The 56,412-nt window shown below is 55.0% G+C and carries 58 protein-coding genes, 1 pseudogene and 1 riboswitch (2 of these 60 cut by a window edge); of the genes and pseudogenes, 10 read left to right on the top strand and 49 right to left on the bottom strand.

What is annotated here, in order from left to right; translation table 11 throughout:
* Positions 1 to 788: the 3' portion of a PDR/VanB family oxidoreductase gene (locus ABLV17_RS22760; protein WP_113373368.1), read on the top strand. 181 nt of this gene lie to the left of the window's left edge; only the last 788 of its 969 coding nucleotides appear in the window; its start codon lies beyond the left edge, outside the window; its stop codon occupies positions 786 to 788.
* A 39-nt stretch (positions 789 to 827) separates the two neighbouring features.
* Here ABLV17_RS22760 and ABLV17_RS22765 read toward each other — a convergent pair whose 3' ends face one another.
* From ABLV17_RS22765 to ABLV17_RS22775, 3 genes and pseudogenes are all read right to left on the bottom strand, one after another.
* Positions 828 to 1,433, bottom strand: a complete 606-nt coding sequence (locus ABLV17_RS22765; RefSeq protein WP_308959017.1) for a hypothetical protein — start codon at positions 1,431 to 1,433, stop codon at positions 828 to 830.
* 40 nt (positions 1,434 to 1,473) lie between these two features.
* Positions 1,474 to 2,391: a mechanosensitive ion channel domain-containing protein gene (locus ABLV17_RS22770; protein WP_228302249.1), complete on the bottom strand. Its 918-nt coding sequence runs from the start codon at positions 2,389 to 2,391 to the stop codon at positions 1,474 to 1,476.
* Positions 2,313 to 2,733 (bottom strand): annotated as a pseudogene (locus ABLV17_RS22775) (hypothetical protein). The gene ABLV17_RS22770 and the pseudogene ABLV17_RS22775 overlap by 79 nt, the downstream one beginning before the upstream one ends.
* Before the next feature lie 224 nt (positions 2,734 to 2,957).
* Here ABLV17_RS22775 and ivy point away from each other — a divergent pair.
* A complete protein-coding gene (gene ivy, locus ABLV17_RS22780) occupies positions 2,958 to 3,407 on the top strand; it encodes an Ivy family C-type lysozyme inhibitor (RefSeq protein ID WP_047049054.1) in 450 nt (149 codons plus the stop codon).
* Positions 3,408 to 3,464: 57 nt separating this feature from the next.
* Here ivy and ABLV17_RS22785 read toward each other — a convergent pair whose 3' ends face one another.
* The 38 genes from ABLV17_RS22785 to ABLV17_RS22970 all read right to left on the bottom strand — a co-directional run bounded on the left by ABLV17_RS22785 (position 3,465) and on the right by ABLV17_RS22970 (position 40,318).
* Positions 3,465 to 3,656 carry a hypothetical protein gene (locus ABLV17_RS22785; protein WP_113373367.1) on the bottom strand — a complete coding sequence of 64 codons (192 nt, stop codon included), beginning with the start codon at positions 3,654 to 3,656 and terminating at the stop codon, positions 3,465 to 3,467.
* Positions 3,656 to 3,988 (bottom strand): thioredoxin family protein, encoded by a 333-nt coding sequence (locus ABLV17_RS22790; protein ID WP_049059877.1) that lies wholly within the window; start codon positions 3,986 to 3,988, stop codon positions 3,656 to 3,658. Before ABLV17_RS22790 ends, ABLV17_RS22785 begins: the two co-directional genes overlap by 1 nt.
* A gap of 74 nt (positions 3,989 to 4,062) precedes the next feature.
* Positions 4,063 to 4,455: a DUF4150 domain-containing protein gene (locus tag ABLV17_RS22795; RefSeq protein WP_015366584.1), complete on the bottom strand. Its 393-nt coding sequence runs from the start codon at positions 4,453 to 4,455 to the stop codon at positions 4,063 to 4,065.
* Positions 4,456 to 4,465: 10 nt separating this feature from the next.
* Complete coding sequence (locus tag ABLV17_RS22800; RefSeq protein WP_020078770.1) at positions 4,466 to 5,071, bottom strand: DUF3540 domain-containing protein; 606 nt, start codon at positions 5,069 to 5,071, stop codon at positions 4,466 to 4,468.
* Between the two features lie 11 nt (positions 5,072 to 5,082).
* Positions 5,083 to 6,153 (bottom strand): pentapeptide repeat-containing protein, encoded by a 1,071-nt coding sequence (locus ABLV17_RS22805; RefSeq protein ID WP_113373366.1) that lies wholly within the window; start codon positions 6,151 to 6,153, stop codon positions 5,083 to 5,085.
* A complete protein-coding gene (locus ABLV17_RS22810) occupies positions 6,150 to 8,690 on the bottom strand; it encodes a DUF2169 domain-containing protein (RefSeq protein ID WP_113373365.1) in 2,541 nt (846 codons plus the stop codon). The genes ABLV17_RS22805 and ABLV17_RS22810 overlap by 4 nt, the downstream gene beginning before the upstream one ends.
* 45 nt (positions 8,691 to 8,735) lie before the next feature.
* A complete protein-coding gene (locus ABLV17_RS22815) occupies positions 8,736 to 9,107 on the bottom strand; it encodes a hypothetical protein (protein ID WP_045394322.1) in 372 nt (123 codons plus the stop codon).
* Positions 9,108 to 9,126: 19 nt separating this feature from the next.
* Positions 9,127 to 9,507, bottom strand: coding sequence for a DUF3592 domain-containing protein (locus ABLV17_RS22820; RefSeq protein WP_308959010.1), 381 nt, complete (start codon positions 9,505 to 9,507; stop codon positions 9,127 to 9,129).
* 33 nt (positions 9,508 to 9,540) lie between these two features.
* Entirely contained in the window at positions 9,541 to 9,918 is a 378-nt protein-coding gene (locus ABLV17_RS22825) for a hypothetical protein (protein ID WP_308959009.1), read from the bottom strand.
* Positions 9,919 to 10,047: 129 nt separating this feature from the next.
* On the bottom strand, positions 10,048 to 10,437 hold the full coding sequence (locus ABLV17_RS22830) for a hypothetical protein (RefSeq protein ID WP_308959008.1): 390 nt from the start codon (positions 10,435 to 10,437) through the stop codon (positions 10,048 to 10,050).
* Positions 10,438 to 10,476: 39 nt separating this feature from the next.
* A complete protein-coding gene (locus ABLV17_RS22835) occupies positions 10,477 to 10,863 on the bottom strand; it encodes a DUF3592 domain-containing protein (protein ID WP_308959007.1) in 387 nt (128 codons plus the stop codon).
* A gap of 13 nt (positions 10,864 to 10,876) precedes the next feature.
* Positions 10,877 to 13,135: a type VI secretion system tip protein TssI/VgrG gene (gene tssI / locus ABLV17_RS22840; RefSeq protein ID WP_308959006.1), complete on the bottom strand. Its 2,259-nt coding sequence runs from the start codon at positions 13,133 to 13,135 to the stop codon at positions 10,877 to 10,879.
* 38 nt (positions 13,136 to 13,173) lie between these two features.
* On the bottom strand, positions 13,174 to 13,548 hold the full coding sequence (locus ABLV17_RS22845; RefSeq protein WP_213292545.1) for a DUF3592 domain-containing protein: 375 nt from the start codon (positions 13,546 to 13,548) through the stop codon (positions 13,174 to 13,176).
* 24 nt (positions 13,549 to 13,572) lie between these two features.
* A complete protein-coding gene (locus ABLV17_RS22850) occupies positions 13,573 to 14,982 on the bottom strand; it encodes a serine/threonine-protein kinase (protein WP_348854677.1) in 1,410 nt (469 codons plus the stop codon).
* Between the two features lie 24 nt (positions 14,983 to 15,006).
* A complete protein-coding gene (tssH, locus tag ABLV17_RS22855; protein WP_308959005.1) occupies positions 15,007 to 17,619 on the bottom strand; it encodes a type VI secretion system ATPase TssH in 2,613 nt (870 codons plus the stop codon).
* 49 nt (positions 17,620 to 17,668) lie between these two features.
* Positions 17,669 to 18,712 carry a type VI secretion system baseplate subunit TssG gene (gene tssG, locus ABLV17_RS22860; protein WP_113373357.1) on the bottom strand — a complete coding sequence of 348 codons (1,044 nt, stop codon included), beginning with the start codon at positions 18,710 to 18,712 and terminating at the stop codon, positions 17,669 to 17,671.
* Positions 18,709 to 20,580, bottom strand: coding sequence for a type VI secretion system baseplate subunit TssF (gene tssF, locus ABLV17_RS22865; protein WP_348854679.1), 1,872 nt, complete (start codon positions 20,578 to 20,580; stop codon positions 18,709 to 18,711). The genes tssG and tssF overlap by 4 nt, the downstream gene beginning before the upstream one ends.
* 2 nt (positions 20,581 to 20,582) lie before the next feature.
* Positions 20,583 to 21,146 carry a type VI secretion system baseplate subunit TssE gene (gene tssE, locus ABLV17_RS22870; protein ID WP_015705452.1) on the bottom strand — a complete coding sequence of 188 codons (564 nt, stop codon included), beginning with the start codon at positions 21,144 to 21,146 and terminating at the stop codon, positions 20,583 to 20,585.
* Positions 21,143 to 21,937, bottom strand: a complete 795-nt coding sequence (locus tag ABLV17_RS22875) for a type VI secretion system accessory protein TagJ (protein WP_308959152.1) — start codon at positions 21,935 to 21,937, stop codon at positions 21,143 to 21,145. The genes tssE and ABLV17_RS22875 overlap by 4 nt, the downstream gene beginning before the upstream one ends.
* Positions 21,938 to 21,946: 9 nt before the next feature.
* Positions 21,947 to 22,930 carry a hypothetical protein gene (locus ABLV17_RS22880; RefSeq protein ID WP_308959151.1) on the bottom strand — a complete coding sequence of 328 codons (984 nt, stop codon included), beginning with the start codon at positions 22,928 to 22,930 and terminating at the stop codon, positions 21,947 to 21,949.
* 21 nt (positions 22,931 to 22,951) lie between these two features.
* The gene (locus ABLV17_RS22885) at positions 22,952 to 23,746 is read right to left on the bottom strand and encodes a protein phosphatase 2C domain-containing protein (protein ID WP_015705455.1); all 795 of its coding nucleotides are present in this window, start codon (positions 23,744 to 23,746) and stop codon (positions 22,952 to 22,954) included.
* The gene (tagH, locus tag ABLV17_RS22890) at positions 23,746 to 25,473 is read right to left on the bottom strand and encodes a type VI secretion system-associated FHA domain protein TagH (RefSeq protein ID WP_348854682.1); all 1,728 of its coding nucleotides are present in this window, start codon (positions 25,471 to 25,473) and stop codon (positions 23,746 to 23,748) included. The genes ABLV17_RS22885 and tagH overlap by 1 nt, the downstream gene beginning before the upstream one ends.
* Positions 25,474 to 25,553: 80 nt before the next feature.
* Positions 25,554 to 25,961, bottom strand: coding sequence for a putative T6SS immunity periplasmic lipoprotein (locus ABLV17_RS22895; protein ID WP_213316095.1), 408 nt, complete (start codon positions 25,959 to 25,961; stop codon positions 25,554 to 25,556).
* Between the two features lie 9 nt (positions 25,962 to 25,970).
* Positions 25,971 to 26,150 (bottom strand): hypothetical protein, encoded by a 180-nt coding sequence (locus ABLV17_RS22900; RefSeq protein WP_113373352.1) that lies wholly within the window; start codon positions 26,148 to 26,150, stop codon positions 25,971 to 25,973.
* Positions 26,151 to 26,205: 55 nt separating this feature from the next.
* Positions 26,206 to 26,688, bottom strand: coding sequence for a type VI secretion system tube protein Hcp (locus ABLV17_RS22905; RefSeq protein WP_015366565.1), 483 nt, complete (start codon positions 26,686 to 26,688; stop codon positions 26,206 to 26,208).
* 179 nt (positions 26,689 to 26,867) lie between these two features.
* Positions 26,868 to 27,290 (bottom strand): T6SS amidase immunity protein Tai4 family protein, encoded by a 423-nt coding sequence (locus ABLV17_RS22910; RefSeq protein WP_113373351.1) that lies wholly within the window; start codon positions 27,288 to 27,290, stop codon positions 26,868 to 26,870.
* A complete protein-coding gene (locus ABLV17_RS22915; RefSeq protein ID WP_182941316.1) occupies positions 27,287 to 27,793 on the bottom strand; it encodes a type VI secretion system amidase effector protein Tae4 in 507 nt (168 codons plus the stop codon). Before ABLV17_RS22915 ends, ABLV17_RS22910 begins: the two co-directional genes overlap by 4 nt.
* Positions 27,794 to 27,809: 16 nt before the next feature.
* A complete protein-coding gene (locus tag ABLV17_RS22920) occupies positions 27,810 to 28,196 on the bottom strand; it encodes a Rap1a/Tai family immunity protein (protein WP_228302251.1) in 387 nt (128 codons plus the stop codon).
* A gap of 59 nt (positions 28,197 to 28,255) precedes the next feature.
* Entirely contained in the window at positions 28,256 to 29,755 is a 1,500-nt protein-coding gene (gene tssC, locus ABLV17_RS22925; protein WP_015705459.1) for a type VI secretion system contractile sheath large subunit, read from the bottom strand.
* Between the two features lie 3 nt (positions 29,756 to 29,758).
* The gene (gene tssB, locus ABLV17_RS22930; RefSeq protein WP_015366559.1) at positions 29,759 to 30,283 is read right to left on the bottom strand and encodes a type VI secretion system contractile sheath small subunit; all 525 of its coding nucleotides are present in this window, start codon (positions 30,281 to 30,283) and stop codon (positions 29,759 to 29,761) included.
* 75 nt (positions 30,284 to 30,358) lie between these two features.
* Positions 30,359 to 31,369, bottom strand: coding sequence for a type VI secretion system protein TssA (tssA, locus tag ABLV17_RS22935; RefSeq protein WP_047048471.1), 1,011 nt, complete (start codon positions 31,367 to 31,369; stop codon positions 30,359 to 30,361).
* A gap of 11 nt (positions 31,370 to 31,380) precedes the next feature.
* Positions 31,381 to 32,088, bottom strand: coding sequence for a type VI secretion system-associated protein TagF (gene tagF / locus ABLV17_RS22940; protein WP_087860813.1), 708 nt, complete (start codon positions 32,086 to 32,088; stop codon positions 31,381 to 31,383).
* Positions 32,089 to 32,104: 16 nt separating this feature from the next.
* A complete protein-coding gene (tssM, locus tag ABLV17_RS22945; protein ID WP_348854685.1) occupies positions 32,105 to 35,716 on the bottom strand; it encodes a type VI secretion system membrane subunit TssM in 3,612 nt (1,203 codons plus the stop codon).
* Positions 35,717 to 35,718: 2 nt separating this feature from the next.
* Complete coding sequence (locus tag ABLV17_RS22950; protein ID WP_161799899.1) at positions 35,719 to 36,945, bottom strand: DotU family type VI secretion system protein; 1,227 nt, start codon at positions 36,943 to 36,945, stop codon at positions 35,719 to 35,721.
* Between the two features lie 17 nt (positions 36,946 to 36,962).
* The gene (gene tssK / locus ABLV17_RS22955; protein ID WP_308958971.1) at positions 36,963 to 38,306 is read right to left on the bottom strand and encodes a type VI secretion system baseplate subunit TssK; all 1,344 of its coding nucleotides are present in this window, start codon (positions 38,304 to 38,306) and stop codon (positions 36,963 to 36,965) included.
* A gap of 24 nt (positions 38,307 to 38,330) precedes the next feature.
* Positions 38,331 to 38,837, bottom strand: coding sequence for a type VI secretion system lipoprotein TssJ (gene tssJ, locus ABLV17_RS22960; protein WP_101704605.1), 507 nt, complete (start codon positions 38,835 to 38,837; stop codon positions 38,331 to 38,333).
* 24 nt (positions 38,838 to 38,861) lie between these two features.
* On the bottom strand, positions 38,862 to 39,356 hold the full coding sequence (locus ABLV17_RS22965; protein ID WP_015366552.1) for a hypothetical protein: 495 nt from the start codon (positions 39,354 to 39,356) through the stop codon (positions 38,862 to 38,864).
* Between the two features lie 647 nt (positions 39,357 to 40,003).
* Positions 40,004 to 40,318, bottom strand: coding sequence for a DUF2502 domain-containing protein (locus ABLV17_RS22970; RefSeq protein WP_087860815.1), 315 nt, complete (start codon positions 40,316 to 40,318; stop codon positions 40,004 to 40,006).
* Between the two features lie 280 nt (positions 40,319 to 40,598).
* Here ABLV17_RS22970 and ABLV17_RS22975 point away from each other — a divergent pair, with 280 nt between their 5' ends.
* Positions 40,599 to 41,882: a glycoside hydrolase family 10 protein gene (locus ABLV17_RS22975; protein ID WP_032715566.1), complete on the top strand. Its 1,284-nt coding sequence runs from the start codon at positions 40,599 to 40,601 to the stop codon at positions 41,880 to 41,882.
* 73 nt (positions 41,883 to 41,955) lie between these two features.
* Here the strand turns inward: ABLV17_RS22975 and ABLV17_RS22980 are convergent, their stop codons facing one another.
* Positions 41,956 to 42,933, bottom strand: a complete 978-nt coding sequence (locus tag ABLV17_RS22980) for a nitronate monooxygenase (RefSeq protein WP_213316099.1) — start codon at positions 42,931 to 42,933, stop codon at positions 41,956 to 41,958.
* Positions 42,934 to 43,095: 162 nt separating this feature from the next.
* On the opposite strand from ABLV17_RS22980, the gene ABLV17_RS22985 reads away from it, so the two are divergent.
* Positions 43,096 to 43,980, top strand: a complete 885-nt coding sequence (locus tag ABLV17_RS22985) for a LysR family transcriptional regulator (RefSeq protein ID WP_308958970.1) — start codon at positions 43,096 to 43,098, stop codon at positions 43,978 to 43,980.
* Positions 43,981 to 44,027: 47 nt separating this feature from the next.
* Here ABLV17_RS22985 and ABLV17_RS22990 read toward each other — a convergent pair whose 3' ends face one another.
* The 6 genes from ABLV17_RS22990 to ABLV17_RS23015 form a co-directional block, all read right to left on the bottom strand.
* Complete coding sequence (locus ABLV17_RS22990; protein ID WP_015366547.1) at positions 44,028 to 44,576, bottom strand: RNA polymerase sigma factor; 549 nt, start codon at positions 44,574 to 44,576, stop codon at positions 44,028 to 44,030.
* Between the two features lie 17 nt (positions 44,577 to 44,593).
* A complete protein-coding gene (locus ABLV17_RS22995) occupies positions 44,594 to 45,016 on the bottom strand; it encodes a hypothetical protein (RefSeq protein ID WP_308959194.1) in 423 nt (140 codons plus the stop codon).
* Between the two features lie 109 nt (positions 45,017 to 45,125).
* On the bottom strand, positions 45,126 to 46,079 hold the full coding sequence (locus ABLV17_RS23000) for a hypothetical protein (RefSeq protein ID WP_308959193.1): 954 nt from the start codon (positions 46,077 to 46,079) through the stop codon (positions 45,126 to 45,128).
* Between the two features lie 66 nt (positions 46,080 to 46,145).
* Positions 46,146 to 47,252 carry a DUF4056 domain-containing protein gene (locus ABLV17_RS23005; RefSeq protein WP_045366070.1) on the bottom strand — a complete coding sequence of 369 codons (1,107 nt, stop codon included), beginning with the start codon at positions 47,250 to 47,252 and terminating at the stop codon, positions 46,146 to 46,148.
* Between the two features lie 66 nt (positions 47,253 to 47,318).
* Positions 47,319 to 48,272 (bottom strand): hypothetical protein, encoded by a 954-nt coding sequence (locus tag ABLV17_RS23010; protein WP_221694444.1) that lies wholly within the window; start codon positions 48,270 to 48,272, stop codon positions 47,319 to 47,321.
* Positions 48,273 to 48,286: 14 nt separating this feature from the next.
* Positions 48,287 to 49,411: a BamA/TamA family outer membrane protein gene (locus tag ABLV17_RS23015; protein WP_308959047.1), complete on the bottom strand. Its 1,125-nt coding sequence runs from the start codon at positions 49,409 to 49,411 to the stop codon at positions 48,287 to 48,289.
* Between the two features lie 257 nt (positions 49,412 to 49,668).
* Positions 49,669 to 49,772, top strand: a riboswitch (TPP riboswitch).
* A 66-nt stretch (positions 49,773 to 49,838) separates the two neighbouring features.
* Here ABLV17_RS23015 and tenA point away from each other — a divergent pair.
* The 6 genes from tenA (at position 49,839) to ABLV17_RS23045 (ending at position 56,135) form a co-directional block, all read left to right on the top strand.
* On the top strand, positions 49,839 to 50,534 hold the full coding sequence (gene tenA / locus ABLV17_RS23020) for a thiaminase II (RefSeq protein WP_308959048.1): 696 nt from the start codon (positions 49,839 to 49,841) through the stop codon (positions 50,532 to 50,534).
* The gene (locus ABLV17_RS23025) at positions 50,531 to 51,256 is read left to right on the top strand and encodes an ABC transporter ATP-binding protein (RefSeq protein WP_213316106.1); all 726 of its coding nucleotides are present in this window, start codon (positions 50,531 to 50,533) and stop codon (positions 51,254 to 51,256) included. The genes tenA and ABLV17_RS23025 overlap by 4 nt, the downstream gene beginning before the upstream one ends.
* Positions 51,253 to 51,993, top strand: coding sequence for an ABC transporter permease (locus tag ABLV17_RS23030; RefSeq protein WP_308959049.1), 741 nt, complete (start codon positions 51,253 to 51,255; stop codon positions 51,991 to 51,993). Before ABLV17_RS23025 ends, ABLV17_RS23030 begins: the two co-directional genes overlap by 4 nt.
* A gap of 27 nt (positions 51,994 to 52,020) precedes the next feature.
* The gene (locus ABLV17_RS23035; protein ID WP_308959050.1) at positions 52,021 to 52,950 is read left to right on the top strand and encodes an ABC transporter substrate-binding protein; all 930 of its coding nucleotides are present in this window, start codon (positions 52,021 to 52,023) and stop codon (positions 52,948 to 52,950) included.
* A gap of 308 nt (positions 52,951 to 53,258) precedes the next feature.
* Complete coding sequence (locus tag ABLV17_RS23040; protein ID WP_015366536.1) at positions 53,259 to 54,644, top strand: diaminobutyrate--2-oxoglutarate transaminase; 1,386 nt, start codon at positions 53,259 to 53,261, stop codon at positions 54,642 to 54,644.
* Between the two features lie 9 nt (positions 54,645 to 54,653).
* A complete protein-coding gene (locus tag ABLV17_RS23045; protein WP_308959051.1) occupies positions 54,654 to 56,135 on the top strand; it encodes an aspartate aminotransferase family protein in 1,482 nt (493 codons plus the stop codon).
* 67 nt (positions 56,136 to 56,202) lie between these two features.
* On the opposite strand, the gene ABLV17_RS23050 is transcribed toward ABLV17_RS23045, so the two are convergent.
* A protein-coding gene (locus tag ABLV17_RS23050) for a cytochrome c biogenesis protein DipZ (RefSeq protein ID WP_348854687.1) crosses the window boundary here: on the bottom strand, positions 56,203 to 56,412 show its final stretch. Its footprint extends 981 nt past the window's final position; only the last 210 of its 1,191 coding nucleotides appear in the window; the start codon falls outside the window, past its right edge; its stop codon occupies positions 56,203 to 56,205.

A 56,412-nucleotide genomic window follows, 5' to 3' on the forward strand; every position in this document is an offset into this window, starting at 1 on the left:
GGCTGGAACGTTATCTGATTTGCGTGGCGAGAGCGGCAGAATCGCGCGGCGGTTCGCGCTACATCCATGAGACGCTGCGACCGGGTCAGAGGCTGATGATTTCGCTACCACGAAACCAGTTTGTCCTGCAGACGGCGCGACATGTCACCCTGCTGGCCGCCGGGATTGGCATTACGCCGCTGTATAGCATGGCGCGGGCGTTAGCGGCGCAAGGAAAGCCATTTACCTTACAGTATTACCTCAACCGACGGGAAAACGGCGCCCTGGTAGCCGCGATTGCCCGCAAGCTGGCACCTGAAAACGTGAGGATTTATAGCTCAGCTAAAGGCGAGAGCCCGCGAGAAAATTTGCCTGGAAGGTTGAGCGTTCCTCATCGTGAAGATCGGCTTTACTTGTGTGGGCCGGCGGGATTTATGGCCGCCGCGCGCCAGGCGGCGGCCATACAAGGCTGGCAGGCTGAGCAGATCCATGAGGAGGCGTTTCAGGCGTCAATGCCCGCCAACGACGTTCGGCAGGAAGAGACGTTTACGGTGACGCTCGCCTCTTCTGGCCAGTGCTGGCCTGTCGCCGCCAATCAAACCATTGCGCAGGTATTGCAGGAAAATGGTGTGGCAGTGCCGCTCTCCTGTGAGATGGGGATTTGCGGCGCCTGTCTGACCAGGGTGGTTGAGGGAGAGGTGGATCATCGTGATACGGTGCAGTCAGCAGCAGAAAAATGCGCCATCGTGCAGCATGTCGCGCTGTGCTGCTCCCGCAGCCACAGCACGAATTTGCTCATTGATTTATAAAATAAGGCCAGGCTAAAACTGGCCTGTTGTCGCCCTTTTCTAACGTGAAGCGCGGCGCAGCGTCTGGCGCTGAATATTAAGCTGTTTTCGCCAGACCCTGTTATGTAGATAAAGGGCGTTTGCCCGGTAAAAAGTCTGGCTATTAATGCATCGGATACCGCCTAAAATGAATACTAGCCCCAGCACGGCGCTAATGAGAAATCCTGGTTTTAGTCCGGCGCCGAATAATGCCCCCAGGCAAACAGAAAGAAAATAAACAATCGCAACCAGACCGCTAAAAGCCATCAAAGCCAGTGATAATTTAAGCGCCAGAAAATTGCCTCTGGCAACGAAGTACATCGTCAGAACCATTATCAGACTATAAATTAGCGATACAGGCACAATCGCCGCCATCACGGCATACTGCGGCAGCCCAAATAGCTCGAACACCGCCAACCAGAGATAAGGTTGAGCTAGGGCAAAAGCGAACATGCTCAGAATCATAGCCCCTACCAGCGGTATTCCTGACATATGCCAGCCGACCGGAATACCCATCCGGTCTTTTAATCTGTCTTTAAGCTTTTCAAGCTGCTGCGGATCGCTGGTTTTTATTCTGTCCCTGACGGCCGCACTGAGCAGCAAACTGTATTTAATGAACTTCAGCATCCTCTGAACATCCTGTTGTCGAGATGGATATACGCGCCAATTATGGCCCTTCCGTCGACGGCGGTGTCGTCGTCCGTGAACTGTTTTCCTGCGATAAGCGCCAGAAATCATGCCCGGCGGGATACTGGTAAAGACGCAGTGAAAACTGCCCGGCCACGGCGGTAATGTATTCAAAAATAGCGGACTGGGTGTTCTCGTAATCCATCCACAGCGTCGAGGAGGTAAAGCAGTAGATTTCCAGCGGCAGCCCGGACGGCGACGGTTTTAACGTTCGCGCCACGATGTACATATCTTTAACGATATCTGGCCGTTCGGCGAGATAGCTCATCAGGTAATGGCGAAACAGCGTCAGGTTAGTCAACCCGTTATCAATAAACCAGCGATCCGCGACGCCGCCCGGATCCCGGCCATCCAGTAATTTACTGAGCGGCTCACTCACCCCGCGGATTGCCAGCATCGGGGTTAACATCTCCTGATTCAGGAAGGTCACCGAGTGCTGATCGATATTAATACTACGCATGATCCGCCGTGCGCCGGACGAGAACATCGCCTGCCAGTTGGTATACGTTTCTGTAAGGAAATTCTTGGTCGGAATACGCGAAATGGTGTTGTCCCAGTTACGGATAGTAATGGTATGCAGCGCGATATCCGTCACTTCCCCGCTCAGGTTCTTGTCGGGCATTTCGATCCAGTCGCCCAGTTGCAGCACATCGTTAGACGATAGCTGGACGTTGGCCACCAGCGATAGCAAGGTATGTTGAAACACTAACATCAGCACCGCCGCGACGGCGCCGAGGCTGGAAATGATAATCACCGGTGATTTATTCGACATCACGGCGAGGATCATAATTGCGGCCAGAATGTGAACTAAGATTTTGCCTATCTGGATATAGCCTTTGATGGAGTGGTTTTTGCGCTTGGTCTTACGCAGATAAGAGCTATTGACGATATCCAGCATTTCGTTGAAGAAGATCGACAGAAAAATAAAAAACAAAATTCCGCAGATGGTATTAATCGCCGTTACCAGCGATGCCGGCATATTGGGCATAAACTGCAGAACGTAGTAGACGATAATAACCGGAATGAAGTTTGACAGTTTCTCGGCGATACGGCGGTCTTTTTCCAGCGGTACGTCCTGCTTATGGCTGGCGAAGAACACCTTGCGTATCACTTTAATCAGCAAAAACTTGCATAAAAGATGGGCAAATATGCCGGAGACAACCAGCAGAATAAGGTTAAAGCCGATCGCCAGTGCCGGATTACTTTCAATAAACGTCAACAGATGATTCAAATACGCCATGCGTTATCGCCTGAATAAATATGCCCTTTTGTATTAGCCCTTCACTCTCGGCTATTAATACAAAAATTTAACCAATGTGCATCATGACATGTCAAAGCCGGATAAGTCCACGCTTTGCGCGGGCGATGACATTCATTGTATAAATATGTTCATTTGCATTAATGATGCTCTGCGCCCACTATTAAGGGGCCCGAAATGAGGACATATCAACTCCAGGAGGAAACATGTTCAAAGCACTTGCCGCCATCGTCGCACTCACCGCATCCGCCAGCGTTATGGCGCAAAGTGATGTCACGCTGACTTCACTTGCCAAAGATAATGCGACCAAAGCGTCGTTCAGCCAGATGGTGAAAGGCCATAAACTCCCGGCCTGGGTTAACAGCGGCGGTACCGGTTCTCCGGCACAGACCGTGAAACTGGGCTCTGAGTCCTGGCAGGTATTAAGCGCCTGTAAACCACACGATTGCGGAAGCGAACGTATCGCCGTGATCTGGTCGGAAAAATCCAAACAGATGTCGGGCGTTTTCTCGGTGGTTGATGAGAAGACATCGCAGGAAAAACTGACCTGGCTTAACGTCAGCGATGCGCTGTCGATTGATGGCAAAACCGTGCTGTTTGCCGCGCTGAGCGGCAGCCTTGAAAACCATCCTGACGCGTTTAACTATCCGCAATAAACAAAACCCCTGGCTATCCGTTGATAGTCAGGGGTTGCTCACCGTCTTCGCCGCTCTCTATCTGCGCTTCTGACGTAGTTTGCCCGCGAGAAGAGCCAACCGCTGGCTACGACAATAAATCGCGAACAGCACGAATCCCTGGCGGTTAAATATTAGCCGGCAACACAGTAATGCCAGCGCGGCGAACGCCCGGCCATGCTGCAGGAGATCGTAGAAGACGGGCCCCACTATCGGAGAAACTATCGACATCAGATGACGGCCTGGGCGCGAATTATCGCTGCCAAAATAGCGCTGAATGTTTGTGGGCCGCTGAGTCGCTCCACCACCTGACCATCGCGGAAAACAAGCGTATTGGGTAACCCCCAGACGCTATATTTCGCCGCCAGCACCGGAGCCTGAACGACATTTACTGTACCGACTAATACATCAGACGGTAGCCGGTCTGCCGCCTGGAGAAACAGACTTTCGCTGCTTTGACAAGGGCCGCACCACGGCGCATGAAAACGCACAACAGCCACGCCGTTATAGCGTTCAACTTGCGAGAAATTGTCTTCATTCCACTGAATAACGCTCGGATTCATTTTGACCCTTATAACTCTGCACAAAAAGTGATTCAGTTGGGCGATTGTAATCGTTTTCTCGCATAGCCGACAGCTTACGGCGCCAGCATCAATACCTTGAACTGGCTGGGGACGATGCGCATACCGACCGCATTTGTCGAATTTTGCAGGCTAACGCTGGTTAGACGCGTCGCCGGCGTGCCTTTCAGCAGCACGGTAAATGCGCCGGTCAGATGACGCGACGGCCCCATCACCGTACCTGACGCCACCCCGGTCGCCACGCCGGGGTTATCGCCGTTGGTGAGCGGCGTCACCGTCGCCATATTGTGCGCGGGCATGCCCATAAACAGAATATTGAGCGCGTTAGGGATCGCCGTCGGCCCCAGCGCGATGTCCGGATAGGGAATCGGCGTTGGCGCCGGCATCGGGGTCAGACAGACGTCGGGGAAGGCTAAATCGACACCGAATAGCTGGCAGTTGGCAAACATGATTAGCTCCTTAGCCCATGTGGATCTGTTCTGAATCGACTTTGGTGATCGCTTTTGAGGTGATAACCGTATTGTGCGCATGCAGGCGGGCGTAATCTTCCGCTTTCATATCCAGCTGCCCGGCGCGCACCTGCTCGGTCTGCCGGGTAGTGCGCAGCAGATTGTGGCTAATTTGCGTCACCGTTTGCCAGACCGATTCGGCGCGTTTGCCTACAATACGTGACAGTGTCACCCATGCCGAGAGCTTATCGCCGCTGTAGTTCATCTCGCTGATATGGCAGTCCCCCTGCGCGGCATTGACGCACAGGCGCTGACCGCTGAGGCTGAGTTCTCCCTGACTTTGAATATGCAGGTCACCCGGTACGCTGAGCTCCGCCTGGCGGCTTTCATCACGCTCCAGTACCGCTAACAGCCAGATCTGGTTGTCCACGCTGCTGATGAGTACGCGATCCCCAGCCTGCGGCGCGATCAGACAACTGACCGCACGCCGACAGTGCCAGCCGCGCCCTTCGCTCTCGACGGTCACGCTTCCGTCGGCAAAGCAATGGGTCACCGTGCCGGAAGCCTGCGCCGGCGGCATCGCCGCCTGGGCCAGTTTGTGATTAATGGTTGTCATCTGTTGTCTCCTTAACAACGGCTGTGGCGCTGGGCGCTCCACGCCTCAGCGACTAATAACTCTTCATCGTATTCCAGGATCCCCAGGCGGCCGGTAAGCAGCGCTTCGTCCTGGCGGGCGCGGTGCAGTCGGGTGCGGGAAAAGGTCGCGCCGCGCAGATCCGCCTGGCGCAGGTCGGCGGCGGAAAAATCGCTCCACGTCAGATCGCAGAGCGCGAATCGCGCCCCGGCGGCCTGAACCCGCTGTAAAACGCTCTGGAACAACCTGCTCTGGCTAAAGTCGGCCTGCTCCAGTATCGCGCCAACAAATATCGCCTGGTCGAACAGGCTGCCGCGACACTGGGCGCCGCGCAGATCGGCCTCCATAAACAGCGCCTGGCTGGCGTTCACCTGATTGAGCTCTGCTTCACGCAATGACGCGCCTTTGAAATTGCACTGGGTTAGCTGGGCGCCGTTAAACTTCGCGCCGTCCAGCGGACAATCGGTGAACTGGCAGCCGGTAAAACCCTGCCTTGAATAGTCTTTGCCGCGCTGATCGCACTGGAAAAACACCAGCCGGTCGCACTGCATTCCGTCCAGCGCGGTGTCCCGCAAATCGATATGATAAAAGGTGGTCAACAGACCGCGGCTTTGCGCAAAGCTGGCGTGAGTCAGATCAGCCTCATAAAACACGCTGCGTTCCTGCGTTGAACCGCGAAAACGGCTCCTGCTCATCTGGCAACGCATAAACTGGCTGCTTTGCAGCGTCGTCGCCGAAAAATCGCTCTCTTGCAGGTCGCACTGATTAAACACGCAACTATCAAGCGTGGTTTCGGCGGCATGAAGATGGGCCATTTCACACTGATTGAAGGTCGTCTGCTTAAGTTGGGCGCCTTGCAGCTGCAGGTTCTGCAGCTGGCACTCGGTAAACAGGGCTTCATGCAGATTGGCATTTTGCAGATTAGCGCCGCGTAGCGACACCTCCTGAAACAGACCGCCGGAGAGATCGCAGCCCTGCAGGTTGATACCATCCAGCGATATTTCATTGAGTGGCTCGCCGTTTTTGATGCGCTGAACGATCTCCTCCGGGCTCAGTATCGTCATATCACTTCTCCATCGCGCTTCGGCAGGGTTTTAATGCGTTTGGTCCATGCGCCGTCCAGCCGCGTGGTTTTACTGGTAAAGGATTGTGAAAGATCGGCGCGGAACAGATTGGCGCCTTCGAAATTGGCTCCGGCAAGCTGGCTTTTTTGCAGCAGCGCGCCCATCAGGTTGGCGTCGGTAAAATCGGCCTCGCGAAAATCGGTGCGAACAAACAGACTGCCGACCAGATTCGCGCGCACAAAGCTGGCATCACGGCAATCGGCCTCACTCAGATCGCTGTTTTCGATTTTTGCCAGCCCAAAGCGCGCGCCCTGTAATGGCGTCTGGCGCAAATTGCTCTGCTGCAGCGTCGCGTGGCTGAAGTCGGCGCCGATAAGTGAGCATTCCGAAACCGCAGCGCTGGCTAGCCATGTTGCAGCGCTAAAATCAGCGCGCTCCGCTATGGTCTGCACCAGCGAACAGCTTTCCAGCGTCGCCTGGTGGAAAATGGCATGCTCCAGTTCAGATTGTAAAAACGAGCATTTGTGCAGCCGCGCGTGGCTGAAATCAGGTTGTGCCAGCGTCAGTTCCATAAAGACGCAGCCATCCAGCTCGGCGCGCTGAAAACGGCAGTCAATCAGGCTGATTTCCCGAAGGATCAGCGTTTTTAGCGTCGCGTTATCGAAAATGCATTGCGCAAACAGCGCGTTCTGTAGCTGACTATCTTCAAAGCGAGCGCCGGTGAAGTCGCTTTGATGGCACTCCGCCAGTACCAGGCTGGCGCCGCTAAAATCACAGTTACGCAGCGACGAATGCTGTAGCTCCGTTCTGGCCAGCACGGCCCCCTGAAAAGAGGCGTTATCCAGCTGACAATGGCTGAGGTCCGCGCATTCCAGTAACGCCTTTTCAAAATTGGCGCCGCGAAAATCCATGCCAGAAAAATCAACGCCGGTCAGATCCATCCCGCTAAAATTGCCGCCCTGCGCCATGGTACGCTCGGCGCGCTGGCGCAGGATCATCGCCAGATCGCCCTTCAGTCGGACCGCCGGCGGCTGATGTTGCACCGCGGCCAGGTACATCTGATGTAGCGCCTCGCGCGTTTGCGCGCGCTTTTTCTCACTCAGTTCCTGCTGGTGCTGATGAAGCATCTCCTGCATCCGGTGCATGGATTCGGGGCCGCGCGGTTGGTTTTCATCGTTATTCAACTGCGGATATTGCGCCTCCATCTCACGCTTGCGCTGTTGTGCATCATTCTCCATTTCCTGCGCCTGACGCTCCATGTCGGCGATAAACTCCGGCAGGTCTTCAAGCTTAGGCAACGTGGGTTCGTCGATATCCGCCAACAGGCTATCGATATCACCGCCGCTGGCTTCGATGGCGGCGCGGTGTTGTTCACGCAGCAGACGGGCGCGGTTTTTCATATTCTCCTGCTGCGGACTCGGCGACTGTTCAATTTCATTGTCGATCCACGGGCCGATGGTCTCTTCCGGTATGAGATCCTTTTCGCGGAAGGAGAAGAGCGCGCCCTTCTCTTTATCCATTCGCTGGGCCAGTACCTTGCGATAGTGATTAAGCGAACGGGCGGCGCCCTCTTTTTCCAGCGCCGGGATCAGCTGCAGGACGTCGGCGGCATCGTCTTCATTGATACGAATGTGCCCCTGCCAGATAAGCATCATCTGTTCCCGATGGGGAAAGAACCATACCGTGGTGGCGCGTAAGGCAATTTCTTCGAATAGCGTTTCATCCGCGCGCTGGCGATGTATAAAACAGCGAGCCTGCCACGGCGGCAACTGGCCCTCCTGCATTGGTTTCTCAGGATGCATATTCCAGATCCGCCATTTCGCCCCTGGCGGCAAGGTATCCCGATCCTCCCACCATTGGTCCGGACTGGCGGCGTTAAAGACTTTCCAGTCAATATCGCGGGCAAACCCGGGAAACTCCTGTTGTAGCCAACTGGCATCATATTTTTTGCCCATTCGGCTAAAGCGCCGCGGCCACTGGATATCCAACGGGCCAAAACTTGCCGGTTGCGGTTTCTGCTGCGGCGAGCTTACTCTTCCCTCCAGCGGTTCAATATTCGGCAGAGGATGATGTTCGCGCCCCTGCTGTTTTACCGGCGCGACACCAAGACCGTGCGGGTTGTCGGCATAATCACCGCCGCCAAAGGCGCGGCTCCAGTCGAGGCGCATTTCGCTGAACGGCTGCGGTCGGGTCATACGTTGCCCCGCCCACTCGCGATCGCCGAACACCACCAACGACTTACTCAGTTTGTCGATATCGATGCGCGCCACGCAGGCGCTTTTTTCCTGCTGATGATGGGTATAGGCATAACCGGTGGCAAGAAATTCGGCGCGGACTTTAGGGATGGCCATATCCACCACGCCGCCGCTGGTTTGCAGTTCGTCGGCGGCAAGCTGCCACAGTTCCATCTCGGGGCGCAGCTGCGGGTTTGGCCCCATATCCGCCAACGCCAGCACCGAAACGCCAAGATAATTTTTGCCCTGCCAGCGGAATGGCCGGTTCAGTACGCTCAGACGTAAGGGTTTAATGATTTTCATATAGCCCTAATGCGATAGGTTCTTAAGGGGAATTGATGCTTAGCATCAGACATTACGATAATCGAGGTAGTAGAAATGTTGTGGGTCGTCCTGGTGAACGCGAATATTGATTAATTGATTCACCTGAACCTCAGATTGGTCTTGCGCGGGGAATATAACGCCGCGGATGCCCTGCAGTTCTTGCTCATGCCAATGATAACGAAGGGTCAAAATGGCTGAGTAGTGATTATTAATTCGCTGGTCGCGATCGTATTTGATCTGCAGGATGGTGGCCTTAACATTGACACCATTCATTTTCGTTTTTTTATCTTGTCGCGCAGAGCGTATATTCTGCATCGCAACCCAGGCCACAAAGAGCAATACTACCAGCGGAATGGCCCATGCCATGGTTAGCATTATGGTAGAGACGATTTCCATGTTATCTCCTGATTAGCTGTCACAAAAAAAGCGGCCTGTCATATAGCGCAATTCTCTGCGGGTTCGCCGGATCGTATTTAATCGTTGTGCCATTACCCGGCTTAAAACGCTCAATGTCGCTGAAATTCAGGGTGTAATTCAGGCTAGCCTGGACTTCCACCTGCTCGCGGGTCTTAAATTTAAAGGTGAGACGATAGACCGGTTTACTTCCGCTCCAGGCGCTGGTCTGGTGTGCGGCAATGATATCCGCGTTGACCGCAATGCCGGATTGCAGGACCTCACTGTGGGTGAAACTATCCTTTAAATACGGGTAAAAATCCTGATAAAGAAAACGGGCCATGGGATAGATACCAAACACCAGGACAATCAGCCCCATGACGACAAAAAAGAGTGTATCCATAGTGACAAGCCTTATTTGCTCATGGCTTACAATTTAATAATTGACAGCAATAACCGCTATCTTTACGGGCGTGTCATTACTGTACTTTACTGATAATAACATTCCTTTCTTTAATTTATGAATGTCATTAGGTCTCACAATGCCTTTCGCAATGTATTTTTTCACAGAACCGGTTATATTCGCACTAAAATAGAAATCATAAATATAATCATTGCCATACTTTGTTTCTGTCTGACGCCATGATTCTAGCGGAACCTGGATTGTTTGGCCGGGCCACTTATCTCTCGATAACCAGTTTTTAATTGCTGAGACTTCAGCTTTATTTGGTTTGAATGCAGCAAATGATATACCTAATGCTATGATTGTCATCACAATGCCAAAGATAAAAGATGGTTCTGTGATAACATTCATAGGGTTGCATCCGTGCTATTAACAAAAACCATCATCGATAGCTTACTCCATATTTCCAATTAGACATATTGTGAGTATTTTTAAGTGGCCATATGAATGACCACAGACATAGTAAGTCCAGCCGACTATTTATTCATAATCCACATCCATAACAGCCATTCGTTTTGGCGGAACGCCCTCATGCTTTATAGTTAATTGAAGCCCCGGTTTTAATTTTGGGATTTCTAAAGCACGTACTACGGCGGCAGCATTATACTGTTTTGTCGTACCCTCAATGTTCGCATCAAAGGTAAATACAAAATAATAATCGAAATTATTGGTCGCGTTAGTTTGACGCCAACTTACCAGAGATGCGTTTTTGATCTCACCGGGCCAGCGCTCACGGTTTAACCAGTTTTTTATTTCAGTAAGGTCCCCTCCCTGTCCTTTGAGACTTCGCAACGAACCGAACAATAGAAAAAAGCTAAATGCAACCGATGCAATGACAATTAACAAAGAGTGTTGATAAATAAAGTTCATTGTTAGGTCTTTAGGTTTTAAATATAAATAATTGTCAACTTATAAAAACAATGGTCTGTCATAAATTGCGATTCGTTTAGGATTTTTAGCGTCATATTTTATTGTTGTCCCATTGCCGGGTTTAAATCTTTCAATTTCTTCAAAGCTTAGCCCCATATCAACACTCGCTTCGGTTTCAACTCCTTCAAGAGTTTTAAATTTTAAGGTCAAATGATATATTGGCTTATTTCCACCCCACATACTAGTTTGATGTGCAGCAATAATATCGGCATTTACTGCGATTCCTGTTTTAAGAACAGCACTTTCAATAAACCCTGCTTTAATCATAGGGATAACGGAACTACGAAAATCTCGCCCAATAATATAGAATGCTATAATGCATGCCACAAGCAGAATATAAAACCACTTCGTATTTAAAAAATCCATATAGTCACCATTTTTATAAGAATAAAGTTAAAGCCTTTGAGCTCCAATGAATAGCTCCGCTTGAAATCAGAGCGCCTATTTTCTTAAGTTCCATGGGGCTATTTTTAAGTTCAAATGTTTTGTGGCTAATTGATATAACATTGTGAGCTACATACGAATGGGCCAAACTAACAGACAATCCCTTTACATCAACAGCAGCGCCAGTTAAGCTCTCCGATGCACCAGTTATATTCGCACTATTCCCCGTAATTGCTTCTTTATGCCCTGCAATAGTACAACTTGACTTTGGTGCTTGAATATTTATGTTGGTTGCACTTCTCAATGTAATATCCAGAGGGCTTGTGATGGTAATAGTACCCGCATTGACATTCTGGACCCAATCCCCGGTATCCACATTAATGGATAAACCACCATTGATCACTTTACTTTGTCCACCCTTAATGTCTGCGTGGCTTCCATTTTCAATTGTCTTAGTCAATGCCCCCGTGATGTGTAGTGTGTCATCCCCTGTTATATTTGTAGCTCTGCCATCATTTATATTTACGTCATCACCTCCGCTAGTTATTTTAAGAATGCGTCCTTTTTGGATGGTTGTTTTTTCTCCCCCATTAAATGTATTGATAACAGCATTAGTAACAGTAATATTCCAAGAGTCCTCGTAAGTCTGCATTACGGAACCAATAACATGATCCTGCTGTTTTTTTTGTATAGTTGTATTGCGATTGCCATCAATCAATATTGTTTTATCATTCTCTACCGAGATCTTCATATCTTTCTCTGAATGCATCTCGACAGATTCATTGCCCGGATTATCTTCGAAGAACAAGAAACTGCTGTTATCAATATTCCCATCCTTACTCCGCGTCATAAAGCCCATCCGGGTGGCGTCGCCGGGGAGATCCCATGGCGGCATGCTGGCTTCATTATACACACGTCCGGTGACGATCGGGCGGTCAGGATCGCCGTTGATAAAATCAATGACCACTTCATCGCCGACGCGGGGAATTTGCACGCCGCCAAAGCCCTGGCCTGCCCAGGCGCTAGACACGCGAACCCAGCAGGAGCTGGTGTCATCGCCTTTGGCGTGGCGGTCCCAGTGAAACTTCACTTTGATGCGGCCATACCTGTCGGTCCAGATGCTTTCCCCTTCAGGCCCGACAACTTTCGCCGTCTGCGGGCCATAGGTGCGCGGCCAGTCGGTTACCTGCGCCGGGCGATAGACTACTGAAGAGGGGATCACTCTAAAATGGATTTGGTGCGAGATATCGCTATTGCCGCCGCTGGCGTAGCTGTTCTCTTCAAACAAGTAATCTGCGGCGGTCGTCAAATATTCGCCATTATCGCTAAAGAATGGCGCATTAGTTAGGGTAAACGTTGCGCCGGGAGCGATGCCTACCGCGGTGGCGGACGCCTGGATCTGCTGATGTTCCACCTGCCAGCGCTCCTGGCGGATACGCGCGTAGAATTCACCGTGTCCGTGATCGACAAACCGCCCCGGCCAGTCGTACACGTCGATACTGCCCGGCGAGGGCGATGCCGGGTTCTGCCGCGCCTGAAACAGCCAGGCGTTAGGTTTACGGAAATCATAGTCATCGAGGCTGTAAATCCCCGGCGTCACGCTATCTTCCAGCGCCCACTGACCGATCCCCTCTTCAGTGGTAATACCGCCCGATGCTGTCTGGTGGTAGGGAATGGTTTCATAGCCGCTTACCGGTTGATGCTGGGTGGCTGAATCGGTCAGAACCATCGTATGTTTACCCGCCTCGTGACGGAAATAGTAGGCAATCCCCTCCAGCTCCATCAGGCGGCTGATAAAGGCGAAACTACTTTCCTGATACTGGACGCAGTAATCCCAGACGCGGTAACTGCCGTTCAGCTTATCCTCAACGTTGACCTGGTATTCACTCAGCAACGTATTGATGATCTGCGGTACCGTCTGCCCCTGGAATATACGCAGGTTGCGGTCGCGTTTCATCGGCCATAAGTCGGGTTCAACGCTCAGTTGGTAAGCGGCGTAGCGGATACCGCTCAGCTCAACGGCGCTCACCGCCACGCGGGTAATTTTACCGTTGAAATAACGCGAACTCAGCGCGTTTTGCGTCGGAATGGTCACGGTGACCGGCTGGCCAAGCAGTTTGCTGCGATCCAGACGCGCATCGCTGCCAAGCAGCGTTAAGCTGAGCTCGAACATTTCCGACATGGCTTCATGTCCGCTGAGTTTCCAGAAAAGCAGCCCCTCAACGGGGAGCTGAACGGTGATCCTGTTAGACATAATATTATTCCATTCAGGGGGATACAGTTTGTGCAGCGCTAGCTGCGCGTTAACAGTGGGTTCGGCAGATCGACCAGCACCTGTTGCGGGTCAAGGCGCAAGTAGCGTAACGGAATCGGCTTTCCCGGTTGAAAGTTTTGGATACGCGTAATATCAATAACGATATCCCGCTGACCGGTCAGCAATTCACCTTTTTCGTTAACGTAATTAAAATCGACGCTAATATTAATAAACCCGGAATTACCGCCCGAGCGGCTTCTCACATTTGTGATGGTGCCAGACACCGCAACGCCATCATTGTGGATAGCCGCTTTGATTTTTTTATTTTTCGCATCGCGAATCAGCAATGACGCAAAAATATAAATAAACAGTAGGACCACGGCCAGAACGATTACGTTAGTAAAAATACTCATCTTCCACTCGTCAGTTTTGGCTTATCAACTCGATGGATTAATAAGCCAGGTTCCCGGTTTGGCGATCTCCAGCGTCTGCTCGCGGGTTTGTCCATTACCCTGCAGGGTAATTTCATAATGTCCCGGCGCCAGTTTCAGCGAGGCGAAGCCGTTTGTGGCCGGTTGCGTATTATGAGGTTCGCCATTGAGTTTGAGCTTTTCCCCTTCCCGCATGCGCACGTAAACCTGAGCAACAGGCGCCGCCGCGGCGGCAGGTTTGCTCTCTTGAACAGCAACGGGCGGAGCGGACTGCGTTGTTACCGGCGGCGTAACCGCCGCTGGCGGCTGGGTGCTGGCGCTCTGTGCAGGTTGCGCCTCGCTGCCGCCGCCGCTGAACAGCATACCGCCGGCAATAATGCCGACCAGTACGCCTGCGGCGACCATCCCCGGAACCTTATAGCGCCGCCAGTCTGTCACGGCCGGCGCCTGTTCTTCCTCTTCGACCAGCGCCAGCATGGTGCCGGTTTTTTTGACCGACAAGACGTCATCGATACTGGACACCGGCATTTCAATCAGCTCGGCAAACGCGTCGATTGACTGGGGACGATCTTCCACCCGCAGCGCCAGAGCTTTATCGACCGCCTGTAGCAGCGGCAGCGAGTAACCCGCCGGCTTCAGTTCCGCCAGCGGCTGATAGTTGTCCTGAATACTCCGCACCACGCTCACCGGCGGCGGTGAACCCACGATCAGCGTATGCAGCACAGCGCCGACGGCATAAATATCGGTCCAGGCGCCCTGTTCGCTGTCATTATCGTCGGTATACTGCTCGATAGGCGCATAACCCGGGCGCAGCATGGTTTCGGTTTCGTCGGAGAGATTACCGATGGTCCGGCGCGCCGAACCGAAATCGAGTAGCACCGGCAGGCCGTTATCCTGGATCTGGATATTTTCCGGTGAGATATCACGGTGCAAATATCCGGCGTCGTGAATGGTTTTAATGGCGCCGAATAGCATCGGCAGCATCCGGCGGATCCATGCCTCATCGATGAGGTTTGGCTGCTGCTCGCGCAGCCGGCTCAAGGTGGTGCCGCTATAAAACAGCGTGCCCATATAGGCGGTGTCGTTCTGAACCCAAAAGCGCAGCACGTGCAGCAAGTTGGGATGATTAAAGCGCGCCAGCAGCCGCGCCTCCTGGATAAAGCTGTTTAATCCGGCGGAGAACGCTTTGCTGAAGCGCTCGCTACGCAGTACCAGGGTCATATCTTCGTTACGTACCGCCAGCGACGAAGGCATAAACTCTTTAATCGCGATGGTACGTTCCAGCTGATGGTCCCAGGCGCGATACACAATGCCGAAACCGCCGCCGCCAATCACTTCCTTTATTTCAAATTCGTTAAAACGATACCCGACCGGCAGCGCGTTCAGGACAGTCCGATTGTTTTCGTGATCCGTCATCTTAAGACTCACTTTCTGATGGTGTTACGCGGCAAACTGACAATGAAACTCGCCTTGCGCATAGCTGATGCGCAGTTGCGTAAACTGCTCATCGTTACGGTTGGCGGTTAACAGAATTTGGCTCATCTGCGGCAGCAGCGTGTTGGTCAGAATCGCATCGACCATACGCCCGCCGGATTCCACTTCGGTACAACGCTGAACCACCTGCTCGACGACGCTGTCGTCAATCTCGCAGACAATGTTGTGATTGTCCTGCAGACGACGCTGAATACGTGCCAGCTGCATACGCACGATTTGCCCCAGCATCGCATCGCTCAGCGGGTAGTACGGCACCACCAACAGGCGGCCAAGCAGCGCTGGCGGGAAGACCTGTAACAGCGGCTGACGCAGCGCGCCGCTCAGCGCTTCCGGCTCGGGCATCAGATCCGGATCGGCGCACATAGCGCTAATCAGCTCGGTACCGACGTTAGACGTTAAGATAATGATTGTGTTGCGGAAATCGATATGGCGGCCTTCACCGTCTTCCATCCAGCCTTTATCAAACACCTGGAAGAAGATTTCGTGCACGTCCGGATGCGCCTTCTCGATTTCATCCAGCAGCACCACGCTATACGGGCGGCGGCGTACCGCTTCAGTCAGCACTCCGCCTTCGCCGTAACCCACGTAACCCGGCGGCGCGCCCTTCAGGGTCGAGACGGTATGCGCCTCCTGGAACTCACTCATGTTGATGGTGATAACGTTCTGTTCGCCGCCGTACAGCGCTTCCGCCAGCGCCAGCGCGGTTTCGGTCTTACCTACGCCGGATGGCCCGCAAAGCATAAAGACGCCGACCGGCTTATTGGGATCGTCGAGCCGCGCGCGTGAAGTGCGCACACGTTTGGCGATCAGATCCAGCCCGTGGCGTTGGCCAATCACTCGCTGGTTGAGCGTGTCGGCCAGGCTCAGTACGGCGTCAATTTCATTTTTGACCATCCGCCCCAGCGGAATGCCGGTCCAGTCAGCGACCACCGCCGCCACTACGTTCTCATCTACCGCCGCGAACAGCAGCGGCATCTCACCCTGCAGGGTTTTTAGCGCCAGCTGTTTTTCATTAAGCGTCTGGCGCAGCGCCGGCTGGGCGTCGTCATCAGCCTCCTGCAATTGCGCGCGCAACGCGATGACTTCATCAACCAACGCGCGTTCCTGCTCCCAGCGACGACTCAAGGTATCGCGTTCGGTTTCCTGCTGCTGACGCGCCTGCTTGAGTTGCTCAATGCGCTGGGCATCGCCAATCGCCACCCGGCTCTCGCGTTGGGCAATCTCCAGTTCCACATCCAGGGCGGCAATGCGCTGCAGGCAATCTTCCAACTGCGGCGGCGGTGCGCTTTGGCTGACGGCGACGCGGGCGCAGGCGGTATCCAGCAACGCGACCGCTTTATCCGGCAACTGCCGCGCGGGAATATAACGATGCGACAGCTTCACCGCCGCGTTGACAGCTTCATCAAGCAGCAGCACCCGATGGTGTTTCTCCAGCGGCGATACGGTACTGCGCAGCATCAGCAACGCTTTCTCTTCATCCGGCTCGTGGATTTGCACCGTCTGGAAACGGCGGGTCAGCGCCGGATCTTTTTCAATATATTTTTTGTACTCCGCCCAGGTGGTCGCGCCGATAGTACGTAGCTGTCCGCGCGCCAGCGCCGGTTTCAGCAGGTTCGCCGCATCGCCGGTGCCCTGCTGGCCGCCTGCGCCTATTAGAGTGTGGATCTCGTCGATAAACAGCACGATCGGCGTCGGGCTGGATTGCACTTCGTTAATTAACGCCTGAAGACGGGCTTCAAATTCGCCTTTCATGCCCGCACCGGCCTGCAGCATACCGATGTCCAGCAGCCACAGCTCAATATTACGCAACGGCTGCGGGACATCGCCTGCGGCGATCCGCCGCGCCAGCCCTTCCACTACCGCGGTTTTACCGACGCCGGCTTCCCCGGTCAGCAGCGGGTTGTTCTGCCTGCGCCGCATCAGGATATCCACCATCTGGCGGATCTCTTCATCGCGGCCAACCACCGGATCGATCTTGCCCTCCTGCGCCCGCAGCGTCAGGTTCTGTCCGTACTGAGCCAGCGTGCCCTGCGCCGTCGGCGTCGCGCCCGTGTTGGCCGTCTCCACCGCCGCCTGCTGGCTCTCTTTACTGGCGGCCAGCAGCGTCTCAAAGCTCTCGCTCAAGGCATCGACATTGATTTTGCTAAACTGCGGCGAAATGCCTTTCAGAACGTTAGCCAGATTCCAGGTTTTCAGCAGCCCTATTAACAAATGGCCGCCGCGGATGCGGTTGACGCCATATTTCAGCGAGCCATAAACCCACGCGCGTTCGACGGCGCTATCGATATGCTCAGAAAGGTCGGAGACCGAGCTGGCGCCGCGCGGCAGCGCATCCAGGGCCGCGATGATATCGCGGGTCAGCGCCTGCTCATCAAGGGCGAAATGGCGGATAATGTGTTGCAGATCGCCGTCCTGCTGCTGCATCAGCTGATGCAGCCAGTGCACCAGCTCAACGTAAGGGTTGCCGCGCAGTTTACAAAAGGCGGTTGCGCTTTCCAGCGAGGTAAACAACAGCGTATCCAGTTTGCCGAAGAGTACGGCACGGCTGATTTCTGACATGTTCGGTTCCATTGATAACATTAATAAAGGTGTCAGAGAGCAGACAACATCAGGCGTCGCTCTGCTCCACGCTAAACACTAAATCGCCACGCGGCACGGGGGCTGGCTGGTGGCCAAGCCAGGTGCTGTAACCCAGTTTGCCGTCGCCGCTGAGGATCGTACCGGGTATTTCATCGCCGCGGATAAGTACCCTGACATCCCATGCATATTCGATCCCAAGATACTGACGGATCCAGTCGCGTAATTCGTTCACCGCGTTTTCGCCCGGCAAAAAACGGGCGTATTCGGCGGCGCTAAGCGGGCCGATTTCAAGGCGGAATTTATGCTGAACATCGCGTACCGCGACGCCGAGAAACGCCGAGACGCCCAGACGAGGTAAACGCCTTCCCGCCCCCAGTTGCGCTTGTTCTCGCGAGGTCAGCGGCATCCACTGCGGCACGTTGCTGATAATGTTGACCGGGACTTTGAAGTAATTTCGCAGGATCTTCTCCAGCCCTTCCGGATCCCGACCATGGCGGCTGAGATGGCCTGCGTGGGTGAAACGCGCATGCGGGCTCAGGTCGCCCTTCTCCAGTTGCCCCGGCTGACCCATGCCGATGAGTGAGGCGAGATAGCGCTCAAAGCGGCGGTTATCCGCACGGTCTAACGATACCGTTGGCTGCGCGTCGGCCCAGGCGCGGTAGAACAGTAGTGTCAGGCGGTGGTGAAAGAGATCGGCAAAAGCGCTCAGGCTGTCGTCCTGATGATGATGAATACGCTCGCGGGCGTATTCGGTCATATGAACCGGCAGCGGGCCATTGGGGCCGAACAGACCGAAGCTGAGAATCGATATCTCATGCACCGCGCTATTTGCCCGTTTTTGCGCGCTGGCCAGCGTCGCGGGCGCAAACCCCATTGATGGCGTTTGCCCGATGCGCAGCGATTCAAATTTCGGCAGCGGCGCGCGCCCAAGCGGGTAACGTTCGCCCCCTTGCGCGTCAATGCGGCGCAGCAGATGAAAAAGATCGTAGCGCCAGGGCGCGGCGGTAACCTCGCGCCAGAAAACGTCCGCCAGCGGCGTCAGGCGATGAATGGTAGCCAACGTCTCACTCATATCAGCGCCCTTTTCCCCATTCGCGGCGCCCAGTAACCGATTTCGCCGCGCTGCTGGCTACATAAGGTGAATTCGGTAAAGCTGTTGAGCGACACCAGCCGGGCAAAGACCCGTTCCAGTACGCTGCCAAACAGCCACGGGCTGGCGCCGGAAAAAGCGCGCTCATCTACGGTTAAGGTGATGCCGATACCGCGGGCGAAGACGATCGGCCCCGGCTCCGGCACCCGGCGATGAACCGGCTCCAGCACGCAGTGGCGTACCCCTTCGATTTGGCGGGCCACGGCGGTCTCCGCCAGCCCGGCATACAGCCCAAGCAACTGGCGCAGCGCCGCGGCGCCTTCGCCATTTTCACCGTCCATCAGGCTGAGATAGTTCATCTGCAGCTGGCTTATCAGCCGCCAGGTGCTGAGCCCTTCCGCCAGCGCCGGTCGCGGCGGCGTCGGGCCGCTACGCATTTTCAATGTTTTTACCGGTAGCGAATCCGCCAGCACGAATTGCCCCAGCTCCTGTTGTAGCATCAACGGTAGGTCGCGGCTGGTGCACAGCACCTCGGCGGTGATGTAACGCAGATCTTCCTGCCACGGCGCGTGCTGCTCATCGACCAGCGAGACAAAGGTCTCAGAGCCGGTATAGCCGGTACGCGTGCCATAGCGCAGCGCGTGTTCGGAAAGCACCCGCTGTTCGCGGCGCAGCGAAAAATAAGCGCCGTAATCTCCGGCATCCTTGCTCCATGAACTCCAGAATGGACGGAACTCGCGATCGTCGCGGTGACCATCGGCACTGCCGTGAATTTTACTCACCGAATAGATTTCATAGTCCAGCGGGCGGATGTTATCGACCACCAGATGGTATTCATGTTGGCTGTCGCTCAGCGACTGGCGGGCGGCGATTTTCGGAAACAGGTTAATCACCGGCGTGCAGTGCAACGCGAAGTGGTTAGCTTCCACCACTTGTTCCAGCCGGTCGTCGGTTTTATCCAGCAGAACAATAATATCGAAGGATTTTTCGTCCTTGCACTGGCCGATTAACTTGCTGAGGCCGTTAATACTGATAAAGCGGAAGCGCGCCGGGAAGGCAAAGTATTCGTGCAGCAACCGGTAGCCGTCAAAATTGCGAAGATCTTCCGGTAACAGCGCCTGATTGGCGGCGAAACCCTCTTGTTGTATAGCCTCTTCGCTCAGCGAAAAACGCAGCGGATCGCGCCCGGTGGTCTGGCACACCACGCCGACCTGGTGGGCAAGAATCAGCTCCAGCAGGCGCAGCGCCTCAATATCCGGGCCGCTTAAGAAAAACGCCAGCCGGTCAAAGGTCAGATGGCCAAGATGTTGAGCCCCTTCACAGCTAATACGCAGGCGCAAAGCGCTGACGGCGCCGCGCTGGCTTAGCCCAAGCGCGGCCAGCGGCACATCGGCGGGGATCCCGCCGAGTTCGGCTTTCTCAATACGCAGCGGCAACAGCGTGACATCGTGCGCGGTGGTATAGCTACAGGTGACGCCGTTTTTCTTCAGTACCTGGCTGTCCATCATCGTACCGCGCGGCACCACGAAACCTTTACTCAGATCGCCTTTATTGATGTCCGGCTGCAGTTCGGCTATCGCCATCGACGGCGTAGGCGCCAGATAATTGGGCGCGATCATCTCCAGCAGGCGCTGTGAAAAGCGCGGGAATTCGGCGTCCATTTTTAGCTGCACGCGCGAAGTCAGAAAGGCGAAACCCTCCATCATCCGCTCAACGTAAGGATCGGCGACCTCAATACCGCGCATGCCCAACCTGCCGGCAACCTTCGGATAGCGTTCGGCGAATTCAGCGCCCATCTCACGCAGATAGGCCAGCTCGCGGTTGTAATATTCAAGCAGTTTGCCTTCCATCGTTACCCCGCGTCTTTCAATTCAAAGTGGCCATTTTCGAGATCCACATCGGTACGGAACAAAAACTCTAATGGATACGGTACGCACCACAGACGCCCTTTAATTTCAATCGACAGGACGTTATGTAAATCCAGTGACTGGGTATCAGAAATACAGCGGACCTGCAGCCCCTGCGGCAGAATGCGCGGTTCGAAGCTGATAATCGCCTCGGTAAGTTTGCGCTGAATATCCTGCCACTCAATATCCGACATCCGTTTCCCGGCCAGCGGCGCGACGCCGAAATTAACCACCGAACGGCGCACGTGCGCCAACGCGGCCAACGCCTGCGGATCGTCATGATTGATGGTATTAAACAGCCACTGCAGATCGCGCAGCACGTGACGGCGCAGCGTACTGTGGGTGATCAGGTTGCTGTTAAGCGGCTCCGATTTTTTCTGCGGCTGATTATCGGTCAGGCGGTCGAGCAGCGACGGCTGCATCTTATCGCGGGCGCCAATGGTCTCTTGCTTACTACGCGCCTGCCAGCCGCTGCGCAGCGCGTCACCGTCGCGTACCGGTTTGTTCATGCAAAACTCACCACGTCGAGAGAGAGAATCGGGAATTCATCGTTATCGTTAAGCCACACTTTCTGCCCGTGGCCCTGATACAGCGCGCCTTCGTCGTCCAGCGGCTGCCACTCGGTGGCGCGGCCCAGCTGGAAGCGCGCCTCCGCCTGCGGCGTGACAGGGTAACGCGCGGGGATCTGACACACTTGCTCGCTACCATCGGTCAGGCGTACCAGCGCATGTCGCCACACCAGATCGGTGACGCTCGCCGGGGCCTGAAAACGAATTTCGGCGATAGCGGTAAAAGGCAGCCAGCAATACCGTCCATTGAAGATAAGTTCGCAAACCGGGCCCAGACGCGCGTCGCCGTCCATCAACCAGTGAAAAGCGACCTCGGGGGTATCCGCCTGATTGAGATTACCAGGATTAAGGGGCGCCTGTTCAAAGGCGGCCAGCCGCTGTCGCTGGGCGGTTTCTGAATCGGAACAAAGCGCGGAGGCCAGCGCAGACAGCCACAGCCACTGGCTGTCCGGCATCTGCGGGCGGGCGCTGCCGGCAAATACCGCATCTCGCTGCTGCTCGCCCTGAATGCTCTGTTCCAGCAGGGTGACCGTTGGCCTGGCCTGCGGCTTCAGCGCCAGCCAGCTTTTTAGCTGCGCCAACGCGCGCGTCCAGTTACCGCTCAGGCATAGAAACTGGACGAACGCCGCACGTAAATCGGCATCGGCGGGACGGCTTTTGATCTCGCTTTCCAGGCGCTGCAGCGCTGCGCCGACGCTTTCGCCAGCCAGCTGTTGATATAGCGTGTTCATCGTCGCTCCTTAGTTCGCCGCGCGCCATGCGCCTGCCGCCGGGTTACGCAGCAGCGGGTGCAGGCCGTCGATCAGCACAACGTTGAGTTTGATATCCGGCGCCAGCCACGGCGTCCAGACGCTACGCGCCGCCTCTATCCGCGCCTGTAGACGCGACGGATCGTTGGCCAGTTCGCGAGACATTTCGATAGCCAGCGTACCGGTCATCTGCCAACCGTTTTGCCCGGGGTCATAAGGCAGGATCATCCAGCTTTGTTGAGCGTTTTCATTGCTGACTACCATGCGTTGGTTATTGACCGCGGTGATCAGAAGTTTGTTGGGGTCAGCGGCGGCATTGAGACCCACCACCGGGAAGCCGTGCACAAACGTCACGGTGCTCTGCTTTTCTTTACCGTTAACGGATTGAGTGATGACGGTGCGACCGCTCAGCCAGCCGCCCTTTTCGCAACTACCGGATTCAACGGCGGGGATGAATAAGGCGGCGGCGTTTTCCTGCCAGAAGGTGCGCAGTCGACAGCCGCCCTGCAATGTGAACTCCTGCCACGGCGTACGGTCGGCGGCGGGGGACAGTTTTTCCGCCTTCTCTTCCGGCGGCAGCCAGGCTGGCGCGACGGGCTTTTCCGCCGCCGCAGCGGTCTCGGCGGGCGCGACTTTTACCGCCCATTTTTTGTTTTTCGCCGCGCTCCCCTGAGCGATATGCCCATTGTTAGCGTCAACCAGCGTCCAGTTCAACTGCTGCAAACGCGAACACTGATGCTCCATTAATGCGCCGACGCGCGGCAGGAAGTTATCCAGTATCTTAACGTTCTTATTGCCATTGGCGACGATGCGTAGCGCCACTTCATTAGCGCACCAGCTCTGCGCGGTATTACCCTTGATGTTATCGATCCAGACATCCAGTTTTTGCGAAGGCGATTGCACGATACGGTAGTTTTCCGCCTGCGCGACGCCGGTGGCGGCAAATAGTGCCGCACCCAATATCCAATGTTTCATAAAAATCCTTCTTAGCCTGTCTCAATCCCGCAGGGGGAAAAATTGTGCGGCGTCGGCCAGCGAGTGCAGCAGCGTCGCCTCTTCCGGACTGCCCATCCATACCGCGACGGCGCTGTAGTTGTCTTGCGAGGCCTGGTCGCCGTCATTGTTTCTCTGAAGATACTGATTCATCAGGGTTAACCACTCCTGCGGGGTATTGACCATCTGCAGGGAGGATTTCATCTGCTCTTCGCCAACGCCGTGCCAGAAACCATCGGTACAGAGCAAAAAGGCATCGCCGTCTTCCACCGGCACCACATCGCTATAGCTGGCTTCCGCGCCGTCGCTGGCCATGCCTAACGCCCGGTACAGCAGATTACTGTTAATATCGTCGGTCTGATGTCCGGCATCTTTCATCTGTTGGACCAGACTGTGGTCAGTGGTGACGTGGTACAGCCAGCCGCGGCGAAACAGGTATAACCGGCTATCACCGGCGTGGGCCCAATAGGCCAGCTTATAATCGCGATCGATAAACAGGCTCACCAGCGTGGTGCCCATTCGCCGATAATCCGGCGTCGCCTGCTGTTGCTGGAGAATGGCGCCGTTGGCCTGCTGTACATACTGGCGAATGGTCTGGGCGTTCAGATGATTATCGCCGTCAAACCGATCCAGAATCGCGTTGCGCGCCAGTTCCGCCGCCACCTCGCCGCCGGGCAACCCGGCAATACCGTCGCAGACCACAAAGCAGGCGGAGCGCTCACCCACGCATTCGCCGGTCTGATCCTGATTGCTGGCGCGCGTTCCCTGGCGGGAAAGAGAAGCCGTGGTAATGTCCATTATTCTTCCGATCCGCTCTGTGAGTCTTTGTACTGATTCACTTCCATGTCATAGGCATAGAGGAACGCTTCGCCAAACAGGGTGTGGAAATCGTCTTCAATTTCCCCGGCGGTTTCGCCGTAGGTACGGACAAAATAGTCCCATAACGCCGCTTTGCGGCTGGCCGGAAGCGCCAGACGCGAAGTGTGGCCATCGCGTTTAGCCTCTTCTTCCAGCTGCTCGGGGTTAAAGGACTGCAGCATCGCGGCGATAATCGCGCGGATCCCCGAGATCATCCCTAACTGATGGGCCTGCAGGTCAATCAACGCATCGCGTACCGATTTTTTCGGCGGCATAAAGCCCGGCATCCGCGCGCCGAACATCTGCATCAGCACGGTTTTGCCCGAAGGCAACAGCTTGAACGGGTTATTGGCGTCGTCCAGTACCATGGTCATATCGGCTTTGACACCGCGTTTGAGGATCGAACGCGAAGAGAGCAGCGCGACGGTTCCCTGCGAGAACATGCTCAGCATTTGGCCAAGCTGTCGCATATTCTCTTTGTCGAACTGCGGGACCGGCTGCATATCGCCGAGCCCCATGCCTTCCAGTAAGGCCTCCAGTAACTCTCCCTGCAGCACTTCGCCGTTACTCGGCTGCGGCGTGCTGGTCGCCTGATGTTCATGACGCACGGGATCGATACGCAAGCGCCCTTTTGGCGTTTGGGCGGCTTGCCGCGCCACGGCCTGCGGCGTCGGTAAGGTTATTTCCGGCGCTTCTTCACGCGCTGCCGCGGGCGGCTCCTGCGGCGGCTGGGCCATCAATAATGGCGAATCAAAAGCGGCATCAGGCTCGTCGGCAACCGTTTTAGCAGGCTCTTCGTTGCTGAAGGCATCTACCGATGTCAGCGGCGCGCCGCCCATTAGCCCCAGCGGATCGTCATGACGCGCGGTTTTGGCGCTAGCGTCGCCGCCAAAGAGCGCCAGCGGATCTAATTCTGCCTGCGGCTCATCGGCGACAGGCTGAGCCGGTTTTTCAACTGGCGGCACCAGCGTCGTTGGCGTAACGTCGGCAAAGATACTATCGCGATCAAATGGGGTGTCATCGGCAAACAGGTCGTCCGTCGCCACCGGCGGGCGCTCAAACAGCGGTTCGCTATCAGCGAACATCGCCAGCGGATCTTCCGGATTACGTTCAGCAGGCTTCGGCTCTGCGAAGGGATTCGGCGCATTATCGGCCTGCGGCTTAGCCCGGCTGCTGGAAATACTGTCGGCAATCGAGAATTCCTGCATCAGGCTATCCCAGATTTCTGACGGCACCGCGGTTGGCGCGGCTTCCGCCACGGTGGGCGCTGCGGATGGCGCAGGTGTTGACGGTTTCGCAGTGACAGGCGGCTGACCGCTCGCCGCCATTCGGCTTATCGGTTGGCTATCCTGCAGCAGATCGCTGACTTCGATACGATAGTCGTCAATGGCGAGGATATCGCCATCCTGGAGTTCAACCTGACGCCCCCGCTCCAGCGGGATCTCGTTGAGTACCACCCGCGTCACGTTGCCGCGATTGGTAATTTTGCACTCGCCGTCTGCCGCCACGTGAACGATGGCCTGCAGGCGAGAAATGGCGCGGTCGTCATCCGGCAGCACCAGGTTATTGTCCGTACCGCGCCCAATGGTACCGCCCGGCGCGTAAAAGTCACAGCTGCCCTGCGGGGGCTGATGACCGGCTTTGGTCGAAATAATCGTGAATCGCATAGCCTATTCCTGCTGATATGATTGGCGCACAAACGCTGCCGCTCTCGAAATAAGAACGGCGGCGTTTGCGGGGGCACATTTTATTCAGTCTGTGTAAGCTTAAATTGCCCTGAAGCACTTTCTACTAAGGAGAATCGAGCACCATAACGAACGGAATCGTTTTTACCAGACACCTTTAGTGCAACATCATATTCTCCAGCTTGCCATGTAATACCACTCCATTGGTGACACTGCTGGCTATTTAACATCGCGGTAGGGCTGAACGTCGCTGGCGGTGATATTGGTTTCCATTCATTGGCCGTTTTTTTCATAATGGTGGGCGAAGAACTAGTGATAGGCGCTTCCAGCCCTGAGTTAACGGGGAGAGCAAAACAAGGTTCATTGTTTTTTAGTGTTACTGAAAACGTCTGATATTGTGCCGGGTGAGGTACACAGGCGTTTATCATGATTGTGAACGCCAATATAATAAAAAATTTACTCATAACCATGCCCGCCGATCAATACATTTCACCATTAGGCGTCATTACAACATTATTTGATTGCATGTTAAATGGTAAGTAAATTTTATTATGTCCTTTAACTTCAGAATATTTTATTGCGTCGCCAAAAACCAAACGTGCTAATGCTATCTCGCCGATAGTAAGAGAACGATAACCCCCTTCCTGCAAATTTGCCATGTATCCTTCCTCCTTGATTGAGAATGGCCGGGGAAAATCCCCGGCACGTAGGCAATTATGCTTCTTTATTTTCTTTGATATTCCAGCCGGCGCTGCTTTCTGCCCCTTTACCGCCAGCGGAAGTCTGCTCCCAGTACTGCTGTTTCACTTTCGCCGCCTGGAAGGCATAGGTTACGCCAACGGTGTCGCCGTTATCGGCGCCGGTGTACTGCACGGAAGTCACCAGTACATCTTCGAGGGTGATTCGCGCATATTCAACCTGCTGACCACCGGCTTTGCAGACCGAAAGTTCAACTTTGGTCAGGTGCTTGCCGCTGGAGCAGTGCTTCAGAATCGCGGTGGTGGATTTGTCGATCAGCGCATTTACGTGCAGGTCGTTGAAATTCACTTTACCCGCACCGCCACCGCCGCCCACGCTCATATTACCCGGCTGGGATGCGCCCCAGGAAAAAGAGGTAATATCAGTCCAACCGGTGTGATTAGAATCTTTTGATTCACCGGTTACACCCTCGACCTTCAGAAACATATCAATAGCCATAATATCTACTCTTCGTTAATGAAAATTATTGCTTTCGAAAAAGCACTTATATGGCAAACAGGAAAGCATGGGGCTGAATAAAACCATCCATATTTTACCTCTGCCTCAGAGCAACAGGCTTAAGCCCATTGCTGGTCTTAACACTCATGCTGTGAAATAGCAGGAATGCAAAGTTGAAATTAATGCGGGTTATCCTGATTCCAGGTTTTATTAGGATCACCGATGATTATCTGCGAAGTTAATTGATCCAGTTCCGTACTATGATAAAGGCGCAAACAATTCAAAGTGACGCCCTGAATTGCGGGTTGTCTCTCGGAATGAAAGTCATTGGTGGCACTTTTGTATTTAGTAATAATGGCGTTAATTTTGTCATTACCGTTTTCAATATCGAAAGGCACCCACTCCAGCAACGCATTGCTACTGCGCGCAGCATCCACAGAAAACTGACTTTTATCATCGGCTACCTGCGCCAGACAGCGGGATAAAACCACGTCTTTAACAACCTGCTTATAGGGTAGCTGTTTAACAAACAATACCGGGTCGTCCCAGGCATAAGCCGACGCACTGCTAGCAAGCAGCAGACTGATAATGATTCTGTTCATGGCAACTCCCAAAAATTGGCTTTGGTCGTCGTGTAATTAGTGTCCTGGGCATTGAAATAACAGTGATCCGAACAGGTTAAGCCATTCCAAAAAGTGGCATGGCCAGCGGCATCGCTCCAGCCCTGTACTTCGAACAAAATCACGCCTTTTGTATTAGCCAACTGCTGAACGGGTAAAGAAGGATAACTAACGATCATATCGGGGTTACCCCACTGGCGGGTCAGCCAGGCGATAACATCTTTAACCCGGAAGAAATACCATTTGTTATCTGCGCCAGATACTGTCAGTCCGGCAATACGCGGCACTGGATGCCCGGTATAGTTCAACACATAGCTCATGCGTACGGCACAGCTATTTGACCAGCCACCCTGCTGTTCCGGTATTTCAAAGTTGTGTTTCACTTTTCCACCGATGACTCGCTTAACTTTACCAATAGGATCGTTAGCGTCGTAAATGCGCGTTGCCGCCGCCCATGCGGCTACAAAAGAAGGTCTGGCGTTCATTTTTATTCTCCAGTGGTTATCCATGACAAGGCAACTCCTTCGCCAACGCTTCGGTAATCAGCATCGCCGCAGGCTGTTTTATTCGCTCGTCGGGCAGCTTTTTGAAATAGCTGTAGACGCTTTCTCGAAGCGATCCCGGCAGTGCCTGCTGATAACCGCACCAGGCTTTACCTTCTGTTGCATCCATCACGCCAAGCAGATACATATTGGCCTTTAACTGCTGCTGGGTATTGTCTTGCGCCAGCCAGGCCTTGAGAAACTTTTCGCCGCTCAACCGCACATCATTACGTGATAGTTGATTGGGATCGCGTAGTAAATTGGCGGAATCATCAGCCGCCTGGACGACAGTAAATGGCGTCAGCACCGTGAGCAGTCCCAGCGTGCAGAGTGGTAATAATTTCATTTCTTTACCTCCTTCCATGGCGTTGTACCTGCCGGGAGTCGCCTCCCGGCGGCATCATATTACGCTTCCTTGGTTTTCAGCGACGGCAGCTTGGAAACCAGACGCAGCGACACGGTAAGCCCTTCCAGCTGGTAGTGCGGACGCAGGAAGAACTTCGCGGTGTAGTAACCCGGGTTGTCTTCGATCTCCGCTACCTGCACTTCAGCCGCCGCCAGCGGTTTGCGCGCTTTGGTCTCCTGCGACGAGTTAGCCGGATCGCCATCAACGTAGTTCATCACCCAGTCGTTCAGCCAGCGTTCCATGTCATCGCGCTCGCGGAAGGAGCCGATTTTGTCGCGCACAATGCACTTCAGGTAGTGAGCAAAACGGCAGCAGGCGAACAAGTACGGCAGACGCGCGGCCAGACGTGCATTCGCCGTGGCGTCGGCATCATGATATTCCGCCGGTTTCTGCAACGACTGCGCGCCGATAAAGGCGGCAAAGTCGGAGTTTTTGCGATGGATCAGCGGCATAAAGCCGTTTTTCGCCAGCTCCGCCTCGCGGCGATCGCTGATGGCGATCTCGGTCGGGCATTTCATGTCCACGCCGCCATCGTCGCTCGGGAAGGTGTGGCAAGGCAGATTTTCCACCGCGCCGCCGGATTCCACGCCGCGAATGGAGGTGCACCAGCCAAACTCTTTGAAAGAGCGGTTAATGTTCGCCGCCATCGCATACGCCGAGTTGGCCCACGCGTAATTGTTGTGATCCGCGCCGTCGGTCTGCTCTTCAAAATCAAAACTGTCCACCGGGTTGGTTCGAATCCCGTAAGGCAGGCGCGACAGGAAGCGCGGCATCACCAGCCCCAGATAACGCGCGTCTTCCGACTCGCGCAGCGAACGCCAGGCGGCGTATTCGGTATTCTGGAAGATTTTGGTGAGGTCGCGCGGGTTCGCCAGCTCCTGCCAGGACTCCATCTGCATCACTTCCGGTGCGGTACCGGTAATAAACGGACAGTGCGCAGCCGATCCGATACGCGCCATTTCACCCAGTAATTCCACATCCTGCGGACTATGGTCGAAATAGTAATCGCCGACGATGCAGCCGAATGGCTCGCCGCCAAACTGGCCGTACTCCTGCTCATAAATTTTCTTAAAGATCGGGCTCTGGTCCCAGCCCACCCCTTTGTAACGCTTCAGAGTGCGCCCCAGCTCCTGCTTGGAGATGCTCATAAAGCGGATTTTCAGCATCTCGTCGGTTTCGCTGTTGTTGACCAGGTAGCTCAGGCCGCGCCATGCGCTTTCCAGTTTCTGGAACTCGTCATGATGCAGGATCTGATTCACCTGCCGCGACAGCTGTTCATCGATACCGGCAATCAGGTTCTGGATGGTGCGATAGGTGTCGTTGGAAAACGTGACGGTGTTTTCCAGCGCCTGCTGCGCGAGGGTTTTTACCGCGCTCTCAACGGCGGAACGCGCCTGGTCGGTTTTCGGGCGAAACTCTTTGTTCAGCAGCGCGCTGAATTCATCCTGGCTAAAGGCCTGGCTGGACTGCTGCTCATGTTGTTGAGTCGGGTTGCTCATCGATTACTCCTCGCTACCTTTCGCACTGTCATCTTGTTTCGGCATCTGGCTCAACGATTTGAGCAGCGTCGGATCCTGCAAAATTTTGGCAATCAGCTCTTCCGCGCCGTTTTTGCCGTCCATATAGGTGAGCAGATTCGAAAGCTGGGTACGGGCTTCCAGCAGTTTGTTCAGCGGCTCCACTTTGCGGGCCACGGCATCCGGCAGGAAGTCGTCCATGCTGTCGAAGGTTAAGTCGACGTTCAGTTTGCCTTCGTTGGTCAGCGTATTGTCGACCTGGAAAGCGACGCGCGGTTTCAGCGCTTTCATACGTTCGTCGAAGTTATCAATGTCGATGTCGAGGAACTTACGTTCATCGACCGCCGGTTGATTGTCGACCGGTTTACCCACCAGATCCGCCATCACCCCCATTACAAACGGAAGCTGGATTTTGCGTTCCGCACCATAAATCTCTACGTCGTACTCGATCTGTACGCGGGGCGCACGGTTGCGTGCGATAAATTTCTGCCCACTTTTACTTATTGCCATGATGTTCTCCATCGAAGATGCGCGGTAAAGGTTGAGCGCCAGACCTTATGCCTGTCGCCATAATGTCCGGACGCGTCAGTCGCGACGTCCAAAAATGTTTTCCAGTTGATGAACGCCGTCCGGCGCTAAATCGCGGATGATGTCCATAAAATCCAGCTCAATCAGCCGCTGTACCCGTTCAATCATCAGCGGCGCGGGGTGACTCGGTTCGTGCTGAGCGAAGTACTGTTTTACTTTTTCCAGCATCTGCTGCGCCTCGGCGCGGCTGCTGATTTGCGCGCTGCGCCAGTCAACGGCAGACGGCGGCGGCGCGTTGGGAATCGCTTGATGTTCACTCACGGCACTCTCCTCGCGGGACGCGTGAAAGGACGAAATATCGGTTATCTGGCAGGCGCCGGCGACGATACCGACGGTCTTCTGCAGTTGTTCCATTTCCGGCACGCCGCTTTCACCCAGACAATCGCTTAATATTTCGCGGATGGTCTGCAAGCGCTGGTGAATGGCGAGGATGGCGTCAATCCCCGGCTGTCCGCCGCGGGCCAGTTCATCAATCAATCGCGAACGGCCGCCGGGATAATCCGCGCATTCGGTTTTACTGCCATCGAGCAGCGCCTGCGCATCGCGCAATAGCAGTTCATCGCCATTACTGCGTAACAACACGGCATTGCGTAACGCGCTGGTCAGCGCTGATTTATCACTCAGCCCCGCGAGCGCATTGATGCGGTAAAACGGATCAGTTTCGCCATACTCTTCCAGCAACGGGTAAATTGGCTGCCAGTAAAGCGACAGCGCCTGTTGCACCAACAGCAGGCCATCCGCGTAGCCACTCAGGCCGCGGCGTTTTGTCCACGCCTGAGTCAGCGCCAGCATGACGCGTAAATCTTTGGTGCGGCTAAGTAACCCCGCCGCCAGCTTTTCTACCGTCGTCCAGTCAGCGGGTTCCGCCGGGATGATGGTGTCGCCAAACTGCTGCTCGGCTTTACCCTGCATCGCTTGTTCCATTGCCTGGAAGTCGGCGTCATATTCGAGGTTTTCACCGCAGGGCTGCTCCGCGCTAACCGGAGCAAGGAATTCATCAATATTCATGGCCTACCTGCTTATTCAAACATCGGCGGATACAGACCGTGACGGCCCGGTCTCGCGCCCCCGGCGGGATCAAACAGCAGCGTGAACAGCTGGCCGGTCAAATTACCGCTATGGACGTGGGTATAGAGCGGATAACCATCGGCGCGGTTGGTCCACCAAAAACTGGTCTGACGCTGCGGATCAAAACAGTCCGCCGCCTGCTGCCAGCCAAGGGAGCTTTGCCCATCTTGCTGATAGCCAATCACGTCGAGTATTTCCGAACGCTTTTCCGCCTCTACCAGCTTTGGCGCCGGAATAGCGAGTAGCGCCTGGTCAAGTTGTTCAGCGGAATAGCCATTGCGTACCGCATGCAGCAGCGTTCTGCCCACCTGCTGATACCACTCTCCGGCCTGAGTGAGGATCGAAGGCGACCACTCCAGCGAGTTGAAGGCCATTTGCGCGCAGATAGGATACTGGCGACCTACCCGGTCGCGCCCTGGGATCAGACACCCCATCTGCACCATCTGGCCGCTCAACATCGGCGGAACGATAAAGTTCCATACCGGCGCGTTGCTGAACTGGCGTTCGCCGCTACGCTGTTGCTCCTGTTGCCAGGCCATCAGCCCAACCTGAAACCATTGCGACCACTGGCGAACCAGCATGTCCGGAAATCGACGTTGTAAAAAATCGCCGGTACTGGGGAGTTTCCCGTACCAGCTCATCGCAGGGGCGTGAGTCATTCGGCTTTCCTTGCGGTTATGGACATGAGAAACGGGGAAGCTGGAACGGATTGCGGATACTGTTCGGCGCAAACTCCAGCGTGACCTGGTAACCATCGACATTAAACGTTGCCTGACGGCTCAAACTGCTGCTGCCGGGCGCGGTGCGCGCTTTATCAAAAAAGCGGTTCAGCGCCCATGAGCCGCTGGTCACCAGCGTCGAGGTGGTACCATCGGCCAGACCGAGTTGCATACGCACCTGGTTGGTTCCGCCCGGCCCCGGCCAGCTCATCATTTGCACCGCCTGCGGACCGTGGCTGTAGCGCAACTGCTGGCCATCAACATCCAGCGTCAGGTTGAGGATCCGGTTGTCCATGCTGATGGTGCGCACCGTCACTTTAAATGACGGCGTGGTTGCGCCATTGGCAAAGAACGCGTCGCGGATCGATTGCGCCTGCTGGAAAGGCCTTAATAACCCTTCACTACCCGGCAACGTTTTGCCATCGATGCCGGGCATAAAACGCCAGCTGGACTGCGTGGTATCGACTTTATTGGTCAGGTTGTCACGGAAGAAGGTATCCATCATGCCGGTGCCCGGCGCGAACATACGCGCCAGATCGTCCGGCGTGACTTCGCTACTGGCGCTGCGAACCAGCGGATAGCGCCCGGCGATAGCCTGGCGGCAGAAACCGCCGACCTCCACGCTAATCCGTTTACGTACGTTATCGAGATCGCGGCGCTGGGTATCACTACTGGCGCCTACCGCCATTTTGCTGAACATGGTTTGCAGGCCGCCCGGTAAGCGCCCGGCGCTGGCCTGCAGACGGCTAATGGCATCGCCGCCCGGCGGTTGCATACCGCTGTTGGCGGCATCCTGTACCGCCGTCAGGTAGCGATAAAGTTCGTCGATCTGTTTGAGGAAATCATCGAACACAATCGTTTTGCCGCCCTTTTCCAACGGCTGCGCCAGTTCGATCAGCGGCGCGTAGTGTTCCGTTACCAGCTGTTCCGGCGTCTGGCTAAGCGCCGCGCCCTGGGTTGCGCCACCCTCATCATGGCGGAAAAGCGCTTCCAGCGTTCGGGTCGCGCGGTTGCCCTGCTCGGCTGAACTTTCGCTTTTAACCGTATCCGGCTCGGCGCGCGCCAGGTTCAGCACCTGACTCAGGTTGATAACCAGACGGCGCAGCGGCGAGTTACTGGCTGAAAGCAGACGCGCGGTGTTGATCCGCGATGACAAATCGGCGCTATTGTTGAGCTGAATATCGGCAAGGAAGCGATCCCAGTTGGCGATAAAATCACGCATATAGAGCTGACGGACGGCGTTATCGGTTTGCTGTTTATCTTCCGACGCGCTGGCGGCGCCCAGCACCCAGATATCATCTTCATGCAGCGCGCTGGTCACGTTATCGATCTGTTTATTGAACACCTTCCAGTAGCCATCTGGCGTGTACAGACCGGGCACGCCTTCCGCGATCGGCGTACCGCTTTTACGCGAGAACACCAGTTCGCTCTGCGGCCCGCCGAGCGTCGCCAGCGAGACCGCTTTCAGATTGTCGTCATGCTCAAGCAGACGTTTCAGCCGACCATACACTCTTGAGGAGAGCGGCTGCTGGTTAATCAACGCCCGTTCGCGGGCGATCAGCGCATCGTCTTTGGCATACGGCGAGGACTGGATTTGCGGTTCCAGTAGCTGGACCAGATGCCCTTCCAGCTGTCGTAGCTGCGCCTGCGTCACGTTTTGCGGCAGGTTACGCTGCAGGTTAAGCATCACCCAGGAGAGTAAAAACTTGCCGTCATACTGCTTGGGCTGATAGAGCATTTGATAGGCTTTCAACGCCTCGTAGCTATATTCGGCGTCACTGCCATTGTCGTTGCGTAACCAGGTAGTGATACGCATGGCGACATCCGGTAGCAGCATTTGCTGTAGCGCTTTTTGATACAGCGTCTGCGAGGCGTCGCTGACATCATTACCGCGGTAGAGTCCCATCCGGCGGCTAACCGGCGGGTCGTTGACGTCAAAGTCGGCGCTCTTCGGCAATTCCAGCAGGCCGTTGAGTAGCGGCAGCATGGCGAACAGATCGCGCTGCTCGGGGTTTTGCAGCGCTTTGCTCTGCTGCTCAACCTGCGGTACCTTCGCCGAGACTTCTTGCAGGTAGGCCTTATTTTTGCCGTAGCTTGTCAGCCATAGTACGCATGAAATGATTAACAGCGCCGCGAGCGCCGCATAGCCTGACCAGATCGCTGCGCGGTTACGCAGTTCCCACCAACGGTTCTGCCCGGCGATGCCGGCTTCCTGGAAAATCACGTTTTGCAGCAGGTTTTTAATGAAATAACTCTGGCCCTTGGCGCCGGGGATGGGCGCTTCTTTACTGACCGAGTCCCAGTTGTCGTTTTCATTTCCCTGCGGCAAAGACAGCGCGCGATTGAGTTCGCCCATCACGCGGTCGAACGGTAACCCTTCCTGGGTGCCGCTGGCGAAATAAATGCCGCGCGGTGAAAACTCGGTTTCAAAGTTAGAGCGGGCAAAAACGGTACTAAGATAGTCCGCTAACAGCGGCCGCAACGCCGCAAACTCTTGCGGGAACAGCCAGGCTTCGGCGCGGGTTTTGGCATCATGCTCTTGCAGCATCGTATCCGGCAGCCCCGCTTCAAGCCGCTGTTGCAGTAACGCAAACTCCTGGGTAAAGCGGCCCATCAGATCGAAGTCAGCAAGGCTTGCCTGCTCCCACGGGAAAGTGAAGCCCCAGATTTGATCGCGCTGCGCCTTGTCGTAACCGGCAAACCAGGCGCGAAAGCCTTTAAGCAGGTCGGCCTTCGTCACCAGTACGTACACCGGGAAACGAATACCCAACTGTTCATGTAGTTCAGAGAGACGCTGGCGCAGATTAACCGCCTGCTGCCGCGAGGCCTCCGTCGATTGCGTTAACAGATCGGAGATACTTACCGTGACGATAACGCCGTTAATTGGCTGGCGGCGGCGGTATTTCCGCAATAACCCCATAAACTTCAGCCACTCGCTGGCGTCCTGCGCCTGCTCGCTCTCCTGGGTGGTATAGCGCCCGGCGGTGTCCAGCAGCACGGCTTCGTTGGTAAACCACCAGTCACAGTTGCGCGTGCCGCCGATGCCGCGTAACGCCGTTTTACCGAAGCGGTCGGCTAGCGGAAACTGCAGCCCGGAGTTCGCTAAGGCGGTGGTTTTACCGGAGCCGGATGCGCCAATAATCACATACCACGGCAGCTGATACAGATAGTGGGTGCTAAAGCGCTGGGTCCACTGACCATTACCTGTTTTACTGAAGTGCGCTTTTTTCAACATTTGCGCGGCTTCATCAAAGCGATCGGCGAGGATCTGGTCTTCGCTATTGAGGCGCTGCTGCGGATCGTTGCCCTTCGGCGTGTCTTCCTTCAGGTTATCCATCAGCTTGCGGTTGAGCCAGGCGTTGTACAGACGCGGCAGAATGTGGCTTTGCGCCCAGATGAGGTAGACCAGCGCAATAGATATAACGCGGTTTTGTTCCGACTCCAGCGGCCGGGTATCGACAATCGACAATAGCGGGCCAATCATCCAAATGACGGCCGCCACCGCCGTGGCGCCGAGAAAACCCCATAGCAGCCGGTTGGTCAGTATGGAAAGCAGAAGTGTCAGCATCCTTAATTTCCTTGGGGCAATCCGTTCAGCTCAGCCCGGGTATTATCGGGCGACACCAGCAGAGTAATTTCCACACGGCGGTTACGGGCACGGTTCTCAGGAGTGGTATTCGGCGCGATGGGGTTCATTTCCCCTCGCCCTTCGGCTTTTACGCGTTCGGGCTGCGTCAGATGATTTTGCAGCTGTTTTTGTACCGATCGCGCGCGTTCCAGCGACAGTTCGTAGTTCGAGGCAAAGCGCGCGCTGCGGATAGGCACGTTATCGCTATAGCCGACTACCAGAATGCGTCCGCTGACGTTGTTCATCGCTTGCGCAATGCGGTCAATGACCGGGTCGTAGCGATCGCGCACCACCGTTGAGGCCGAAGCAAAGAGCCCGTCGCCTTTGAGGATCACCACGCTGCGGTCCGCTTCATCACGTACCGCAACCAGCCCTTCGGCAATTTCCGGGCGCAGAAAACCTCGTAGGTTAAGTACCGCCGGCAATTTTTCCGCCGGCTGAGCAATCGACGCTTCCGGCAACGGCGTCTGGTAAATTTTCGCCAACACCGGGTTGGTGGCATCGCCAAGCCGCCAGTTAAGAATGATATAGAACAGACAGGCGGCGAACCCCGCCAGCGCGACGCAGGCCCATAGCGGCACCACCGGACGCCACAGTTTACGCAGCACCGGGCGATCCTCGCCGTGAACCGATAACGGCGGTGCGTAGCCGCCGCGTACGCCGCAAATCATCTGCCACAGGCGCTGCTTGATGGTTTCCAACTGCGTGCGGCCGTTATCCATTACCCGGTAGCGCCCTTCAAAACCGAGCAACAAACAGTAGTTGATCAGTTCCAAAAGATTGATGTGTTCGCGTGGATTCTGCGACAGGCGCGCCAATAGCTGGAAGAACTTCTCCCCGCCCCAGGTTTCGTTATGAAAGGTCACTAAAAGACCACTGCCCGACCAGACGCCGCTACTCCCCCATGGCGTTAAGGCCGCCGCCTCGTCCAGTGCGGTACACAGGCAGTAACGAGCGCCGACTATCACCTCGTAGGGTAACCCCGCCTGCTGACCGCGCACTTCAAAACGGCGGATTTCATCAATCAAACGCTGGCGCAAACCGGCCTGGTCATCGTGCGATACCGAATGACGGATCTGGGGAATCGCATTTAGCAATGGGTTGGCGGCCGTCACCAGGGGATTATTGCCGCTCACGCCATGACTGGCAGCGGCCTGTTGTTCCTGCATCATCAACGCTCGCTTTCTTATTCCGACGGGCTACGGATAGCCCAAAATTCCATATCCAGGCCGGGGAACTCGCCTGCCAGATGCAGGGCGAAGGCGCCAGATTTCTCCATGTCGTTCCACAGCTCGCCGCCCTTTTCGACTGCAAAGTAGTTGTAACCGGCATGCCACGGAATTTGCGGCGGCGCGGCGGGCATAGCGCGCAGGATCAAACCCGGTAGCTGTAGTTGCACCAGATCGCGAATTTTGCTCACCGGCGCGACTTTCATCTGCGCCGGGAAGTGCGTTTGCAGAACATCACCTGGTACGCTGGCTTTAACCGCCAATACGAATCCGAAATCACGCACCATGCTGCTCTCGGGTACCGTCGCGATGTTCAACCCATGCGATCGTTCTATCAGCGGTAGTTGGATGGCGTTGTCTTCCATTACCTGTGATAACCCCTGGCGCAGCAACAGCATCAGTTTGCCGAAGCAGCTCGCGAGATCGTCATGATCGTAAATCGGCAGCGCAGCATCCGGACCGCGCTGCGCCATCCAGGTCGTCAGCTCGGCGGCGAACGGCAGCCAGCTATTCCACAATGACTCGGGATGAACTAACGGCAGCGTTTTGAGATGTGAGAGATGGCCGAGATGGCGATTGACCAGCGCAAGTAGAGTGAACTCAATTAATTCGGAAGTATTAAAACGCCCCGGCTGTCGGAGCCGGCTGCCGATTTGCTGGCTACGCTGCGCCAGCAGACCATGCAAGTCGTTGATCATCGCGTAAATCAAAGGATGATTGATGCCGTTAAGCATCGGCGGGATGTAGCCATTATCGAGTTTTACGGCGTTATCGTTGCGCTTCTCGGCGATGAACGCCACGCCGATAGCCGTCCACTCGGCGGTCAAATCCTTTTCCAGCATCAGGGTGAGCCGCGGGCGGGCAAACTGCACGGTGGCATCGCCGACCGACAGCGCATTGTCATCTTCCACATCCTGTTCAAACGCGGTAAATCGCGCCAGCGAGTCTTTTTCCTCGCTGAAGATAACCTCTTCCCGACCGCCGCGACGAACCGGCAAGGCCAATACGACTTTTTCGCCAGCGATGTTATCCGGGATCTGCAACGGCGCCGGGCCCTGACGAGCATCGCGAAACTGGAAGAAAGTCCCATCCGGCAGCAGGCCGCTGGCATAGCTCAGGGCAATACAGCCCTGACGCAGCATCGCATCATCAAGTTCAATCTCAAGAAAACCCCATAGCCAGGAGCGCTGTAATCCGCCCCATTCGCGAATTTGCGTTTGCAGGTAGCTTTCTGCCCGCTGAAAGTGATGCGGACGCAAAAACATACCTTCGGTCCAGACCACCTTTTCTGCTTTATTCATACAAATTTCCTGTTAGGGCTCGCGCTATTGCTGCACGACGCGGATCCCGTTAACGTCAAGATATAAATTGGCTTGCAGTTGATCTGCCGACAGTTTCCAGAACTGCCAGAAAGGGGTTTCGCCAGGCGTTGGCAGAGGAAGAGAAATGCGCCACTTTTTACCATCCAGAGATTGGTATTCCGCCATCACTCCGATATAACGCGCCTCCGGCGAGCTTTGCCCGCTGAGTTTTTTTGCCAGTTGCCCCGGCATCAGGAAAAATTCATCGCTGTTCAGCAGGTTGCCGGCGAGAACTTTTTGCGCGTTATTTTGTAAGGAGTAGAAATCGGCGGACATGAATTCCGCGTCGGATTTCAGCACTAACACTCTGACCTTTAATGGCGCAGAGCTGTTAATTTGCGGGTGGGCCTGGAACTGAAGATTGTATCGGGCAGGGTCGCTGTGTGAAGACGAACCACATCCACTAACCAACGTAAAAAGAAACAAATAAAACGCCAGCATGACCTGGCGTAAAAGAGAGTTATTATTCATACGGTGTCGCTCGTAAAGGCGGGATTAATCCAGAATCCAGGTACCGTTATTGCCGTTTTTGCAGGCTTTGGTATTTCCGTCGACGCTCACGCAGGTCGCTTTCTTACGCGCCTTCGGGCGCTTCGACTGTTCACGGACCGTTTTATCATACAGCTCACTTTTGACAACGGCATTGGCCGGAGCATAGCCAATTAAATTTTCCTGACCTTCATTGGCTAACGCTATCCAGCCGTCCTGGGCCTGCCCCAATGCAATATAATTAGCACCTGGAACTAATTGCACAATCACTTTGCCGCCATACCCTGCCTGGCTCATTACCGCGGCGGAATACAGCGCGCGATATTCTGCGTTAATCGGGGTAAATTCCGTTGGAGGAACAACAATATGGCGATGGGTCAAATTGACGCCGTTAACCTGCGTGGTTTCAATGGTGTCATCGGTAATTTGCGGCTTCGGCGGCGCTTCGCACCCTGCCAGTGAAACCGCAATCATAGCGGCTAAAAACACTCGCGTTTTCATATGCTTTTCCATTGCAATGCTATTATTTTCTTAAGGGTTATCCCTGCTTGAATAACAAGTCTGAATATCCTTAATCACTGTGCGTAAAAGGGTTCCAGCTGTGATATGGCCATAGCTACCGCACGAATCTTCACCGCAGTGGATCCCTTTATTACATTTCATTAACTATCACCACACAATTTTACAGATCGATCGTGTCAATTCAATACGCAATTTCGCCTCGTAGTTATGGGTGGTTAGCGTATTTAAATTTTTAGGATTAATCTCACTCGCTCTTTTAGCGCAGAAAGTCGAACAATCGCCGAAAAAGTGTAATACCAGAGACCATACAAAAGAAAGTGTAATTTAACCATGTGATTTAAAAGATATATTTAATTATTTTGCAAATCGGATTTTTCATTCGCTGTGAATATGGAATAGTCTTAAAAAACATTTCGCGGTAAATTTGCCCACCAATCTTGGTAGGCTATTTTTATTTTCATCAGGTAATACTGATGCTGTAAAAAATCAAAGTGATATTTGACATTATTGCGGGAGGCTTCTAAAGACAGTTTACGCAAACCATCGACAGCAGCGAATAATGAGTTGAATCTTGAGGGGTGAATTGCAGTAGCTAAAAAACGGAGCCTGATGGCCCCGTTAATGTTTTAGTGATGATGCTTCTTGTGATGTTTATAGTATTCTTTCTCACGCTTCTTCGCATCTTTACGACCGTCGTGGTAGCCCTTCTCGTAGGCTTTACGCTGTTTTTTCTCTAGCTTTCGCCAGTGCTTGTCGCGATATTCATAATGACGATGCCAGTAGTCTTTATCACGCCAACGGCCGCCGTCCCAGTAATGACCGTAGGAATCCCGGTCGCCTATCTGCAGTTTAATAGCCGGTAAAAGCGTAATCTCCTCGGCCTGGGTGACGATCGGTGCGGATGCCAGCAAAACGGCGGCCAGCAATAATATTTTTCGCATCGGATTCTCCTTAGCTGTGCGTCTCGTAATATGTTGTAACACAACTGACCAGCTAATTATCCAGGTTAATTCTGCTTTTTCAGCTAACTGCTGTGAAAGGTTGTCGTTAGTTCTGCACGTTACGCGTACAGATACCAGACAAAAGGCATTTTCTTTTTCTTTGCATCGGAGCGCGGCTTGCCCTGGTGGGGGAATCATAAGACAATGTGATTTTTCAAGCGTCTACATGCCTACGGGAGTAATGATTATCGCTTCTCGTCGCCTTCTCTCCGTCACCTGCATGACCCGGCTCGGCGCGGTTGCTGCCGCCGTATTGCTGCTCGTGACTTGCACCAGTAAAGCGCCAAAATCGCTGGTGACCGCCAGCAAACCGCCCGTTACGCAAAAATCGGCAAAAAATCAGCAGCCAGTACGCGGCGTTTGGATCACCACGGTTTCCCGTCTCGACTGGCCGCCGGTGGGTTCAATTATCGCCAGTAGCCCGGAAAGCCGCATCAGCCAGCAGAAGCTGGCGCTGATCGCCAAACTCGACAATCTGCAACGCCTGGGCATCAATACCGTCTTCTTCCAGGTCAAACCGGACGGCACCGCGCTGTGGGATTCCCACATCTTGCCGTGGTCAGACATGTTGACCGGCAAAATTGGCGAAAATCCCGGCTACGATCCGCTGCAGTTTATGCTCGATGAAGCGCATAAACGCGGGATGAAAGTTCACGCGTGGTTCAACCCGTATCGGGTATCGGTTAATACCAAACCCGCTACCATCGCCGAGCTTAACCACACCCTGACTCAGGTCCCCGCCAGCGTATTTGTCCTCCACCGCAACTGGATACGCACCGCCAGCGATCGCTTTGTGCTCGACCCTGGGATCCCGGAAGTCCGTGACTGGATCACCAGTATCGTGGCGGAGGTGGTGCAAAACTATCCCATCGACGGCGTGCAGTTTGATGACTATTTCTATACTGAGACGCCGGGATCGACGCTGAACGATAATCAAACCTATCAGCGATATGGCCAGGGTTATGCCTCGAAAGCCGACTGGCGGCGTCACAACACCCAACAGCTGATAGCGCAGGTCTCACAGACCATCAAGAAACTCAATCCGCAGGTTGAGTTTGGCGTCAGCCCGGCGGGGGTATGGCGCAACCGCTCCCACGATCCGGCCGGCTCTGACACCCGCGGCGCGGCGGCTTATGATGAGTCCTATGCCGATACCCGCAGTTGGGTTCAACAAGGGCTGTTGGATTATATCGCGCCGCAGTTGTACTGGCCGTTCGCCCGCGACGCCGCGCGCTATGATGTGCTGGCTAAGTGGTGGGCCGATGTCGTGAAACCCACTCACACCCGGCTCTATATCGGCGTGGCGCTGTATAAAGTCGGCGAACCGTCAAAAAATGAACCAGACTGGATGGTCGACGGCGGCGTGCCGGAGCTGAAAAAACAGATCGACCTCAATGAAACCACACCGGGTATTCAGGGGACGATTCTGTTTCGTGAAAACAACCTTAACCAGCCGCAAACCCAGCAGGCGGTTCAGTATCTGCAGCAGCGCTGGGGTAGCTAATTCCGGCTATCACCCTCCCCGTTGTCGCAAACGGGGAGTTTCTGTTTTCCGGGTGATAGCGCGGGAAGGCAGATTAAACCGTCAGTTCTTCCACCACTTCCGCTACGCTCTTGATCCGCTGAATACTGCCGATGCCGGTTCCCAGTGAAATGTAGCCTTCGTCAGTGTTGCCCTCCAGCATACCAATTCGCAGACCGCGTAAACCGCCCATTTCCGCGGCTATGGTTTCATTACTGGCGCCGGATTTATCTAACGCTACCAGTCTGGCGGCTAATTTGCCCGGCAGCGAACGATAGTAATCCGGCAATGTGCGAAATAGCTGCAAATCCAGGCCGTTAGCTTGCACGATCATCTCTTTCACCGATGGCGGCACGCGGCTCTCGGTAGTGCTGATAAACACGGAGCCGGCAAATACCCCCTGCGCGCCCAGCGCGTGGGCGGCCCTGGCGGTGCGCCGGTCGGTAATCCCCCCAGCCGCCAGCACTGGCACACGCTTCACCGCATCAACAATCAATGGCACGATTGAAAACGTCCCTAGCGCCGTTCCCGGAAGCGTTCCGCCTTCGTCGAAGCCGGTGGCGACAATAACATCAGCGCCCATCTCCTCGGCCTCGCGGCTGTTTTCCGGTGTTGGGTTAATATCACGATAAATAATGCTGATCCCGGCCTGCTTAAGCGTGGCAAACAGCGAGGGAATGATAGCTCCTTGACCATAGCCGGTATAAACCACCGCTTTAACCCCCTCTTCTTTTACTACTTCTACAATCGGCGGCGTCCAGATATCGTTTTCAACCGTCGGAATGAGATTGACGGCAAAAGGTTTCTCGGTGAGTAATTTCGTTTTACGGATCTCTTCACGCATCTTTTCTGCCGTTTCCTGCGGCGTCGTGACGACGGTTTGCGCGGTTAAACCCGCATTCGGCCCTAATACGCCAAGCCCGCCGGCATTACTGACTGCGGCGACTAACCGGGCGTCGGTTAGCCAGGATAGCGGCCCCTGAATGACAGGTTTTTCAATACCGAGAATATGGCTAACAGAATGGTTTTGCATGATGCGGCTTCCTTAGTGTGTTTTCTGGCGCTTAGCGCTGGGATGACGCCACTGTAGGCCGCTTTATTGTTGGGAAAAATAGTAAAAGTTATCCTTCACTGTTATTAAATAAGTAATAATCAAAGTGAAATACGATGTTGTCATCGGAGCACATTGGCACAAATGAACTTAAATCTGTTTGAATCTATTAAGATTTTTATCGAGATTATCGAGTCTGGCAGCTTTACGCGCGCCGCCGAGAATCTGCAGATCCATCGCCCGGCGGTCACGAAAGCGCTACAGCAGCTTGAGCAGCACTGCGGCGTTCGGCTTCTGCAGCGTACCACCCGACAGATCCACCTCACCCCTGATGGCGAGGCGTTTTATCGTCGTAGTAAACCTCTGCTGGCGCAGGCCGACGACCTTATGGAATCTTTCGCCCCGCAGCGTCCGCTACGTGGTCAACTGCGCATAGATATGCCTATCGCTCTGGCGAAGTTAGTGGTCGTGCCGAATCTCCCCGCCTTTTATCAGCAACATCCGGAGATTGAAATTGTGCTGAGCAGCTCCGACCGGCGGCGGGATATGCTTCGCGAGGGCCTCGATTGCGTCCTGCGCATTGGCGAGCTTGAAGACGGTGACTATATCGCACGTCATCTCGGTACCGTCGGTATGAAAACCTGCGCCAGCCCGGCCTATCTGGCGAAATACGGCGTTCCCGTAACCCTTGACGACCTGCGGCATCATCAGGCGATCAACTGGCTGAATAACAGTAATCATCAGACCATGCGCTGGGTGTTTCAGACTGACGCCGGGCAGCAGAACATTTCGCTAGCGGGTAAACTGGTGGTGGATAATTCAGAGACTTACATCGCCGCTGGCCTTGCTGGACTCGGCATTATGCAGGGTCTGGATCTTTTCCTTCACCCCTGGTTGAAAAGCGGCGAGCTGGTTGAAGTCCTGCCGAATAATCCGGTTCCCTCCAGGAAGTTATCGCTTATTTATCCCCATCGTCATGTTTCGCGCAAGGTGCGCGTCTTCGCCGAGTGGCTGGCGACAATGTTATAGAAATACAGATAAAATAAAGCCCGGCGCTATCTGCCGCCGGGCATGAATTAAGGCGCGGTAAGTTCATCGTAAAGCGTTCGCAAACGGCTGCGCAGAAACAGCACCGCTTTGTGTTTACGCGACAGCCACGCCTGCTCGCTAGCGCCGCTCTCTGCCGCCAGCTCCCTGTAGCTATAGCCCTGCAGCTCGGTTTTCTCGAAGGCTTCACGCTGCAGCGGCGGCAGCTCCGCCAGCGCCTCGGTTAAAGCCTCCCACAGCAGTTCTTTAAGATAGGCTTCCTCCGGCGTCTGCGCGACGCCAAACAACGTTTCCGCCAGCTCATCCTCGGCAAAGCCGCCATCGCCATCTTCATCAGTATCGAATGTTAATGGCAACTCGCGCTTCTTACGCGACCGGTCGGTCATTTCATTACGCGCCGCCCGGAATAACCATGCCGCCACGTTCTCCACCGGTTGCTCGACCTTCATCAGTTGCAGGGTGACTTCCTGCAGGATGTCATCGGCATCGTCACGTACGGCGGTTCTACCGCGAATAAACGCGCTTAAACGCGCACGACAGGCGGCAAGCGCAGACAGCAGCCGTGATTCCCCCGCCATCGCGTTGTTTACCTCGTTCACTCGGCATCCGGCGCTTTCGCCGATGGGTTATCGTCAGTCGGTTGCCCACCGCGACGTTCATGCCAGCCGCAACGGCCGCGATGTCCGTGGCGGCCGAAACGTTGGGCAAACTCCTCTCGCTGCTCCGGGGTCATGGTCATCCAGCGTTCATGCATGCGTCGACGCGCCTGCGCCATACCAAACATACCGCGATGAAAACCTAAACCGCCAAACAAGATACGGCACAGCGCCAGTAATCCCAAAGCCTGCCAGAAACCGATGCTTTTCACCCCGAAGATAGCTGGCAGCAATGCGTTCCATAGCGACATCACGACCAGACTCAGCACCACAACAATCACCGCGCCGATAATCAGCGGCCGCGCCATTCTGTGACGTCCAAAACCCTGGTGATGATGCCCGCGTCGTTCAAAATCTCTCATCGTCAATTACCTCATAAAAATGTATGTATCGAGGTAGACGAATCAGCGAAGAAAATATTGCCAATAAAAATGAAAAAAATAGCGCAATCATGAAAACGGGTAATATCACTCAGAAACTCATCGCTAAACCGAGGCCATACCCTTCGGTGTTATTACCGAACATATAGCGGGCCACCAGTCGGGTACGGGTGATAAATACCGGATACTGGCTGCTGTCGAGCTCCAGGCCAATGCCGAGCGAACTCAGGCTATCAAAACCGAGTTCACCGCGCTGGTCGCCAAGATAGATAGTATGAGCCCCTTCCAGCACGTAGCGCACCGGGCTTTTCAGCAGCGTCCAGTCGGCTATCGGCGCGCGTCGACGAAGGTAGATACCCAGATTTTCGGCGCTGGCCTGCCCCTGGACCGCTTCTGATGTGCTACCGAAGGTTTGCAAATTCATCGCGGAATAGCGCGCTTCTATGTCAATATCCTGCGTTTTGGAAAACAGTTCATAATCAAGCATTAACGACCCGCCCAACCCATAAGCGTTCAGTCGCCCACCATCGAGGAAGCGAATATCGGCATCCGTTTTACGTTCGAGCGCCCAGCGACCGAGGCGTGCATCGCTGGCCATGGTGCCCAGCATCAAATTGAAGATAGGCCGTAGCACCAGTTTTCCGCCCCATCGGTCCTGATACAATGGAAAGTCCCAGCCGACGCCGCCGGTAGCGGTCAGACTGTTCCATTTGGTGGGAATGGTACGGCTCTGGGCACCATCGCTGACCACAAATTGCGGATCGTAGCGACTGTAACCGAGGGTGCCTTCCAGATAGAGAGGAAAGCTGTCGCTCAGCGTTGCGCCGCCGCCGAATTGGGTGAGGGTTAGTTCGTTTTTCTCATTCGCGCCGGAGCCAATATTCAGATCGCTGGCGGTAACGTCAGGTACCACGGTGTAACTCATTAAGGTGAGCACCGCGTCCGCGCGCTGCTTTAGCCGACTGCCGTCCAGGGCATAGCCTGCCTGGCTGACTAATAGCACCGCCAGCAGTAGCCAGGACGCGCGCGGAACGACAAATACCATGGTCTGATGCTACCTCAACGGGGGGATTCGTTTGATTGAGTATAGCCAGCAGCGTCCAATCGTTAGTTATTTTTCAATACGCTGCAGCTGAATGGCATCCGCCTGCTGCGCTTTATCAGCGAGCTCCTGGAACTGCTGCGGAGAATAAAAATTATGCGGCGCTGGCAGCGACTGCATATCCTGCCCCGGATGGATTTGCAGTTGACCCAGTTCCGCGAGCGTAAACCCGGCAACTTCCTTTGGCATCGTCAGGCGATACGGCGGCGTGCGTTCAAAAGGAACCGGCGTTGGCAGGCGATTTTCGCTGAGATCGTAATTCCGCTTCAGCACCAGAAATTTATCCGGCACTCGCCGTTTACTGTTCCACCAGTCGCCGTCGACTTCACGGAACATCCTCTCGGTCTCACTTTGCGGCGCGACCAACAGTTTGACCAGCGCCTGTTTTAACGCCGCTTCCATCGCCCGGTTATAAGCATCGACTGAACCGGCTTGCCCTTGCAAAATGACGTTAATCGCCAGACGCGCACCAAGCAGATTGGAATAGAGATCTTCCGGTGAAAAAGCGGAAATTTCTTCTGAAAAACCCGGAACCGACTGGAAACCATACCATTGGGCGATCTCATGCCATTGCGCAATTTCGAAGGCCAGATGGCCGGCAAGCCACGCGGCAATGGTATATCGCTGCGGCATTGAAGCCGGCGGCGTAAAGGCATTTAACTGGACGCGGCGTACGCCCAGTTCCTCGCTATAAAAGATGCGTCCTGACTGCCCCAGCGTCGGGTAAATTCGGCTGAATAAATAAAAGGTGTAATCAGCGGTATCACGCACATGGGCAATATCAATAAAGCCGCCGCGGCGGGTATAAATAAGGCCATTGTGCTCATCGCTTAAGCCAACCAGATTTTTGACCGCGCCGAGCGCGCTATCGTTGTAATGATGCTCACCTAAGGTATCGAGCGTCAGCACATTACCAATCTGATAAACCGGGATCGGCACGCCAATGGCACGCACCCGCAGATCGAAACCGAAGGCGCAGCATGGGCGCAGCGATTCCGGCGGCGATAGTTCACCCACTACCGGGCTGACATGGTTAACGGGAATCGTCGGTAATACCGGGTCCTGGGCAAATACCGAAAAAGCAGCCGCCAATAACCACCACAAACTCTTACGCATCAAAAGCGTTCTCCATGACACAAAAACAGCGCGCATCATACTCGCCGATGGCTACACGCCGTTAAGTCAAAAACGGTATTCACCGGCGACAAAGAAACTATTGCGATCGTTAAAGCCAAATTCGGTCAGAACGTTGAAGTTACGCGTGATTTCGTACTGGGCGCCGATCAGCATATTCCATGGTGAAGTGAGTTTCTGTTTGACATCAAACTTGCCGTCGCCGTCTTTATTGACCGCGGCAATCAATGGCTGCAGCTGTGGCGGCATATGCAAATCGGCCAGGTTGCCTTTAAATTCCTGCTGCACATCCTGATACATACTGCCGACCCACACGCTGAGATGCGAAGGGCCGGAAATCCCCTGAAGGTTGAAGCGATAGCCAACGCGAGGTGACACTGTCACGGCAGAAATACTGCCGTCGAGAATATCGAAATCGGTGCGGGTGTAGTTTGTATCGACGAGGGCAAACCAGTTCTCATAGCCGCCAGCCAGCGTGAACCCGCCCCCCCAGGTGGTACCTTTGAAATCGAGAACAAAATCGATATTTTGCAACTCGCCACTTTGATTAAGGTTATGCACCGCGCCGGCGATGATGCGATCCAGACCGCGGTATTGCGTTGGGTCGGCATCGACCGACACATTCGACACCGACGAACCGCGGGTGTGGCCTAAAATCCCGTAGACATTAAGGAAGGGAAACACCCACATATCGAGACGAAGATTCTCGGTTTTGCTCTTCTCCCGCGTGTGCCCGGCATCAATGGCGAACATATCGCTGGGGATCGGATGGTTACCCAGCTTCAGTCCGGAAAAGGTGATGCTGTCGACCATAATATCCTGGCGCATATTCATATAGCTGAGATTGACGCCAAACGGCAGCGGGATGGAATAACCGCGGGCGCGGGCTTCGTCTCCCCAGATGGGAAAGTAGCTATCACTGTCGTCAATTTCCGCCGCACAGGCATTCCACACGGCGCCAGAGGTCAACAGCAGCGTCATGACGGTTATTTTCCATCTCATTTTTATTCGTACCTTTACAGTCCGGAACCCACGTTAAAATAGACCGCCTGTTCGTGTTCGCTAAATGCGACATCGACGCCGGTAAATAAACCATACTGACGGGCGACCAGATAACGAAACCCGGAGCCCCACGCCACTTCGGTTTGCTGCCACAGCGACCCCGCCTCATCGCTCGCGCTGCCGATACCGACAAAACCTTGCAGGATCCAGCGCGGCGCAAATTGCCAGGCCAGTTGCGTCTGGGCGACAGCGACATAATCGGCCTGATAGCGAAAACGCGAGATGCCGCGCAGTTCGATGTAAGGCCGGGCCATTGGCGTTAGATGCTTGTCATGATGAGTCAGCGACTGATAATTTGCCGCCAGCGCCAGGGTTAAGGTCGGCGCCAGCGGTAGAAAGTATTTACCATCCAGCGACAACTGATTGTAATGATAGTCGCCGCCGAGAAGAGCGCGGTAAAAACGGTACTCGCCCTGCAGTGATAACCCTTTCTTAGGGTAGAAAAAATTATCAGTGGTGTCATATTCCGCCACCACGCCCAAGGCCGAAGAGGTGCTGTTTTCCCCCATCACCCGCTGCCACACCTTGTTGATCAGCTGATTGTCCGCGGTCACATCGGTGTGCGCATAGAATTGCGAGGCGCCAAGAAAAACCGGTGAATCCCCCACGCGGAATAACAGCTTTTGTAAACCGCCAAAGCCTTTGGTATGGGTTTGCACTGCCACATTTTTGTTAAACCCGGCAATGTCACCGGAGTAGATATCGAGATTCACATTGGCGTAACCCGCGCCAACCAGATAACGAATACTGTCGTGATTCCAGGTATGACGATGCGCGGCGCCGATGAACCAGGTCCCATTTTGCGTCCCACCACCGCCGAACCCGGTCAGCGCCGGTGGAATAAAACGATCGCCCTCGCGGGAGCCTTTACCATGCAGAAATAAACCAAACAGACCGCCGCCGTAGCCGATAGCCGGCTCGGTAATCATCACAGGTACCGGCAGAAAACCGTACGGGTTATCCTGCAGATACTGGCTCATATCGAGCATGCCGTCTTCAGGGTCGAATAATTGCGCTGCGATAGACGCGCCAGGCGCGAGGGCAAGCATCAGTAAAAGAGTAAGGCCTGCCAGCTTCATGCGGTCTCCAGCACTGACGCATTCATAAGAGGATATTAATGTAATGTGCTAAAAATATATCGTAAGCCCTTGTTCTACGCCAACTTACCCTCTCCTTACTTTGCTTATTTTTGGATAAAAAAGCGTGGTTAATCACACAAATTGATAAATGTTATTTATCGATCCGTCCCATCGCTCCTTAAAAGTGACGGCGTCACAGATATCGCCATTTTTTACCTTGCCGCCGTTGTAATCAAAAAGTGAATGACGTATAACATGTCGCAACCGAGGGGTGTCCCGTGAGGGCTGAGATGGCGTAAAAGCCGAACCCTTTGAACCTGATCTGGGTCATGCCAGCGAAGGGACGGGTCGGCATGTTCGCCAGTTTTCAGTTTTGCCTGTTCACACTTCTGCACGCCCGGATCTCCCCCTATTTTCAGGAGGTCCCATGATGATTCCCGCTTTTACCCAAGATCTTTACGGCCGACTGCGCGAGCAGGCCGGTGGCGAATGGCAACGCTACGTGTCGCACCCTTTCCTCCAGCAATTAGCCGCGGGTACGCTGCCGCAGGCAGCCTTTCGTCATTATTTAACCCAGGATTATCTGTTCCTGATCCATTTCGCCCGCAGCTATGCCCTGCTGGTCAGCAAACTTCGCACGTTGCCGGAGATGCGCGCCGCCGCCGCCTCGATGAATGCCATCCTTGCTGAGCTACCGCTACATGTAGGCTATTGCGAGCAATGGGGGTTGAGCGAAGACGCTATGGCCCTGCAAAGCGAAGCGATGGAAACCTTCAACTACACCCGCTACGTACTGGATATCGGCCACTCCGGCGACGCGTTGGATCTACTGGCGGCGCTGCTTCCCTGCGTCGCGGGCTATGCGGAGATCGGGCTTGGTCTGCTGCACAACCCACAAACCAACTTGCACGATAACCCCTACGCGCCGTGGATCCGCAATTACGGCGACGAGAGCTATCTTCACGGCGTCAACGCGGCGATCGACCTGCTGGAAACGCTCTGGCAACAGCGCGGCGCGGAATCCCGGTTAGCCGGACTGAGCGACATATTCACTACCGCTACCCGGCTGGAAGGTAATTTCTGGCAGATGGGACTGAACGCCGCCGGGCAGGACCAGGGGTGATGGCGCCAGGTATTCACATTCGCGATTTATGTCTGCGCTTTGGCACCCGGACCCTCTTTCGCGATCTCTCCTTTGATATTGCCGCCGGGCAATGGGTATCGCTGCTGGGGGCCAGCGGCGCGGGCAAAACCAGCCTGTTGCGTATTATCGCCGGGCTGGCGGCGCCAACCCGCGGAACCGTCGTCGCCAGCGATGGCCTTCCTGTTACCACACGACTGGCGTGGATGGGGCAAAAAGATCTGCTCTATCCGTGGCTTAACGTGCGGGAAAATGTCGCCCTCGGCGCCAGGCTGCGCGGTGAGAAGGCCGATAACGCGCGGGTAAACGAGCTTCTTGAGCTGGTCGGGCTGGCCTCCTGCGCTGATGAACGCCCGGCCGCGCTGTCCGGTGGGATGCGCCAGCGCGCGGCGTTGGCGCGCACCCTTTATGAAGATCGCCCCATTGTGCTGATGGATGAACCGTTTTCCGCTCTCGATACCCTCACCCGCACACGCATTCAGACCCTGGCCGCGCGCTTACTGACCGGACGTACCGTGGTGCTCATCACTCATGACCCGATGGAAGCCTGCCGCCTCAGCCATCGTCTGCTGGTACTCTCGCCTGATGGTGAAATTGATGATAGCCATCATTTAAGTGGCGTCCCGCCTCGCGTTCCGGATGATGGCGCGCTGTTGGCAAGTCAGGCGCAGCTGCTGCAGCAATTGATGAGGGCGAACGGATGAGGGGCAAGTTACTGCGCGGAGCTGGGGTATTTTGCGGATTGTTGTTGCTCTGGCAACTGGCGAGCTACAGCGGCATTCCCGCCTTTTTGTTGCCTTCTCCGGCGGCGGTCGCTGAAGCGCTGTGGAACAACCGCAGCTATCTGGCCAGCCACACTCTGGTCACCCTAAGCGAAATTCTCAGCGGAATGGCGCTCGGCGTCGCGCTCGGTATGGTGCTGGCGCTCTGTATGACCATGTCGCCGCGATTACAACGCTGGTTGATGCCGCTGGTACTGACCAGCCAGGCCATTCCGGTATTCGCCCTCGCCCCGCTACTGGTGCTGTGGTTTGGTTTTGGTATGAGCGCCAAGGTCATGATGGCGGTGCTGGTTATCTTCTTCCCCGTTACCTCGGCTTTCTTTGACGGTCTGCAACGGGTCAATCGCGACTATCTCGATCTGGCCCGCACCATGGGCGCCTCCTTTGGCGCTCAGTTGCGCCATGTTCGACTGATGGCGGCGCTACCCGCGCTCGGTTCCGGCCTGCGGATGGCCGCCGCCGTCGCCCCCATTGGCGCGATTATCGGTGAATGGGTCGGCTCCGCAGAGGGGCTTGGCTACGTAATGCTGAATGCCAATGCTCGCCTGCAAACCGATATCTGCTTCGCCGCATTGTTTATTTTAGTGCTGCTGACCATCGCGCTGTGGTTGGCGGTCGACGCCTTTTTGCACCGGCTGATCAATTGGTCGCCGGAATAACTTATCAACAGATAATAAGGAAGAGATATGCGTAAACCTCTGTTGGCCGGCCTCACTCTGCTGGTCTGCGGCCAGGCATCGGCAAATGAAAAGTTGACCCTGGTGCTGGACTGGTACATCAACCCGGATCATGCGCCCATTATGGTGGCGCAACAGATTGGCGCCTTTCGGGATGCCGGGCTGGATGTCAATATCATCCCCCCTTCCGACCCGGCGCTCCCTCCGCGTCTGGTTGCCGCTCGCCAGGCGGATTTAGCGATAACCTATCAACCGCAGGTTCACTTCTTCGCCGATGAAGGACTGCCGCTGGTTCGCGTCGGGACGCTGATCCATTCGCCGCTGAATACCGTGATTGCGCTGGATCCGCGCATCAAATCTCCGGCCGATCTGCAAGGGAAAAAAGTGGGATACTCGGTGAGCGGTATTGAACAAGCGACACTGGCCACCATGGCGCAGCACGCCAACATCGACCCTAACAGCATTAAACTGATCAACGTTAATTTCCAGCTCACCAGCGCTCTGCTGGCCGGCCAGGTCGATGCTGTTATCGGCGGTTATCGCAATATCGAAGCGCTGGAACTCAAACTGCAGGGCAAAAGACCGGTGGTCATGAATGTGGAAGACTATGGCGTGCCCGCTTACGACGAACTGGTGATCGTGGCAAACAAAGCCGAGGTCAACGCCCCTAAAATCAAAAAATTCCTCGACGCATTACAGCAGGGAGTGAGCTATTTGCGCGCGCATCCGCAACAAACCTGGCAGCGATTTGCCAAAGCGCATCCGGAACTCAATACCGAACTGAACCAGCAGGCGTGGTTGCAGAGCGTGCCGCTGTTCGCCACCGATCCGGCAGCGTTAGATAAGCCGCGCTACGACGCGTATGAACAATTTTTATATAACAATAAGTTGGTGAAAAAAGTAACACCTTTAGCAAATTATGCGATCGAACTGCGTTAAGTAACCATAAAACTGACGGAAGTATTTCCGTCAGTCATTCAGCGAAGCGGTAATAAAAATATATAGACTTTCTCACTAATAATTACACTTTCCATGGTTTTAAAAACAATCGCAATTTAGCTTTTAAAATCAGCTAATTATATTGACATCCCTGTATGTAATAATCGCGTCAAAATAGCGCCATAAATTAAAGATTGAATGCGGATTTAAAAAGCCATATATTGTGCGCGCTTTATGAATGCCGATTCAATTTTCTAAACCTTTTTATTCAACCAGAGTTCAAACGTAACGCTGGTTGTGGGAGTGATATGATGACGGATAAAGTCCGTATTGATACTTTAAGTGCAGATTTATTGGACGCGAACAACGAAACCTTTTTGGCTCGTCAGGCTGAATTCGAATCGAATGTCAGGAGTTACCCTCGCAAGTTACCGCTCGCCATCACCAAAGCCGAAGGCGTTTGGCTGACCGATGCGGACAACAAACAGTACCTGGACTGCCTCGCCGGCGCCGGGACCCTCGCTCTGGGCCATAACCATCCTGAAGTACTGCAGAGCATCCAAAGTGTCATTACCAGCGGCTTGCCGTTACATACCCTCGATCTGACAACACCGTTAAAAGATCGCTTTTCTGAATACCTGCTCTCCTGCCTGCCGGGCGAAGGGAAAGAGTATTGCCTGCAGTTCACCGGTCCTTCCGGCGCTGACGCCGTTGAAGCCGCGCTGAAGCTGGCGAAAAAATACACCGGCCGTACGGCGGTGATCAGCTTCTCCGGCGGTTATCACGGGATGACCCACGGCGCGCTGTCTGTGACCGGTAATCTGTCGCCAAAAGCCGCGGTCAACGGCATGATGCCGGAAGTCCAGTTTATGCCTTATCCGCACCTGTATCGTTGCCCGCTGGGCATCGGCGGCGAAGCGGGCGTGAAGGCATTGACCTATTACTTCGAAAACCTGATCAACGACGTGGAAAGCGGCGTTCGTAAACCTGCTGCGGTCATCCTTGAAGCCGTACAGGGCGAAGGCGGCGTGAACCCGGCGCCGGTTGAGTGGCTGCAGCGCATCCGCAAAGTCACCAAAGAGCACGGCATTCTGCTGATCATCGATGAAGTTCAGGCAGGCTTTGCCCGTACCGGTAAATTCTTCGCCTTCGAACACGCCGGCATCGAGCCGGACATCATCGTGATGTCGAAAGCCGTCGGCGGTGGTCTGCCAATGGCGGTTCTGGGCATTAAGAAAGAGTTCGATGCCTGGGAACCTGGCCATCATACCGGCACCTTCCGCGGCAACCAGCTGGCGATGGCCACCGGCCTGACCACCCTGCGCCACCTGCGTGATAACAAGATTGCCGACAAAGTCGCCGCCCAGGGCGAGTGGCTGAAAGGCAAACTGGCGGAAATGCAGAAACGCTATCCGGTTATCGGTCACGTGCGCGGCCTCGGTCTGATGATCGGTATCGAAATCGTGAAGCCGAACGAGGCGCAGGATCATATGGGTTGCTACCCGGCTGACGGCGAACTCTCCGCGCTACTGCAGAAGAAATGCTTCGAAGCGGGCCTGATCCTGGAACGCGGTGGCCGTCACGGTTGCGTACTGCGTCTGCTGCCGTCCCTGCTGATTAGCGACGCGGAGCTGGAAGTGTTCCTCGATAAGTTTGAACAGGCCCTGCTGGCCGCCGGCGTAAAACCGGTCTGAGTGGAGTAAGTGACCGCAATGTCCAAATTGAATCCGATTCTGGCTGGGTCCGCGGCAAGCATTGACGCTTACCAGCAGGTCATTTCCCAGGCCAGCCAGGCGGTTGCGCAGTGGCTGCAACAACCTGAAATGTATCAGGGGAAAAGCGTTGATGAACTCCGTGAGCGCATCACCCTTGATTTTAACGAACAGGGTCTGGGCAACCAGGCGGCGATTGAACGTGCGATCGAGTACTTCCTGAAAGACAGCCTGTCGGTGCACCATCCGCAGTGCGTGGCGCACCTGCACTGCCCAAGCCTGGTTATCAGCCAGGCGGCGGAAGTGCTGATCAACGCCACCAACCAGAGCATGGACTCCTGGGATCAGAGCCCTTCAGCCACCATCATTGAGATGAAGCTGATCGAGTGGCTGCGCGACCAGGTTGGTTATCCGGCTGGCGATGCCGGCGTCTTCACCAGCGGCGGTACCCAGAGTAACCTGATGGGCCTGATGCTGGCGCGCGACGCCTTCTTTGCCCGTCAGGGGCATTCCATCCAGCAGGATGGTATTCCGGGCGACATTCGTCAGTACAAAGTACTGTGCTCGGAAAACGCCCACTTCTCGGTGCAGAAGAACATGGCGCTGATGGGGCTTGGCTATCGCTCGGTCACGTTGGTGAAAACCGATGAATTCGCCCGTATGGACGTCACCGACCTGAAGGCGAAGATTGCGCAAGCGCAGGCCAACGGCGAGCAGATCATGGCCATCGTCGCCACCGCCGGTACCACCGACGCGGGCGCGATTGACCCGCTGCGTGATATCGCCGGTATCGCGGCGGAGCACCAGATCTGGCTGCACGTTGATGCCGCGTGGGGCGGCGCGCTGCTGCTCTCCGAGCAGTATCGCGATTACCTCGACGGCCTGGAGTTAGTGGATTCAGTAACCCTGGACTTCCATAAGCAGTTCTTCCAGACCATTAGCTGCGGCGCCTTCCTGCTGAAAGAGGCTCGCCACTACGAGCTGATGCGCTATCAGGCGGCCTATCTGAACTCCGAGTTTGATGAAGAACACGGCGTTCCGAACCTGGTCTCCAAATCGCTGCAGACCACCCGCCGCTTCGATGCGCTGAAGCTGTGGATGGGGCTTGAGGCACTGGGCAAGAAACAGTACGCTTCCATCATCGATCATGGCGTGACGATGGCGAAAAACGTCGCGGAATTCGTGAAGTCTCAGCCAACGCTGGAGCTGGTCATGCAGCCGCAGCTGGCAAGCGTGCTGTTCCGCTCACGTCCGGCGCAAATGGCTGGTAGTGATACCGCCGCGATCGCCCTGCTCAACCAGCGCGTGGGCGACGCCCTGCTGGAATCCGGCCGCGCCAACGTCGGCGTGACCGAGCATAACGGCGTAACCTGCCTGAAGCTGACGCTGCTCAACCCGGTGGTGACGCTGGACGATGTGAAGGTCTTGCTGAGCCTCGTTGAACGCACCGCCCAGGAACTGCTGGCGAAATAAGACGCTGCCGATTAGCGAGTGTCCTGCAAAGCCGATAACTGCTGTTATCGGCTTTTTTATTTCCTCCTCACGTCCGCGCTTCGCGCAGCAGTTGTTGGATCACCTGCTCCTGACGGGCATAATCACCTTCGCCAAAGGCGGTATAACGCAGTTGTCCCCGCGCGTCGAAGAAATAATGCGCCGGCCAGTACTGATTACCAAACGCATTCCAGATGGCGTAGTTGTTATCTGCGACAACCGGATAGTTTAGCTGCCGCTGGCTGACCGCTTCACGAAG

This window comes from Klebsiella sp. CN_Kp091 (assembly GCF_040065095.1).
Lineage (GTDB): Bacteria > Pseudomonadota > Gammaproteobacteria > Enterobacterales > Enterobacteriaceae > Klebsiella > Klebsiella aerogenes.

Coding starts and splice junctions, on each gene's coding strand:
- ABLV17_RS22765 (WP_308959017.1), bottom strand. CDS start 1,433: ATGCTGAAGTTCATTAAATACAGTTTGCTGCTCAGTGCGGCCGTCAGG.
- ABLV17_RS22770 (WP_228302249.1), bottom strand. CDS start 2,391: ATGCTGGATATCGTCAATAGCTCTTATCTGCGTAAGACCAAGCGCAAA.
- ivy (WP_047049054.1), top strand. CDS start 2,958: ATGTTCAAAGCACTTGCCGCCATCGTCGCACTCACCGCATCCGCCAGC.
- ABLV17_RS22785 (WP_113373367.1), bottom strand. CDS start 3,656: ATGTCGATAGTTTCTCCGATAGTGGGGCCCGTCTTCTACGATCTCCTG.
- ABLV17_RS22790 (WP_049059877.1), bottom strand. CDS start 3,988: ATGAATCCGAGCGTTATTCAGTGGAATGAAGACAATTTCTCGCAAGTT.
- ABLV17_RS22795 (WP_015366584.1), bottom strand. CDS start 4,455: ATGTTTGCCAACTGCCAGCTATTCGGTGTCGATTTAGCCTTCCCCGAC.
- ABLV17_RS22800 (WP_020078770.1), bottom strand. CDS start 5,071: ATGACAACCATTAATCACAAACTGGCCCAGGCGGCGATGCCGCCGGCG.
- ABLV17_RS22805 (WP_113373366.1), bottom strand. CDS start 6,153: ATGACGATACTGAGCCCGGAGGAGATCGTTCAGCGCATCAAAAACGGC.
- ABLV17_RS22810 (WP_113373365.1), bottom strand. CDS start 8,690: ATGAAAATCATTAAACCCTTACGTCTGAGCGTACTGAACCGGCCATTC.
- ABLV17_RS22815 (WP_045394322.1), bottom strand. CDS start 9,107: ATGGAAATCGTCTCTACCATAATGCTAACCATGGCATGGGCCATTCCG.
- ABLV17_RS22820 (WP_308959010.1), bottom strand. CDS start 9,507: ATGGATACACTCTTTTTTGTCGTCATGGGGCTGATTGTCCTGGTGTTT.
- ABLV17_RS22825 (WP_308959009.1), bottom strand. CDS start 9,918: ATGAATGTTATCACAGAACCATCTTTTATCTTTGGCATTGTGATGACA.
- ABLV17_RS22830 (WP_308959008.1), bottom strand. CDS start 10,437: ATGAACTTTATTTATCAACACTCTTTGTTAATTGTCATTGCATCGGTT.
- ABLV17_RS22835 (WP_308959007.1), bottom strand. CDS start 10,863: ATGGATTTTTTAAATACGAAGTGGTTTTATATTCTGCTTGTGGCATGC.
- tssI (WP_308959006.1), bottom strand. CDS start 13,135: ATGTCTAACAGGATCACCGTTCAGCTCCCCGTTGAGGGGCTGCTTTTC.
- ABLV17_RS22845 (WP_213292545.1), bottom strand. CDS start 13,548: ATGAGTATTTTTACTAACGTAATCGTTCTGGCCGTGGTCCTACTGTTT.
- ABLV17_RS22850 (WP_348854677.1), bottom strand. CDS start 14,982: ATGACGGATCACGAAAACAATCGGACTGTCCTGAACGCGCTGCCGGTC.
- tssH (WP_308959005.1), bottom strand. CDS start 17,619: ATGTCAGAAATCAGCCGTGCCGTACTCTTCGGCAAACTGGATACGCTG.
- tssG (WP_113373357.1), bottom strand. CDS start 18,712: ATGAGTGAGACGTTGGCTACCATTCATCGCCTGACGCCGCTGGCGGAC.
- tssF (WP_348854679.1), bottom strand. CDS start 20,580: ATGGAAGGCAAACTGCTTGAATATTACAACCGCGAGCTGGCCTATCTG.
- tssE (WP_015705452.1), bottom strand. CDS start 21,146: ATGAACAAACCGGTACGCGACGGTGACGCGCTGCGCAGCGGCTGGCAG.
- ABLV17_RS22875 (WP_308959152.1), bottom strand. CDS start 21,937: ATGAACACGCTATATCAACAGCTGGCTGGCGAAAGCGTCGGCGCAGCG.
- ABLV17_RS22880 (WP_308959151.1), bottom strand. CDS start 22,930: ATGAAACATTGGATATTGGGTGCGGCACTATTTGCCGCCACCGGCGTC.
- ABLV17_RS22885 (WP_015705455.1), bottom strand. CDS start 23,746: ATGGACATTACCACGGCTTCTCTTTCCCGCCAGGGAACGCGCGCCAGC.
- tagH (WP_348854682.1), bottom strand. CDS start 25,473: ATGCGATTCACGATTATTTCGACCAAAGCCGGTCATCAGCCCCCGCAG.
- ABLV17_RS22895 (WP_213316095.1), bottom strand. CDS start 25,961: ATGGTTATGAGTAAATTTTTTATTATATTGGCGTTCACAATCATGATA.
- ABLV17_RS22900 (WP_113373352.1), bottom strand. CDS start 26,150: ATGGCAAATTTGCAGGAAGGGGGTTATCGTTCTCTTACTATCGGCGAG.
- ABLV17_RS22905 (WP_015366565.1), bottom strand. CDS start 26,688: ATGGCTATTGATATGTTTCTGAAGGTCGAGGGTGTAACCGGTGAATCA.
- ABLV17_RS22910 (WP_113373351.1), bottom strand. CDS start 27,290: ATGAACAGAATCATTATCAGTCTGCTGCTTGCTAGCAGTGCGTCGGCT.
- ABLV17_RS22915 (WP_182941316.1), bottom strand. CDS start 27,793: ATGAACGCCAGACCTTCTTTTGTAGCCGCATGGGCGGCGGCAACGCGC.
- ABLV17_RS22920 (WP_228302251.1), bottom strand. CDS start 28,196: ATGAAATTATTACCACTCTGCACGCTGGGACTGCTCACGGTGCTGACG.
- tssC (WP_015705459.1), bottom strand. CDS start 29,755: ATGAGCAACCCGACTCAACAACATGAGCAGCAGTCCAGCCAGGCCTTT.
- tssB (WP_015366559.1), bottom strand. CDS start 30,283: ATGGCAATAAGTAAAAGTGGGCAGAAATTTATCGCACGCAACCGTGCG.
- tssA (WP_047048471.1), bottom strand. CDS start 31,369: ATGAATATTGATGAATTCCTTGCTCCGGTTAGCGCGGAGCAGCCCTGC.
- tagF (WP_087860813.1), bottom strand. CDS start 32,088: ATGACTCACGCCCCTGCGATGAGCTGGTACGGGAAACTCCCCAGTACC.
- tssM (WP_348854685.1), bottom strand. CDS start 35,716: ATGCTGACACTTCTGCTTTCCATACTGACCAACCGGCTGCTATGGGGT.
- ABLV17_RS22950 (WP_161799899.1), bottom strand. CDS start 36,945: ATGCAGGAACAACAGGCCGCTGCCAGTCATGGCGTGAGCGGCAATAAT.
- tssK (WP_308958971.1), bottom strand. CDS start 38,306: ATGAATAAAGCAGAAAAGGTGGTCTGGACCGAAGGTATGTTTTTGCGT.
- tssJ (WP_101704605.1), bottom strand. CDS start 38,837: ATGAATAATAACTCTCTTTTACGCCAGGTCATGCTGGCGTTTTATTTG.
- ABLV17_RS22965 (WP_015366552.1), bottom strand. CDS start 39,356: ATGAAAACGCGAGTGTTTTTAGCCGCTATGATTGCGGTTTCACTGGCA.
- ABLV17_RS22970 (WP_087860815.1), bottom strand. CDS start 40,318: ATGCGAAAAATATTATTGCTGGCCGCCGTTTTGCTGGCATCCGCACCG.
- ABLV17_RS22975 (WP_032715566.1), top strand. CDS start 40,599: ATGACCCGGCTCGGCGCGGTTGCTGCCGCCGTATTGCTGCTCGTGACT.
- ABLV17_RS22980 (WP_213316099.1), bottom strand. CDS start 42,933: ATGCAAAACCATTCTGTTAGCCATATTCTCGGTATTGAAAAACCTGTC.
- ABLV17_RS22985 (WP_308958970.1), top strand. CDS start 43,096: ATGAACTTAAATCTGTTTGAATCTATTAAGATTTTTATCGAGATTATC.
- ABLV17_RS22990 (WP_015366547.1), bottom strand. CDS start 44,576: ATGGCGGGGGAATCACGGCTGCTGTCTGCGCTTGCCGCCTGTCGTGCG.
- ABLV17_RS22995 (WP_308959194.1), bottom strand. CDS start 45,016: ATGAGAGATTTTGAACGACGCGGGCATCATCACCAGGGTTTTGGACGT.
- ABLV17_RS23000 (WP_308959193.1), bottom strand. CDS start 46,079: ATGGTATTTGTCGTTCCGCGCGCGTCCTGGCTACTGCTGGCGGTGCTA.
- ABLV17_RS23005 (WP_045366070.1), bottom strand. CDS start 47,252: ATGCGTAAGAGTTTGTGGTGGTTATTGGCGGCTGCTTTTTCGGTATTT.
- ABLV17_RS23010 (WP_221694444.1), bottom strand. CDS start 48,272: ATGAGATGGAAAATAACCGTCATGACGCTGCTGTTGACCTCTGGCGCC.
- ABLV17_RS23015 (WP_308959047.1), bottom strand. CDS start 49,411: ATGAAGCTGGCAGGCCTTACTCTTTTACTGATGCTTGCCCTCGCGCCT.
- tenA (WP_308959048.1), top strand. CDS start 49,839: ATGATGATTCCCGCTTTTACCCAAGATCTTTACGGCCGACTGCGCGAG.
- ABLV17_RS23030 (WP_308959049.1), top strand. CDS start 51,253: ATGAGGGGCAAGTTACTGCGCGGAGCTGGGGTATTTTGCGGATTGTTG.
- ABLV17_RS23035 (WP_308959050.1), top strand. CDS start 52,021: ATGCGTAAACCTCTGTTGGCCGGCCTCACTCTGCTGGTCTGCGGCCAG.
- ABLV17_RS23040 (WP_015366536.1), top strand. CDS start 53,259: ATGATGACGGATAAAGTCCGTATTGATACTTTAAGTGCAGATTTATTG.